Genomic DNA, 56,071 nt, shown 5'->3' on the forward strand with positions numbered 1-56,071 from the left:
CACGTTCAGGCCCTGCATCAGGGTTTCGGCGTAGCGGTCCATGGCCGGGCGCGACAGCACGATGCCCAGCGGAATGGCGATCAGGATGGCCAGACCGCCGGAGATGGCCGTCAGCCACAGGTGCTGCTTGGCCAGGTATTCCACGTCCGGCAGGTAATAGAGGAAGTCATCCAGCACACCGCTGGACTGGGCCCAGACGCCGGCGGCGAAGATGGCGACCAGCAGCGCGAACCGGCCGATGCCCTTGAAGTACTGTATCGGCATGGATTACTCCCCCGCCTGGTTCGCTTCCGGGGCGATGCCGGCTTCCGCCCCGGCGGTCGGCGCGCCGGCCAGCGAGCGGTAACGTGAGCCCAGGTGGCGGGTGATGGCGCGCTGGGTGATCTGGCCGCACAGGCGGCCTTCGGCGTTGACGCAGGGCATCCATGTCATGTCGTGGGCGAACATCAGGGAGGCGACCTTGCGCAGGTCGTCGTCCAGTCCGACCACGGTGTGGATGCTCTCGTAGTGATCGCGGCAATAGCCCTGGGTGGTGCGCGCCAGGGCCTTGTCGATCAGGCCGATGGGCTGGTGCTTGTCGTTCACCATCACCACGCAGTTGAGGTAGCCGTGCTCCTCGATGCGCTTGTAGGCGGTCTCCAGGGTGTCGTCCGGGCGCACGTAGCCGATTTTCTCGCTGGCCAGCTCGTGGACCTTGACCAGGTTGAGGCGCTTCAGGGCCCGGTCCTCGCCCAGGAAGGACTCGACGAACTCGTTCTTGGGGGCGGCCAGCAGCTCGTCCGGTTCGGAGTACTGCACCAGTTTGCCGGTACGGAAAATGGCGATGCGATCGCCCATCTTGATGGCTTCGTCGATGTCGTGGCTGACGAACATGATGGTTTTCTTGAGCTCTTTCTGCATGGCCAGGAACTCGTCCTGGATCACCGCCCGGTTGATCGGGTCGATGGCGCCGAACGGCTCGTCCATCAGCATCACGGGGGGATCCGCCGCCAGCGCCCGGGCCACGCCCACGCGCTGCTGCTGCCCGCCGGACAGCTCGCTGGGGTAGCGCTTGAGGAAGGTGGAGGCGTCCAGGGCGATCATGTCCATCATTTCGCGGGCGCGCTTGAGGAAGCGGGCCTTGTCCCAGCCCAGCAGCTTGGGCACAACCGTGATGTTTTCCTCGATGGTCATGTTGGGAAACAGGCCGATCTGCTGGATCACGTAGCCGATGTTGCGGCGCAGCTCCTGGGTGTTCAGGTCGCTGGTGTCCTCGCCGTTGATCAGCACCCGCCCGGAGGTGGACGGCACGATGCGGTTGATCATCTTCAGGGTGGTGGTCTTACCGCAGCCCGACGGGCCCAGCAGCACGCAGATTTCCCCCTTCGGCACCGTCATGTTGATGTGGTCGGCAGCGGTGACCGGACCTTTCGGGGTTTCGAAAATCTTGGTCAGGTTCTCGAGTTGAATCATCGAATAATCCTTGGTCGGTAAAGCGGGGCCGAACGGTTCAGACGGCGGACGTGGCAGCGCCCATGCCTTTCGGGGTGAGGCGCTTCTGGATGGCCAGCAGGCCGTAGTCGGCGATGATCGCCAGCAGGCTCACCGCGACCGCGCCCACAATGAGCTGGCGCGGGTCGGACTGGGAAATGCCGCGGCTGATAAAGGTGCCCAGGCCGCCAGCGCCGATATAGGCGGCGATGGCCATGACGCCGATGTTGAGCACCACGGCGGTGCGGACGCCGGCCATGATGACCGGTACGGCCAGCGGGATTTCCACCATGCGCAGGCGCTGGTTGCCGCTCATGCCGATGCCCCGGGCCGCTTCGCGCAGGGCCGGGTCGACGTTGTTAATGGCGGTGTAGGTGTTGCGGATGATCGGCAGCTGCGAGTAGAGCAGTACCGCGATCACCGCCGGCACGTAACCGATGCCGTGGCCGATCATCGACAGCACCGGAATCATGATGCCGAACAGGGCAATCGACGGGATGGTCACGATGATCGACGCCACGTAGAGGACATACCGGGCGATGCGCTCGTTCTTGGTGATGGCGATGCCGATGGGCACGCCGGTCACGGTCGCCAGGCCCACGGCCACGAACACCAGGGCGATGTGCTCGAGCGTCCGGGTTGTCAGCAGCCCCATATTGTCGAGCGCGTACTGGATCAGTTCCACCAGATCGGTCTCCTGCAGTCTCGGGTAATCAGCGGGCGAAGCCCCTTCAGTATAGAACGGGCGGCCAGAGTATCCGGGCACGGCGTGACGCGTCGGTTGTGCCCGGCGGAAAGCTTTTTACCCTAACAAAAGCGTCGCGTTAATACAGGCGATAGTTATTAGTAATTGAAATAAATCTGATTGCAGGATCGAATCTGTTTTCTCGCTTTCGACGGATAAATCGATTTAAAACATGTATTTGATGGATGTTTTGCCGTCGGGCCAGAAATCGCCCATCGCTTAATTATTTTGAGATGCTATAACGGATTCGTTTAGTGGGCGAAGCAATCAGGCCGTGTCCTCCGCCTGGTGCACGACGCTGGTCAGGGTGTCGCAGAAGGCCTCGTAGGCCTCGCTGGAATGGGCCGGCGAGCGGTGGATCTCCACCTCCACGAGCCCCAGGTCCGGCAGTGCCGCCGATTCCGGCGCCACCACACAGCCTTCCGGCACGCTGCGGGGCGTCTTGATGGTCATCGCCAGCCCCGACTGCACCGGCAGGTTGACGCCGGTCGGTGAGTAGCTGGTATAGCGCACGTTCCAGCGGAAGCCGGCGCGACCCAGGGCCGCCACCGCGTGGGCGCGGAAGATGCAGCCCTCCGGGTTCAGGGCCAGGGGCAGCACGTCCCAGTCGTCCAGGGTCTTGCCCCGGGCCAGGGTCCAGACCAGCGGTTCGGTGGCGATGAACTGGCCGGTGCGGGTGGGGGAGTGGCGGATCGCCAGCACCACGTCGAGCAATCCTTCCTGGAACAGATCCACCAGCCGTGAGCTCACACCGCAGGTCAGCTCCAGGCGCACGGTCGGGTACTGCCGCGCGAACTGGTCGAGGAATTCCGGCAGGTACGCCATCGCCTGCTCCTCGGTGATCCCCAGGCGAATCAGCTCCCCCTGGCGGTCGGCGCCCATCTCCTGGCGGGCCTCATCTTCCAGCTTCAGCATGTGCCGCGCGTAGGGCAGCAGGCGGCTGCCGGCGGGCGTCAGGGCGACGCTGCGGCGGGTGCGTTGCAGCAGGGTTTCCCCCATCTGATCTTCCAGGCGTTTGATCTGGAGGCTGACGGCGGACTGGGTGCGGTGGAGGACTTTGGCGGCGGCGCTGAAGCCCTGACTTTCCGCGACGGCGACGAAGGTTCTGAGCAGTTGGGTATCCATTCACTTATTTTAAGTTGAAATAAAACAGATGTTAAAGATTAATTTCACTAATTTCTGGGAGGGCCATAGGGTAAAAAGACGTTTCCAACACCAAGGAGTTTCACGTGCAAGCCGAAGCAATCAGTGCGGTGTCGTCACCGCTTGATGCCCTGATCGATACCGACCGCTACCCCATCCGCAATCTGGATTCCGAGGCCGGGCAGGCCCTGCTGGCCCGCTGCCACGCCCAACTGGCCGACGATGGCTGTGTGGTACTCGACGGCTTTGTACGCCAGCAAGCCCTGGACCGCCTGGAGCGGGAAACCGAGCGCCTGTCGCCGGATGCCCACTACAACCAGACCGAGACCAACCCGTACAACTGCGATGCCGACCCGTCCCTGCCGGACTCGCACCCGAAGAATCGGTTCGACGACCGCACCAACGGCTTCGTGGCCGGCGATCGCATCGACCAGGAAACCATCGTCCGCCAGGTCTACCAGGACCCGGATTTCCAGAGCTTCATCGCGTCGGTGGTGGGCATGAAGGCAATCCACCAGTACGCCGACCCGCTGGCGGACCTGGTGATCAACGTGCTGCGCGAAGGCTGCCAGCATCCGTGGCACTACGACACCAACGAATTCATCGTCACCATGATGACCCGCCAGTCCCACGGTGGTGGCCAGTTCCAGTATGCGCCGGGCATTCGCAGCCAGGCCGGCGAGAACTACGACGCCGTCGAGCAGGTGCTGGACGGCGACCACCGCACCGTCAAGAAGCTGGATCTCCAGCCCGGCGACCTGCAGGTGTTCTTCGGCCGCTACTCCCTGCACCGGGTCACGCCGGTGGAAGGCGAGAAAGAGCGCCACACCGTGATCTTCGCCTACGCCAAGGAGCCCGGTTTCATCGGCCGCCCGGAACGGGCCCAGCGTATCTTCGGCCGTATGGCGCCGATTCACGAACAGTTGCTGGAACAGGGCCTGACCCGCAGCGACAACCTGGCCGACTGATCCGCAGGAGATTGATCCATGAGTATCGTAGAAACCCAGCCGCTGACGGATAACGAGCCGGATTCGATTCCGGTGGTGCCGTCGGCGCCGGTCGCCAACGGCGACAGCATCCCCACCGCGTTCGACCCGAAACAGCTCCGGGCCGGTCGCCTGGCGCGCCTGCGCACCATGATGCGCGAGCAGGGCTACGCCGCGGTGATCCTGTTTGATCCGTACAACCAGCGCTACGCCACCGGCTCACGCAACATGTTCGGCTACTTCCTGCGTAATTCCACGCGCTACATCTATGTGCCGCTGGAAGGCCCGGTGATCCTGTTCGAATACCCGGGCAGCGCCCACGTCTCCATGGGCCTGGAGACCATCGACGAGTCCCGGACCTCACAGGTGGTGTGGTCGGCGGTGAACCAGCGCGACGGCCTGTCCAGCGACCCGTTCGGTGTGGAGATCGCCGAGCTGGTGGCCGAGCACGGCCGCGGCAACCGCAAGGTGGGGCTGGACCGCTGCGCCCTGAACCTGGCGCGCTCCCTGGAAGCCCAGGGCCTCGAAGTGTTCGACTGCATGCAGGATATCCTGCACTGCCGCCGCATCAAGACGCCGGAAGAGATCGCCTGTCTGGCCCAGTCCATGGCCGGCAGCGAGGCCGCCGTGGCGCGGGTGGAAGCGGCGATCCGGCCGGGCATCACCGAGAACGAGCTGTTCGCCGAACTCTATGGCGAAGTGATCCGCCAGGGTGGCGAGTTCATCGAGACCCGGCTGCTGAACTCCGGCCCGCGCACCAACCCCTGGTTCAACGAGGCCAGCGACCGGGTGATCCGCCCGGGCGAACTGGTGGCGCTGGACACCGACACCATCGGTATCCACGGCTACTACTCCGACTTCTCCCGCACCTTCCACGTGGGCCCGGGCAAGCCTACCGGCTACCAGAAGTCGCTCTACCGCATGGCCTACGAGCAGGTGCACCACAACATGGACCTGCTGGGCCCGGGGGTGGAATACCGCGAGATCGCCGAGAAGGCCTGGAAGATCCCCGAACGCTTCCTGAATCGCCGCTACCCCAGCATCATCCACGGCGTCGGCATGCACGGCGAAACCCCGCTGGTGGCGCACCACATGGACTTCGACCGCTTCTCCAAGGACGGCGTCCTGGAGCCGGGCATGGTGGTGTCCGTGGAGAGCTACATCGGCGAGGAAGGCCAGCAGGACGGCGTCAAGCTGGAGGAAGAGGTGGTCATCACCGAGACCGGTTACCAGAAGCTGTCCCGCTACCCATTCAGCGAAGCCCTGCTGGGCTGATCGACACAGGAAAGCACCCATGACGAACGTATCCCATCGCATCGCCGGTGAGCCGGTCAGCACGCCGGCCACCCTCGATGTCTTCAACCCGGCCGACGGTCAGGTGATCCGCCAGGTGGCCCTGGCCGATACCGATCTGGTCAACGACGTGATCCGCATCGCCCGCGAGGCCCAGCCGGCCTGGCAGGCCACGCCGCCGGCCAGACGCGCCCAGGTGATGTTTCGCTTCAAGGCCCTGCTGGAGCGCGACGCCGCGGAGATCGCCCGGCTGATCAGCGAAGAACACGGCAAGACCCTCGACGACGCCCTGGGCGAGCTGCGCCGCGGCATCGAGAACGTTGAATACGCCTGCGGCGTGCCGGAGTTGCTGAAAGGCGACTACTCCCACGACGCCGGCCCGCGCATCGACAGCTTCTCCAACCACCAGCCGGTGGGCGTGGTGGCGGGCATCACCCCGTTCAACTTCCCGGCCATGGTGCCGCTGTGGATGTTCCCCATGGCCATCGCCTGCGGCAACAGCTTTATCCTCAAACCGTCCGAGCAGGTGCCGTCGACGGCGGTGAAGATGGCGGACCTGCTGCAGGAAGCCGGCCTGCCGGAAGGCGTGTTCAATGTCGTCCACGGGCAGCGCGAAGTGGTCGAGCAGCTGATCGACGCGCCCGACGTACGCGCCCTGAGCTTCGTGGGGTCCACGCCGGTCGCCCGGGCTCTCTACGAGGGCGGCACCCGCAACGGCAAGCGCGTCCAGGCCCTGGGCGGCGCCAAGAACCACGCCGTGGTGCTGCCGGACGCCAACCTGGACAACGCCGCCAACGCCCTGATCGGCGCCGCCTACGGCAGTGCCGGCGAACGCTGCATGGCGATTTCCGTGGCGGTCTGCGTGGGCGATGAAACCGCCGACGCGCTGGTGGACAAGGTCGTCGCACGGGCTCGTGACCTGAACGTTGGCCCGGGCACCGAGGACGGCATGGATATGGGTCCGCTGATCAACGCCGGCCACCGGGACAAGGTGTTCGCTTACCTGAACGCGGGCGTGGAGGCCGGCGCCGAGCTGGTGCTGGACGGCCGCGAGCACCCCATGGTGAGCCACTCCGACGGTTACTACCTCGGCCCCACGCTGTTCGACCGGGTCAAGGCGGACATGAGCATCTACACCGATGAGATCTTCGGCCCGGTGCTCTGCGTGGTGCGGGTCAGCAGCCTGGATGAGGCCATCCGGCTGATCAACGCCCACCGCTACGGCAACGGCACCTGCGTGTTCACCCAGAGCGGCGAAGCCGGCCGGGTGTTTGCCGACGCCATCGAAGTGGGCATGGTGGGCATCAACGTCCCGCTGCCGGTGCCGGCGGCCTACCACAGCTTCGGCGGCTGGAAGGAATCCCTGTTCGGCGACCTGCACGCCTACGGGCCCGACTCGGTGCGTTTCTACACCCGCCGCAAGGCCGTCACCCAGCGCTGGCCCTCCAGCGAGCATACCGACGTGGTGCGCCTCACCTTCCCGGCCAGTTCCTGATGGCCGCAGCCGGCGGCCTTAATTGGCGGCCGGTTCGCTTTTCTCTCCGGCCGGCTCGTCCGTCACCGCGACGAGTCGGCCGCCCCGTTCCAGCCGATAGCGATCAAAATCCCGCGCCAGCCTGAGGTTACCGGAATAGAACCGCCGGGCCTCTTGCTCGATCTCATCGATCAGCGGCGCCGACGGGTGGTTGAACTGGTAGCGCGAACTGAAGTGGGTCAGCACCAGGTTAGGCAGCCCCACCGCCTCGGCGAAGCGCGCCACCTGCTGCGCCGAGCTGTGTTGTGGCTTGGGGCCGACGTGGTCGGACACCGCCTGGGTGTAGGTGGACTCGTGGATCAGCACCTGGGCGCCGCCACAGGCCTCGCGCAGGCATTCCGGCGTGTCGTTGTCGCCGCCCACCACGACGCGCCGCGGCGTGCGGTGGATGGCGGTGTAGTCGTCGCTGCGCAACACCCGCCCGTCGTCCAGGGTGACGTCCCGTCCCCGCTGCAGCTCGCCCCAGCTGGGGCCGGCCTCGATGCCGTCCGCCCGCAGTCTGTCCGTCAGCAACTGGCGCTCCAGATGCCTTTCCGTGAAGACGTAGGCCACCGTCGGCACCCGGTGGGAGAGGGCGGCGGTGGTCACGTGGACGTGCCCGTCCTGCCACTGGAAACCGTCGGCGTGGACCTCGATGAACTCGATGTCGTAGCCCAGGTGGGAGTCGGTGGCGGCCAGGGCGGTCTCCACATAGGCCTTGATTGGCCCCGGCGCGATCAGTGGCAGCGGCTCGGTGCGCCCGGCCATGGAGGCGCTGGCCAGCAGCCCCGGCAGCCCGAAGCTGTGGTCCCCGTGCACGTGGGTGATGAAGATGGCCCGCAGCTGCACCAGGCTGTGGTGGGTGCGCTGCAACTGGTGCTGGGTGCCTTCGCCGCAATCGACCAGATACCAGCCCTTGGGCCCGCCGTGCTGGAGGGCCAGGCCGGTGACGTTGCGCTGACGGGTGGGGGTGCCGGCGGAGGTGCCCAGAAAGGTGAACTGCATGCTCGATCCGTGGTCCGTGGATTCACCTGCATCATGGGGTAAATCGCCATCCGCGACCAGTGGCGGCGGACGTGGTCTGTCCCGAGACGTTACACTGGCGGCATTCCATTTCCGGACAACGGCGACCCAGGCATGACTCCCGACCACAACGACCTCTGGTTCCTCCCACTGGGCGGCACCGGCGAAATCGGCATGAACCTCAACCTCTATGGCCACGACGGCCAGTGGCTGATGGTGGACTGCGGGGTGACCTTTCCCCGGCCGGGCCGGGTGATCGCCGACGGCACCGTGCACGGGCGTGGCGAGCCGCCGGTGCAGATGGCCGACCCCGCCTTCATCGCCGACCGCCGCGACCGGCTCGCCGGGCTGATCATCACCCACGCCCACGAGGACCACATCGGCGCCGTGCCGTATCTGTGGCCGCTGCTGCAATGCCCGGTCTACACCAGCCGCTTCACCGCCGAGATCCTGCGCCGCAAACTGGCGGAGTTCGACCTGCTGCACCGGGTGCCGATCCACGTGGTGGACGTGGACGAGCGCCGCACCATCGGCCCGTTCGACGTGCAGTGGCTGGCCCTGACCCATTCCATCCCCGACCCCAACGCCCTGATGATCCGCACCCCGGCGGGCAACCTGTTCCACAGCGGCGACTGGAAGCTGGACGAGGAACCGCTGGTGGGCCACGGCTACACGCCGGGCACCTTCCAGGCGCTGGCGGAGGAGGGCGTGGCCGCCATGGTGTGCGACTCCACCAACGCCACGGTGGCGGGGCATTCCATGTCCGAATCGGCGTTGGAAAAGGGCCTGCTGGCCGCCACACAGGACGCGCCGGGCCGCGTCATCGTCGCCTGCTTCGGCAGCAACATCGCCCGCCTGCACACCCTCGCCAACGTCGCCCGTGCCACCGGCCGCTACATGGGCCTGCTGGGGCGCTCGCTGATCAACATGAGCGGCGCCGCCAAAGCCGCCGGTGTCTGGAACGCCGACGACCACCTCATCAACCCCGCCCACCTGGGTTACCTGCCCCGGGAAGAAGTGCTGGCCGTCGCCACCGGCAGCCAGGGCGAACCCCGCACCGCCCTGCGCCGCATGGCCACAGGCTCGCACCCCGACGTGGAGCTGGAACCCGGCGACCGCGTCATCTTCAGCGCCCGCGCCATCCCCGGCAACGAAGACGCCATCGAGGCCCTGATCGCCAGTCTTAAAGAGCAGGGCGTCGAAGTGATCACCGCCGAAGCCGCCGACCTCCCCATCCACGCCTCCGGCCACCCGGCCCAGGACGAACTGCGCGCCATGTACCAGTGGGTCCAGCCGGACGTTGCCATCCCCGTTCACGGCGAAGCCGAACACATGGACGTCCACGCCGGGCTGGCGCGGGATTGCGGCGTGCCCAAGTCCCTGCTGGGGCGCAACGGCGACCTGTTCATGATTCGCCCCGTGCCGGGGATGCGGCGGCAGGTGGCTGAGGTTGGTCGGTTGGGTTGGGAGAGAGGGGAGCTGGTGAGGGTGGTTTGAGTGGCCCGGTGGTCGTCAGGCGAGGCGTACTGACTGCGCTGCCCGCCTGCCCTCAGCTCTGCGTGTTAATACCGGTATATCGGAATCACAAAAAGAAGACGTCAAACGAATACATGGCGCCAACGGCGACAAGGCGCTAGGGTGTTGTTTAAACGGAATTAACGACCGTGGCAAGACTGACTGTAGGGTAACATTTTCGAGAGCACACTTTTATTCGATATTGTGGAACGCGGTCTAATCACTGTTAACTGTAATACGCGGGAAATCCGAACATGGAAAAACTTAAAAAGCTTTGCCTCATCTTGGGAGCAGGCGCAATAGCATTCGTAATATTCGCTCTGATGTTGTTCGGGTTGTCCTTTCTCGCAGATTATCTAAAAACCAATGTTGGCCAGGAGCCTTGGTTGTTCGTAGATTCTTTCCTCAAGCCTATCGCTCTAGTTTTTGTAGGTAGTTGGTTGTGGCTTGCAGGGAAATTCTTAAATAAATCCAAACCAATAAAATATGGCCTCTATTTGCTTATACTTTGGGTGGTTGTCGCTGTGGTTCCATATTTTCTGTCATTTCTGGTTACACCCAATGGTTAGGCATTCACGGTTAACAAGGCTAGCAAAGGGACGCTCCTTGCGTCGCGCCCCTTCTGGCAACGTTGAGGCTGTAGAAAAAGGTCAGAAGATATTTCTGGTCCGGAGTTGATCAGTAAACGAGCTAAAAATAGCGACTATTTTTAAAATCTGGAACACTCAACATCGAAAATAAATCCAGATTTTACGTAGGAGCACCATCGTAAAAAGGGGCGAGGGTTTTTCTACAGCCTCGTTAGGCACTTGAGACAGTCATGAACTTTGAAACTTACAGGAAAATCCATGACGACCTCATGGGAGAGCATCAGGAGAAGTATGATTCGTTTACTCGGTTGATGCTCGGTCTGTCAGTAACTTTGGTCAGCCTTGTTGTTGGCCTTCGTAGCGGTGACGCTGGTGACTTAGACTTCCTACTAAAATTGGGCCTCGTCCTCCATTCTGTTTCTATCTTGGTTGGAATTTGGCTTCAATACATTGTAATGGCCCAGCCGCTAACTGACCTCAAGAAAATATATAAACTGGCCCAAGGCGTCCGAAATGGAGAGCGAGAAAATCCGGGCTGGGTAAATCGGCCTCCAAGCAAAAAGCAAGTTATCTGCTTTTATGCCCAGATTAGTACTTTCGTCGCTGCTTTTTTTATAGTTGTTTTGAGCATAGTGCTATGAGGTGTCTAACCAGTGCAGGCACGGCGACGCCCATTACATTGCGCCTTCGGCTCCATTCCAAGGGCGCTCATGCAGCAAGCGTGAAACGGAAAGGCTATGGAATACGACGTTCTCAAAGAGCTAGTCACCGAGCAGATGAAAATCGCCGAGGAAGCGGGTGATATCGTCATAGTCACGCCAGCAGCATCGGGTCTCATCAAGCGGATTTGCGATGGTATCTATCCATATCTTGAAGGCTCAATGAGCCAAGATGAAATGAGTGGAGTGGTTGGAGTTCTCCGTGAGATTTTATACGGCACCAACTTCTATGACTCCGAGATGGAGCAAACCCGGGTGGGTGTACCGCGTGAAGTCTTGGAAAACTATCTTAGCAAGCTGCCGCCACCCGTTTAACAATGCCCATCACCTGACGCCAAGCGTGGCGCCGGTGTGCTCAGCGTTGAGGCTGTAGAAAAAGGTCAGAAGATTTTCTGGTCCGGCATGGCAGGTCGGGGTCACACAGGCCGGAAGGCCGGGGTCAAGTCTTGCCTTTGCCCTTTCCGAATTCGCCTCTCAAGGTTTTGTACAAGACCCAGTGACAATCGTATTTTAAGTAGCTTCCCCCTTAATTCTCCCCATTTTTCGGAGACAAATGAACGTGCTGGACCCGTTTGTAAGACTGCTGGGAAAAGGCTGGAACGGCCTGATATGGAAGCTCATGCCCTTCCTTCTTGCCGGCGCCGGCTATTGGTTTCTCGGGCCTACGGAAAAGACCTTGATCGCCACGGTGTTCTTCGGGGCGCTCACCGTGATGTTCGCCGGGATCATCATTGAAGGGTTGAAAGTCGGTTACTTTGGACTGGGAACCCCGATCGCTTTCAGGCACCGGCAGCCCGTGAAATACTGGATCCAGATGGGGGGTGCCATCATTGTTGCTGTCGTCTCCCTGGTTTGCGCGGTCTTTCTGGGGCTTTCGTCTGGCGGCTAGACCGGCGGTGGCGAGGCTACCCGCCCCTGGGGAGCGCTCCAAGGGCCGACCCATGTTAGGAAGGTCGGGGTCAAGTCTTGCCTTTTGCCCTTGTCTCATTTTTACGTTTACGCAATCGCATAGAGAAAAACGCAAGACTTGACCCCGCGCGCCTTGCTCGCCCGCCCGGTGGACATCGAGGATGTGCGCGCCCCGGGTGAGCAGGCATAATCAGAGCTCGCACCGGATGTTGGGCAGACCGCGTCGCGCGATTGGCGCGGCAGTGACGTCCGGCCCTGATGTGCACACGGTAGAAGATTCCGATTATGGCGGTTACCCCAGCTAAGATGTTGGCCATTGCATTCCTCAGCCTGATAGCCGGCTGCTCCACCGTCCCGTCCGGGGCCGGGGTGACCGGGTTCACGGAAACCGGGCAGGCGTCGTACTACGCGGATAAGTTCCAGGACCGGAAGACGGCCAGCGGTGTCCGGTACAAGCACGAGCTGCTGACCGCCGCCCACAAAACCCTGCCGTTTGGTTCCACGGTCAAAGTCACCAACACGCAGAACGGCAAGAGCGTCGTTGTCGAGATCAACGATCGCGGGCCGTTCGTGGCCGGTCGCATTATCGATCTCTCAAAGTCCGCTTTCCGGCAGATAGGGAACACGTCGGCGGGCGTGATCAATGTGCGAATTGAAGTGCTGGATTAGTACCTGAAATGGCGCAACAGCCACTTTCAAGACAGCCCGTCCTGCTCACCCCAACGCCCGCTCCCTCTTGGCCCCGGCACTCGCCTTCAACCGATCAATGCACGTCCGGAACGTCCGGCTGACCAGGGTCTGGTCCCGGATCATGGCCATTTGCGGCCAGGTGGCCTGTTCGCCCAGGCGGATGTACATGTCCAGGTCGGCATCGCTGGGGTTGGACAGCACCTTGCGGTACAGCAGCGGGCGGAAGGGGAACTGGATGTTGATGTCCCCCAGGTAGGACTGGGTGGCCATGGCGTGGGCCTGTTCGATGTAGGGGCGCAGGCCGGACTTGGAGCCCAGGTTGCGGGTCAGTTCCAGCATCGAGGCCACCTGGGCGTGGACGAATGTGCCCGCCGCCTGGCGCACCGATGCGGTCAGGCCGCGGTCGTGATGATGGCTGATGAACGGCAGCACGTGCGGGTTGGCCTGGCTGACGATGGTCTTGTTCACGTTGTGCAGGCGCGCCATGCGCATGGCCGGCAGGTCGCCCTGGAGGCTGCCGTCGATCCAGGTCTCGGTGGGCATGTAGGGGCTTTCGCAGGATTCACCGGCGGGGTCGCGGGCGCTCAGGGTGACCGGCGGGTAGATGCCGGGAATGGCGCACGACGCCAGCACGGCCGAGTCGATCATCACATCCGGCGAGGCCAGTTCGTTGAGCAGCCGCGGCTTCTGCCGGGTGCGCGTGGGCGAGACCGAGATGTTCAGGGTGCGGCCGCTGTGCTCGTAGGCTTCGCGGAAACTGTAGCGGCCCACGTTGGTGCGGATGTGGGTCAGCAGCTGCTGCGCGTCCATGGCGTGGCCCTGACGCCACATGCGCGCCGGGGGCAGCCAGCGCAGGGCGTCGCGGTGGACCCGTTCCGGCTGGGTGAAGAACTCGGCCAGTTCGGTCTGGTTGCGCGAGCAGATCGACGCCGCCAGGATGGCGCCCATGCTGGAGCCGGCGATCACGTGGGGCAGCAGATTCTGGGACCAGAGCGCGCGGGTGACGCCGAAATGGTAGATGCCGAAGGCCGCGCCGCCGCTGAGCATCAGGGCGGTGTGGCCGAACACCCGCTCGGCCTCGCGGAACAGGTTGAGCTTCTGTTCGTCGGTCGCGCCCGGCAGCGGGTGATCGCAGATGTAGAGCATCGACTGCTCCACTTCGTCGAGGAAGCGGGAAACCAGATGCTTGGTGCCGGTGCGGGCGACGCTGTAGAGATCCGGATTGGAGAGTTCCCCCAGGTGCCGGTAGAGGCTTTCCTGCAGGGTGCGGATCAGTGCCGTGGGATCGCCGGCCTCGCGTTGCCGGCGGAGATCGTCGGCGTGCTCGCGCACCAGTGCGGTGTGCAGCATGCGCGTGTCGTCACGCTCGCGCCAGGCGAGTTTGCCTTCCAGATCGTCGAGCTTCTCGGCGGCGTCGAACCATTCGTCGTAGCTCGTCGCCGAGTCGAGAGCCTGTTGCAGCTGTTTGCGGGCTCGGGCTTTGCGTCTCATGGGCCTTACCTTAGCGCAGCAAACGGGACGTTGTGAGTCACAGAGTGTGGTGTGACTGGATTGTAACCTATCCGGTGTGTTCGCGATGGACCCGCAGGCTGGCGCCAAACGAACGTTCGGCCCCCGGCACCAGGCGGATGGCCCTGGCCAGCTCCGGTCGGTTAAAGGCGTCGGGCATGAATTCGTTGGGCTCGATGGCCAGTCCCGACGGCTGATCCGCCGGCAGGCTGTGGCCCGTGTAGACCTGTACCACGCCCCGGTCCTGGGTCAACGTCAGGCTCCGCCCGTCCGACCCGGTCAGCGTGCTGACCAGTCCGCCGTTGCCGTTCGGGCCCCAGTAGCAGTCGTCCAGACGGCTCTGCGCCAGAGCCCGGCCCGGCGCGCAGAAATCGTGCTCGGTGCCGCGCACGTGCTGGTAGGCGTCGTTGCCCGGCAGCGGGATCAGGCGGGCGTCGCTGACGATGCGCTCGGTGTGGGGCAGGGTCAGGCGGCAGTCCGCCAGCGCCTGGCCCGGCAACCGCAGGTACGGGTGCCAGCCCAGCCCGAGCGGCGCGTCGCTCTCGCCGTCGTTGCGGGCGGTCAGCGTCAGGCGGAGCCCGTCGGCGCTCAGCTCGAAGCGGACGCTGAGGTGCACGTGGAACGGGTAGCCCGGCTGCTCGGCGGACCGCAGGGTGTCGCAGGTCAGTTCCACGGCGATCCGGTCGGCGCCCGGCTCGATCCGGCCCGCCTGCCAGACCGCGTCCATCACCAGGCCGTGCAGGCTATTGCCGTCGTCATCCCGCTTGGCGAACTGATGCTCGGCGCCGTCGAACACATAGCGTCCGTCGGCGAGGCGGTTGCTGTAGGGCGCCAGGATCGCCGAGCGCGCGCCCGTGAGGGCGGCGAAGTCGTCCGGCGTGGCGTAGCCGCTGACGACCGAATCCAGGCCGGTCTCCGGCAGGCTCAGGGACAACAGCGTGGCGCCGCGCAGGGCGATCTCGGCCCGGGGCGTGCCGCCCGGGCCCTGCAGGATCAGTGTCGGGTAGGGGCCGAAGCGGCCTTCCGTGGCGGTGTAAGTGGTCAAAGCCGGGCTCTCTTTCTGGTCACTTTAGGCAGACGCGCAGGGGCGTTTGATGCGAAGGCGGTCAGTCGGGAATGCCACGCCAGGCGGCCACGTAGGCGTCGGCGGCCCGGCGCACGGTGGCGGCGTCCTGGCCGGCCTTGTACAGGCCGGAGCCCAGCCCGAAGCCGCGCGCGCCGGCTTTGGCGAAGTCCGCCAGGTTATCGGCGCTGACACCGCCGGTGGGGGCGATGACGAGGTCTGGCGGCAGTACCGACCGCATCGCCTTGATGCCCTCCGGACCCACCAGGTTGGCGGGGAAGATCTTGAGCGCCTGGGCGCCGGCCTTGAGGGCACTGAAGGCTTCGGTCGGGGTCATCACGCCCGGGAACACGTCCATACCCGCTTCGACGCCGGCGCGGATCACCTCGGCGTCGGCGTGGGGCATCACCTGCAGGCGGGCGCCGATGCGCTTGAGTTCGGCCACGTCCCCGGTCGTGGTGACGGTGCCGGCGCCGATCAGCGCCCGGTCGCCGAAGCGTTCCACCAGTCGCGCGATGGTGTCGAACGGCTGCGGCGAGTTCAGGGGCACTTCGATCAGCCGGAAGCCGGCGTCGATCAGTTCGCTGACGATGGCGTCCGCCTCGTCCGGCCGGATGCCGCGCAGGATCGCGATCAGCGGCATTTCCTCAAGGTAACGCATGCAGTCTTGGCTGGGCATGATGCAGTCTCGATGTCGGTAAACGTTAGAGCGCCGCGTGACGGGCCAGGTGGTGCAGGCCCCGCACGGCGGCGGTGTCGCCGTCGATCGTCCGGGTGGCGAAACCACGGGCGTCGAGGGCGCGGGCGTACAGGTCGTTCAGGATGCCGTTGCCGATCAGCGTGACCGGGGCGGCGGGCGTCAGGGCGTCGGTCATGGCGCGCACCTCGTCGCCGATCAGCAGGCCGGAGAGGTAGGCTCCGGCGCGGTCGGCGGGCAGGTCGCCCAGCAGCACTTCGGTGCGGGCGCTGAACAGGTGGTGCAGCAGGCCGCCGGGCCGGTCGGCCTGGGCCAGCCCCCGGTCGAACGCGGCATTATCGGTGCCGCCGTCGGCCGCGAAGCGCTTGAGCAGCGTGTGGCCGCGCAGGGCGGAAAAGGCGTCGCCGGTCATGGCGGTGCTGAAGCCGCGCACCTGACGGCCGGCCAGGGTGACCCACTTGGAGTGAGTGCCCGGCAGGCAGACGATGCGCTCGCCCGGGGTGTCGCCGTCGTCCAGCGCCCCCAGGATCTGGATTTCCTCGCCGCGCATCACGTCCGGGTTGTCCGCCACCGATCGGCCGCTGAGGCCGGGCACGATGTAGGCGGCGCGGCCCAGGCCCAGGTCGTCCACCCGCACCAGGGCGTTGACGATGTCGTCCACGCTGGCGGGGCACGGCAGGTAGGGCACTTCGCGCAGGCCGTCGGCGCTGCCCACCATGCCGGCCATCAGCAGCGGGACTTCCGGCAGGTCGGCCAGCCAGTGGCCGAGTAGTTCGTCCAGCGCGGTGCCGAATCCGTCCCGCTCGACGTGGAGGATGCCGCGCGCCGCCTGGGCGCGATCCAACACCGCGCCGTCGGCGTCCAGCAGCGAGGCGCGGAAATTGGTGGTGCCCCAGTCGACGGCGATCAGGCGCGCGGTCTGTGTCGTTTTCGGATCGGCGGTCATAACCGCCCTCCGTCGATGATGTGGCTCTGGCCGGTGATCAGTGCGCTGTCGTCGGCGGCCAGGAACAGCGCCAGTCGCGCCACGTCCGCCGGGTCGATCTTGCGCTTGAGGGCCTGCTGCTGCATCAGCTCCTGCTCGGCCTCGTCGGTCAGCCACAGGTCGATCTGGCGGTCGGTCATGACCCAGCCGGGCAGCAGGGCGTTGACGCGGATGTTCTCCGGCCCCAGTTCCCGCGCCAGGCCTTTGGTCAAACCGACGATGCCGGCTTTCGCGGTGACGTAGCCGGGGTAGCCGTCCAGCCCCAGCAGGTAGCTGTTGGAACTCATGTTGATGATGCTGCCGCCGCCGGCGTCGCGCATGGCCTCGCGCACCGCCTGGCTGGAGAAGAAGTGCGGGCGCAGGTTGACCGCCATGCCCTGGTCCCAGTCCTCCGGGGACAGGTCTTCCAGCTTGTGGCGGTCGTCCCGGGCGGCGTTGTTGATCAGCACGCGTACCGGGCCAAAGGCGTCGGTGACCCGGGCGATGGCGCCACGCAGGGCGTCGATGTCGCGGATGTCACAGGGCACGAACAGCGGCGGCGTGGCGCTGTTGGCCAGGCACTCGCTCAGGGCCCGCCCGGCGCTCTCGTCGATGTCGAGGAAGCCGACGCGGGCACCCTGGCCGGCGAAGGCGTCCACCAGTGCGGCGCCGATGCCGGTGGCGCCGCCGATGACCAGCACCGTGCGCTCACGCAGGCTGGGGTAGTGGGCGAACTCGGCCATCTCAGTGGGACTCCCGCGTCACCACGTGACCGCTGCTGCCCTTGAGGAAGTCCAGATCCGCGCCTTCGTCGGCCTGCAGCACGTGATCGATGTAGAGGCGGTAGTAGCCGCGCTTGTGGGGCGATTCCGGCGCTTCCCACGCCTGCTGACGGCGGGCCAGTTCCTCGTCGGAGATGTCCAGGTGCAGCTTGCGCGCCTCCACGTCCATCTCGATCCAGTCGCCGTTCTCCACCAGCGCCAGCGGGCCGCCTTCGTTGGCTTCGGGCGAGATGTGCAGCACCACGGTGCCGAACGCGGTACCGCTCATGCGGGCGTCGGACAGGCGCACCATGTCGGTGACGCCTTTCTCCAGCACCTTGGGCGGCAGCGGCATGTTGCCCACTTCCGGCATGCCCGGGTAACCCTTCGGGCCGCAGCCCTTGAGCACGAGGATGGAGTTTTCATCCACCTCAAGGTTGGGGTCGTCGATGCGCGCCTTGAAGTCTTCGATGGTCTCGAACACCACCGCCTGGCCGCGATGCTTGAGCAGGCCTTCGCTGGCGGCGGACGGTTTGATGATGGCGCCCTGCGGGCACAGGTTGCCTTTCAGCACGGCGATGCCGGCGGCCGGGCGCACCGGGTTGTCCATCGGGCGGATGACGTCGTCGTTGAAGCATTCCACCTGGTCCAGCGCCTCGCCGATGTGCTTGCCGGTGATGCTGGGGGCGTCCAGGTGCAGCTGGTCGGCCAGGCGCTGCAGGACGACCGGCAGGCCGCCGTTGTAGTGGAAGTCTTCCATCAGGTATTTACCCGACGGCATCAGGTTGACCAGCAGCGGCACCTCGCGGCCCAGGCGGTCGAAGTCTTCCAGGTCCAGGTCGATGCCCAGGCGACCGGCGATGGCCAGCAGGTGCACCACGGCGTTGGTGGAGCCGCCGATGGCCGCGTTCACCTTGATGGCGTTCTCGAAGGCTTCGCGGGTCAGCACTTTGGAGATGGTCAGGTCCTCGTGGACCATTTCCACCATGCGCATGCCGGTGAGATGCGCCAGCACCTTGCGGCGCGCGTCGACGGCCGGGATGGACGCGTTCAGCGGCAGGGCCATGCCCATGGCTTCCATCAGCGAGGCCATGGTGGAGGCGGTCCCCATGGTCATGCAGGTGCCCGGGCTGCGCGACATACAGCCTTCGGCGTTGAGGAACTCCGGCAGGCTCATGGAGCCGGCGCGGACCTGCTCGCTGAACTTCCACACGTCGGTGCCGGAGCCGATGTCCTGGCCGCGGTACTTGCCGCTCAGCATCGGGCCGGAGGAAATCACGCTGGTGGGTAGGTCGACGCTGGCTGCGCCCATCACCTGGCCCGGGGTGGTCTTGTCACAGCCGCCCAGCAGGACCACGCCGTCCAGCGGGTTGGCGCGGATGGATTCCTCCACGTCCATGCTCAGCAGGTTGCGGAACAGCATGGCGGTGGGGCGCATCTGGGTCTCGCCCAGGGACATGGCCGGGAACTCGAGCGGCACGCCGCCGGCTTCCCAGACGCCTTTCTTGACGTGCTCGGCGATGTCGCGCAGGTGGGCGTTGCACGGGGTGATTTCCGACCAGGTGTTGCAGATGCCGATGATTGGCCGGCCATCGAAGGCGTGATCCGGCAGGCCCTGGCTCTTCATCCAGCTGCGGTGGATAAAGCCGTCGCGGTCGTGCTTGCCGTACCACTGCTGGCTGCGCAGCTTGCGGTCTTTGCTGTTACTCACTTGGTCTCTCCCGAAGTTCTATCGATAGCCTTTGCTCATCGCCGTCATAGGTCATCATGGATCGGTGCCGTTCCCGGGCGTCGATAGGGCGATGGTTTCCAGTCGTTGAGCGTGCGTTATGCCCAGATGGAGGAAAGGGCGGGGTTTATATTGCTCTAAGTTCCAAATAGTGGAACTTGTGTTCCATATGAGGGATAGTGTTAAATTCGCGCCCGGTTCGTGTCAAGCCGTACGCTCTTCGTACAGGTCATTTGACGAACGAGGACGGTGCTTGACCCGCTCGCTTGAGCAGGTCCATATTACGGAACTTCGTTTCCCGGATGTGGAACGTGGTTTTATTTTTCGGTAAGGGTGGTGACCCATGTCATCGATCGACAAGGCCATTCAGGTGCTGGAGGCTGTCTGCGACAGTCCGGAGCCAGTCCGGTTTACGGACCTGGTGGCGCGTCTGCAATTGCCCAAGTCCACCGCCCACCGCCTGCTGGCCACCCTGGTCGATCAGGGCATGGTGCGTTACGACACCGGCGATCAGCGTTATTCGCCCGGCTACCGTCTGCTGAGCCTGGCCCAGCGCACCTGGGAAGGCCTGGAAATTCCGCGCGCGGCCCGCGAATCCATGCAGCGCCTGCTGCACGAAGCGGCCGAGACCGTGCACCTGGCGGTGGTCGACGGTCACGAGATCATCTACATCGACAAGCTGGAGAGCCCCAAGACCATTCGCCTGTACTCGGCGGTGGGCAAGCGTGGGCCGATGTACTGCACCGGGGTGGGCAAGGCGATCCTGGCGTTCCTGCCGCCGGAGCAGCAGGACGAGGTGATCGCCCATACCGAGTTCGTCCGCCACACCGTCCACACCATTGCCGATGAGACCGCCCTGCGCCAGGCGCTGGCGGACATCCGCGCCCACGGCTGCGCCTTCGATATGGAAGAACACGAAGAAGGCATTCGCTGTGTGGCGGCCCCGATCTTCAACTTCCGCGGCGACGTGGTGGCGGGTATCAGCATCACCTCGGTCGCGTCGCGGATGCCCACCAACCGCCTGCAGGATCTCCAGCCCCTGTTGCTGGACGTGGCCCGCACCATCTCACGCGAGCTGGGTTACCTGCAGCCGGCGGATCACGATTGGCGTACCAGCGAGGAGGCACCGCGATGACCGAGTCAGCACCGAATTCTCAATCGCTTGATTTTAAACCGCTTCTGGAAGACCGTTTCGCCCTCGGCGAGGGGCCGCACTGGGACGCCGAACGCGGCGAACTGCTTTGGGTCGACATCGTCGGGCGTAAGGCCTTTGCCCACGTGCCGGCCAGCGGCGAGACGCGACACTGGTCGTTCGACGACACCGTCAGCGCCATCGCGCCGCGCGGCAACGGGCACTACGTGGTGGCCGCCGGCCGCGGCGTCTACGACCTGGACCCGCAGGACGGCCGTCTCACCGCCATCGCCGAACCTTCCGAAGAACCCGCCGAAAACCGCACCAACGAATCCCGCGTCGATCCCCGAGGCCGTTTCTGGATGGCCAGCATGCAGCAGAACATCGGCCCCAACGGCGAGCATATTCCCGTGCGCCAGAGCAGTGGCCTGCTGTGGTGCATCGACACGGACGGCAGCGTGCGGCAGGTGGCATCCGGCATCGGCATCAGCAACAGCCTGGTGTGGAGCCCGGATGAGACCCGCATGTACTTCGCCGACACGCTCAAGGGTGTGATCTGGCAGTACGACTGGGACGCCGACACCGGCGCCGCCAGCAACCGCCGGGTGTTTGCCGACACCGAGGGTTACGGCAATCCGGACGGCTCGGCCATGGACGAGGAAGGTTGCCTGTGGAGCGCCCGCTGGGGTGCCGGCTGCCTGATCCGTTACCGGCCGGATGGCGAAATCGACCGCATCGTCGAAGTGCCGGCGCGCTGCCCCAGCAGCTGCGTCTTCGGCGGTCCGGATCGCAAGACGCTCTACGTCACCACCGCCCATGCGGAACTGGACCCGTCGGAACGCGGGCCGTGCGACGGCGCGCTGCTGGTGGCGGAGACCGATGTGGTCGGCCAGAGGTGCTTCACCTTCAACGGCTGACCATTCCAACACGCGACAGGACGGACCCATGCTGACCCAGGTAATGCGGCGTCGCGAATGAATTCACCCAACTGATGTTTCCAAGAACAAGGACAAGCTATGCACGCACTCACCCTAATATCGTTCCTGTTTTTTACAGGGTTGGTGGCCCTGATTACCTGGGTGGTCACCCGGCGTGACGACCACGCCAGCACCCGTGGTTACTTCCTGGCCGGTCGCAGCCTGACCTTCCCGCTGATCGCCGGCTCCCTGCTGATGACCAACCTGTCCACCGAGCAGATGGTGGGTCTCAACGGCGCCGCCTTCACCGATGGCCTCAGTGTGATGGCCTGGGAGGTCGTCGCCGTTGTGGCCCTGGTGCTGCTGGCGCTGTTCTTCCTGCCGCGCTTCCTGCGCAGCGGGATCGCCACTGTGCCGCAGCTGCTGCGCATTCGTTTCGACGAAGGCACCCAGCTGATCTGTAACATCATCTTCCTGCTGGCCTACGCGGTGATCCTGCTGCCGATCATCCTGTACTCCGGCGCGGTGGGGCTGCAGGGCATGCTCGACCTGCAGGGGCTGACCGGTATCCAGTCCGACACCGTGCTGCTGTGGGGCACTGTCTGGATTGTCGGCATCATCGGTTCCGTCTACGCCCTGTTCGGCGGTCTGCGCACGGTCGCCGTGTCCGACACCCTGAACGGTGTGGGTCTGCTGATCGGCGGTTTCGTGATCGTCTACTTCGGCCTGCAGGCGGTCAGTGACGGCTCCGGCATCCTGGCTGGCTGGGATATCCTCAAGGAAGCCAACCCGGACAAGCTGAACTCCATCGGTGGTGCCGAACAGCAGGTGCCGTTCGCCACGCTGTTCACCGGTGTGCTGCTGATCAACGTGTTCTACTGGACCACCAACCAGCAGATCATCCAGCGGACCTTCGCCGCCAAGAACCTGGCTGAGGGCCAGAAGGGCGTGCTGCTGACCGGTCTGTTCAAGCTGCTGGGCCCGCTGTACCTGGTGCTGCCGGGCATCATCGCCTACCACCTGTACGCCGGTGACGACATCCGCGCCGACGAAGCCTACGGCCACCTGGTGTTCAACGTGCTGCCGCCGTACCTGACCGGCTTCTTCGCCGCGGTCATGGTCGGTGCGATCCTGTCCTCCTTCAACTCGGCTCTGAACAGTACCACCACGCTGTTCAGTCTCGATCTGTACAAGGGTGTGATCAACAAGAACGCCACCGAGGAGCAGGTGGTCAAGGTCGGTAAGATCTTCGGTTGGATCATGGCCTTGGCGGCGATGATCATCGCGCCGCTGCTGGCGGGCCAGGAAAGCCTGTTCGGCTACCTGCAGAAGATGAACGCCATGTACTTCATCCCGATCCTGGCCGTGGTGCTGGTCGGCCTGCTGACCAAGCGCGTCCCGGCCGTAGCGGCCAAGATTGCCCTGATCGGCGGCTGTGCGGTGATCGGTCTGGTCTACTTCGTGCCGCCGTTCACCGGCGTGCTGGACGTGGTCCACGACTTCCACTTCGTCGCCCTGGTCTTCGTGGCGCTGGTAGCCATCATGCTCCTGCTCGGCAAGCTCGCCCCGCGCGCGACCGCCTGGGTGCACGAAGACGCCGGCAAGGTCGACCTGACCCCATGGAAAGGCGCCGTCCCGGCCGGCATCGTGCTGGTGATCCTGGTGATCGCGATCTATCTGGCGTTTGCCGGTTAAGCGTTGACATAGCGCCCATGCCGTAAAGGGCGCCACCCGATGCGCCGGCTCAGGCCGGGTGTCGGGTGGCGCTTTTTTTTGTCGGCTTGGTGCATGGGTTTGAGGTAACAATCTCTGCATTGATGCCCAACGCGCTTTGCATTAGTTTCCGTTCAGGTTTCTGACAACGCGTGATCCATGGTCCGACTGCTGTATCTATCTGCCCCATTTCTCGCCTTCTTTCTGGTTGCGCCTTTCGCGAGCGCGGCCTGTCCTGAGCGGCCCCAGTCGGATTACGAGCAGGCCTTTTGCCAGATCAGGGCCAAGGGCGGCGGTGCGGCTTTGCCGACGTTCGAGGACTTCCGCCGCAATACGCCGCAGGTCCAGGCGCTGCTGCTCAAGCGGCCCGCGGCGCGGTGGGGGGTTGCCTTGCCGGAGCCGGCGTCGCAGCCCGGTCCTGCGAGCGATACGGGAGCGCCGTCCGTGCCTTCGCGAGAGCCCGCCGAACCAGCAGCGCCCGAACCGCCGCAGGTGACTGAAAACGCGTCGGGGCTGTCGGCCTGCGATCTGGAGATGGACACCGTTCGCTGCTCCGACGGTCTCTTCCGACTGGCGGTGAACCAGCCGAACGGCGCCCTGGCGCCGGGTGTTCTGGACGCCAACAATCGCCTGGGGCTGAGCCCGTTCCGCGGCGACGCCGGCGACGAGGCGGCGGTGCGCGCCTACCTGTCCGACGCCTACGACCGCTACATCGCCAAGATGCTGGAGATTGGCCTGGGCGGGGCGACCATGAGCTTCACCCGCTTCTACAACAGTTTCCACCGTCACCGGGCCGAAGGCGTCGACTTCGCCCAGCGCATGGAAGACACCTTCCGCTATCTCAAACAGGACAAACGCAACCTGGCCGTGGACGCACGATTGGCGGAAGGCTTTCCCGCGTCGATGGAGAACTGCGCCCGGTCGGGTGAGGCGGTGATCGTGTGCGACAATGTGGCAACCAATTGGGTTTACGTCCGGGACTGAACGGCATGAGTTCGGCATTGGAGAAATACCTGGCCGCCATTCGCGAGGGCCGACCGATCAACTTCGAGGCGTTCCGCAAACTGTTGCCCGCAAGCATCGCCGGTCGCTGGTCCCGCCACTTCGATGTGGAACGGGTCTCGCAGCAGCGTTGGCGAGTGCGCATGGTCGACACGTCGGTTGCCGCCGAGCTGGAGCAGTTGGCCCGGGTTCCCGGCACGCGGCGCGAAGCGGCGTTGCAGGGCGATTCCCACCGCCGGGAAACGGCAACGGCCTTCGTTCTGGTTTACCATGAGGCGCTGATCGATCCGCGGCCGGATGTGGTGTGCCTGAACGCCGGACGCTGTCACCTGGGCTTCGCGCCCAAGGCGACCGCGCTGGTGGTGGAGAACGAGGACAATTTCGCCCAGGCCCGCCAGATGCTGGCGTTCGCCGCAAGCTGCCTGGGCGAGCCCCTGGCGCTGGATTGCTGCGACGTGGTCCTGGGCGGTGGCAACCGCGTTCTGCGGGCGCCGGTGATGGATTGGCTGGCGGGCTACGACCGCGTTCTCTGCGCTTTCGATTACGACCTGGGCGGTCTGAAGATGTTTCAGGCGCTGCGGGAACGGCTGGGCGATCGCGCCCACTTTCTGCAGCCGCCGGACTGGACGCCCTATCACGCCGGGTTCTGCAAGACGCCGGGCTCGCCGCAGCGGTTAATCGAGGCCATCGAGCGCGCCGGCGCACTGGGTTTCACCGATCTGGCCGAGCGTTTCCGCGAGACCCGGCAATTCATGGAACAGGAGATCATTCTGGATGAGCACTGAGGGAGCGCCCAACGCCGAGGCGCAGGCGTATTTCCGTTTCGGCATCCGCCGTCTGGTGCTGGTGGACTCTGCGGGCTTCTGTTACGTCGAGATTCCCCTGAACCAGCACGCCCTGCTGCTGGGCAGCGGCAACCTGGGCAAGTCGAGCCTGCTGAACTCCCTGCGCCTGTTCCTGCTGCCGGAAAACAACTTCCGCAACAGCAAGAACAAGTTCGCCTTCCGCAACGCCAGCGCCGGCAGCTTCTACACCAACGAGGAAAGCTACCAGCACTACTTCCCCAGCCAGTCCAGCTTCCTGATCATGGAAGTGGAGAGCCCGTCCGGCACCCACTGCCAGGTGCTCTACCGGGACCAGAGCAGCCAGCTCAGCTACGGCCGGATCTTCGTGCCGGTCGCTTACGACCAGCTGCGCGGCCTGTTCTGGCGCTGCGACGAGGACGACGCCGACGGCATTGGCCAGGCGGTGGAGGGGCTGACCGTGGCCCGGGTGACCGAGGCGCTGAAGACGCTGTCCCGGGAGACGACGGTCAGCAGCGACCCCACCAGGCTCAAGCACATCCTCTACAGCAGCGACCTGATGTCGCCGGACGCGGTGCGCTACTCGGTGCTGCCGCTGGCGGACCCGGACGAGCGCAAGATCCAGTCCCTGCGCACGCTGATCCTGCTGCTGTTCGAAATGAAGGCGGACGACAAGGCCATGGCCCACGCGGTGGCCAGCATCATCGAGGCGGACAAGAAATTCGCCGACGACGCCTTCGAGCTGGACATCGACCAGTTCCTCGACCGCCACGACCAGCTCAAAAGCCGCCAGGAACATTTGACCCGCGTGGAAAGCGCGCGGCCCCAGTTCGATAAATTGCAGAGTGCGTTCGAGCGCTACCAGACCCTGACCCGCACCCAGCACGATTTCGCCGCCTTCCGCGACGGTCTGGCCGCGGCGTTGGCGGAGATCGGCCAGCAGCGTCAGCAGGCGGACCGCGAGCGGGACGAGCTGCAGGGCGCGCAGAAACAGTCCCAGAAGCAGCTCAACAGCCTGAAAACCGAGCAGAACCGGCTGGAAGGGGAGATCAAGGCGCAGACCTCCGTTCTCGACAAGGCGGAGAAGGTCCAGAAGGACGGCGAACTGCTGGTGTCCCGCTACGGCGACCTGACCGCCGATGAGATCCAGGCCACCCTGAACGAGGCGATGGAAGACAGCCAGGCCCAGCTCAATGCGCTCAACAGCGCCGCCCAGGCGGAACAGCGCAAGGCCCAGCTCACCCGTACCATCGACCAGCTGGACGCGGACCTCAAGGCCCTGGCCGAGCGCGAGCAGCGCGCCCAGTGGCAGCTGCAGAACCAACTCGACGACGACGTCATCGCGCCGCTGCGGGCGGTGAACCCGAAGCTGGTGTCGGCCAGCCCGGGGCAGGCGTTGGACGAGGATACCAAAGCCACCCTGGGCCGCATGGCCGAACTCTTCGCGCAGACCGACCGGGGATTCGACTGGTTCGACACCGCGTTCCCGGCCCGCGCGCCCCAGGCCGATGATTTCCCGGCCCAGCGCCACAAGCTCGAAGGCGAACTGAACGCCGCCCGCCGCCATCTGGCGGAACTGGACGACTCGGCCAGCGGCGGCCAGGACCGGCCCCAGCGCATCCAGCAGGCGGAGAAGGACATCGCCGCCACCCGCAAGGAACTGGACATTCTCAAGCGCCTGCCCAGCGCCGCCACCAACATCGAGGACGCCACCCAGGCCATCGACGAGGCCAACAGGGCCGTCGCCGCCCTGGAGGAGAAAGCCGCCATCGAACGCGAGCGGGTGGAAGCGGTCGGCACCAAGCTGGACAAGGCCCAGACCGTCGCCCGCCGCGCCCAGGAACGGGAAACCGAGTTGCTGCACCTGCAGACCACGGTGAGCGGTGACATGCGTCGCTTCCCGTCCCTGAAAACCGTGAAGGCGGACGCACCGCTGGCGGCCGAGGCGGTGTCCGTGGCGCGGCTGGACGATATCCGCAGCGGGCTGGAGGAACTGGAGCAACTGCGCTTCAACATCCTCGAGAGTCTGCGCCGGCTGATCAACAAGGGCATCGGCGAGGACCGGGAAGGCCTGCTGGAGAGCGACAGCCCCAGCTGGCAGGCGATCCGCGACACCTTCAAGGCGCTGGCCGACCTGTTCGCCGGCCTGGCCGAGAGCGGCCGCGTACTGCGCGAGCAGATCGACTCCCACAACGAAACGGTGGCGAGCTACCGCCAGGCGCTGAAGGCCAACAGCGAGCACATCCAGCGCTTCGAAGCGGCGCTCAACCGGGAGCTGGACGGCGTCACCATCAACGATCTGGTGGAGATCCGCGTCGATATCCACACCGATCCCAAGTTCCACAACCTGGTGGAAGAGTCCGCCGCGATCGATCCCTACGCGTCGGGCAAGCTGCAGTCCGATGCCTTCTACGACCGCCTGCGGGTGTTCGTGGCGGAATTTTTCGGCGACCAGAAGAGCGGCAACCGCCTGACCATGGACAAGGTGGTGACCGGCGTCTCCTACCGCACCCGCAAGCAGTCCTCGACCACCCTGGACAGCAAGGGACAGTCCACGTCCACCACGGCGCTGATCAACCTGGAGCTGGTGCACCGCCTGCTGCGGCGGGTGCTCTACCCGCAGATCAGCCTGTCGTTCCCGATGGTGCTGGACGAGCTGGCCAGCGTGGACGTGAGCCAGGTGCCGGCGCTGCTCGACCGGTTGCAGGATCAGGGCTTCAACCTGTTCTCCGCCGCCACCCACAGCGCCAGTCCCGAGCTGATCTTCCAGGTCGGTCGCCATCTGGAAGTGGGGCAGATGCGCACGGCGCGGCCCTACAGTGCCAGCCGCACGCTGGTGTTCTGGGGCGGGCCGGAAGGCTTCAGCGACCGCGAGGGCCTGTCGGAATGGTTCGACCAGACGCAGCACCACCTGCTGGAAGTGAGTCATGAGTCGTAAACGCTTCAGCACCCTCGACACCACGCGACTGCTGTTCGAACACCCGCGTGTCCTGTTCCGGGTGATCGAGCGCATGGACCGCGAGTCGGTGCGCTACGTGCGCGAGAGCGAGCTGGCCATGGATGTGCTCGACTACGTCCGCAACCTCAAGCGCACCGAGCAGGAGCGCATCCGCACCGGTTTCAGCACCGACAACCTGTTCCGCACCGGGCTGGTGATCGACATCGTCAAGGCGGAGGGCGAGCGCCGGCTGGTGTTCCAGGAAGCGCTGCTCAACCTGGTGCGGGCCTGCAACGCCTCGCTCTATCAGGAGCTGACCGACGCCCGCCTGCGCGGTCATCTGGTCACCCTGCGGGACATCCACGACCGGCTTACCCAAAGCACCTTCAACGACGCCGATCCGGATTTCACCGAGCTGCGCGACGACCTGAACGAGCGGGTCAGCCTGCTGATCGGCCTGCTGCGCCAGAACATCCTGCGCATGCAGACCCTGAGCGCCGACCTGGCGGACATGTCCGGGGACGCCAGCCGTGCGCCGGAGCAGTTCAGCCATTTCCGTCAGGACCTGCTGGAACGCATCGCGACCTTATACGAGCGCCACATCCAGCCGACGCTGGTGTTCCTCAACCCGGACACGCAGCTGCCCGACGGCGCTAACCTGTTCGCCACGCTGGAAGGCATCATCCGCCTGCTGGAGCAGAACCGGCAGCAGGACATCGCCGACCAGATGTTCCGCTCGTCCCTGAGCCTCAACGCGTTGCACAAGCCGATCCAGACCCTGGCGGCGGAAGTCGATCATTTCCTGCGCAAGACCCGGCGCAGCATGGTCCAGTACAACGCCATGGAGCATTTCTTCGCTCAGCTGCGCGAGCTCAAGGAAGACACCGAAACTCTGAACCTGAAGAAGAAGTGGCTCGACGGCAGCGACTTCTCCCGCACCACCGGCTTCCTGGTCGGCCTCAAGGCCCAGAGCCGGCCGCGCCAGTATGCGTTTGGCCAGTCGTCCAGCTATTACCAACTGCTGTTCTCGGAGCTGGACCTGCGGCTGGCGGACCTGGGGCGCAAGGAACAGGTGCCCGACCTGGGCCGGGCGGCGGCTGCCGGGCGCAACCCGAAAGTGGACGCCGAGCGCATCCAGACCCTGTATCAATGGCTGGAATCCCTGCAGCTGCGGCCGACCCGGGATCTGGTGCGCGAGCTGCACGGCCGGCTCGACGGTGTGGTGGCGGGCTATCGCTTCCCGGACCTGCTGGCGGCGGTCAATCGCCTGAGCCATAAACACCCCGAGGGGCTGCAGGTGGTCACCACCAACCGCTTCAACACACTGGAGACGGAGGCCGGCCCCGACGACATCGCTGACGTCTTCGTCTACCGCCGGCGCCGCCTGGAGCCGCGCCCCAATGCACCGACATCACAGGGAGAGGCGAGCCATGCCGGATCTTGAACACACATCGACCGACAGCGCCGTCCCCGCGGAGCTGGATCACGCCGGCGGCAGCGGCTTCGACCGCATCGCGCCGGCGCAGAGCGCGGCCCTGTTCCGGGAGCTGGCGGCGGGGAAGGTCATCGTGCGCGACGTCTACAACCTCAACCGCGCCGAGCTGGAAGCCAACCCGCTCTACAACCTGCTGTACAACCACCTGGCCCATTTCCGGACCTTCTATGAACACCTGGGCAGCGAACTGGTGTTCAACGAGAACGGGGCGTTCTTCTACCTGCGCGAGAACACCGACGACGAGAGCGAGGAACACGACGAGAACGCCTTCCGCGTGCAGGTCTGCCTCCTGCTGATCGGCCGCTACTTCGCCCGCTCGGGACGTGATCTGGAATACCTGGGCCGGCCGGACGCCGGCCTGCGCGACGAGGATGTGGACGCCCTGGCCGCGGACGAGGAATATCGCGAGATGCTGCGCGCGGCCCGCTTCGAGAAAGGCATTGCCGAAGCCCTGGACTACCTGGGCAAACGCCAGCTGCTGTTCCGGACCGGCCCCAAGCGCTTCTTCCTGAGCTCGGCGGGGATGCATTTCCTGCAGCAGCTGGTCGCGGCGTATGAGGCGCGGGAGGGTGTGTCGGGCTAGGCCTAGCCCGCCTGCCGCAGTTCTATCAGCCGCGCCACCGCCAGCTTCGACACGTCCGTCAGCTCGCTGCCGTCGCTCCCGGCGTAGTCGATGATCTGCTGCTTCATGCTGCGGGCCCAGAACTTCTTCAGGTGGGTGGCGACCTTGTCCGCCGCCTGGGCGTTGTCGCCGTGGTGGAGGTTGTTGTCGCTGATCTGATTGATCATCTGGATCAGGTGATGAAGCTCGCTGTTCACGTCGGGCTCTCCTGCTTGGCGTCGGTCGTGGACATCTGTCCGCAATGATAGATCACGTGGCGGCCCGGGCGGGCGAAGCCGATCAGGGTCATGTTGGCCTTGCGCGCTTCGCGGATCGCCAGGCCGGTAGGCGCGGAAACCGCCACCAGGCCGCCGATGCCCACCATGGCGCTTTTCTGCACCATCTCGAAACTGCCCCGGCTGGAAATCAGGGCGAACCCGCGTTCGAACGAGCGCCCCTGGCGCAGCCAGTGCCCCACCAGCTTGTCCAGGGCGTTGTGACGCCCCACGTCCTCGCGCACGGCCAGGATCGCGCCGTCCAGGTCGCACCAGGCGGCGGCGTGGGTGGCGCCGGTTTCCGCTTGCAGGGGCTGGTGCTGCTTCAGGTCGCGCACCGCGGTCTGGACGGCGTCATCGCTGAGGGCGGGCGGCGTGTCGATTCGCGGAATGGCACGGATCGCATGGTCCAGCGACTCGGTCCCGCACAGGCCGCAGCCGGTGCGTCCCGCCATGTTGCGACGCTGGGCCTTGAGGGCAAACAGCCGCTCGCTGGCAATGGTCATGTCCACCGTGGCGCCGGCCGGACTGCGCTGAACGCTCAGGTCGTAGAGTTCGTCCGGGGTATGGAGGATCGACTCGGTCAGGCTGAAGCCCACCGCGAAGTCCTCCAGGTCCGACGGCGTGGCCATCATCACCGCGTGGGAGATGCCGTTGTAGACCATGGCGACGGGCATTTCCTCGGCGACGACATCGTCGGTCTCGCCGGCCCGTTCCTGGCCGCGTTCGTCGACGCGGGTGCGGAACAGGGCCGACGGGGTGTCGTCCGGCCCGGAGGCCGGTGCTTCGGGATCATTTAATGGCAAAGTTGGACTCGTCACTCGAATGTTCCAGGTAGTCGTGCTGGCGCCGGTCGAAGGACTGGAAGTGCTTCTGCCAGTCCGACGGCTGCGTCACCTTCTCCACCTGCACGGCGGTGACCTTGTACTCTGGGCAGTTGGTGGCCCAGTCGGAGCTGTCGGTGGTGATGACGTTGGCACCGCTGCCCGGGTGGTGGAAGGTGGTGTAGACGACACCCGGCAGCATGCGCTCGCTGATGCGGCACCGCAATACGGTCTGTCCCACACGGCTGGACACGCCCAGCCAGTCACCGTCCCTGATGCCGCGCAGGTCGGCGTCGCTGGGGTGGATCTCCAGCACGTCCTCACTGTGCCAGACGCTGTTCTCGGTACGCCGGGTCTGGGCGCCCACGTTGTACTGGCTGAGGATACGGCCGGTGGTCAGCAGCAGGGGATAACGGCGGTTGCTGCGTTCCGGCGTGGCGACGTATTCGGTGACCGCGAAATGGCCCTTGCCGATGGGGAAGTCCACTTCGTGCATGGTGGGGGTGCCGTCGGGATGCTCGGCGTTGCACGGCCACTGGATGCTGCCCAGTTCGTCCAGCTTCGCGTAGCTGACCCCGGTGAAGGTTGGCGTGAGCTGGGCGATCTCGTCCATGATCTCGGACGGGTGGCTGTAGTTCATCGCATAGCCCAGGGCGTTGGCCAGGTCCTGGGTCACCTCCCAGTCCTCCTTGCCGGCGATCGGCGCCATCACCTTGCGCACCCGGTTGATGCGGCGCTCGGCGTTGGTGAAGGTGCCGTTCTTCTCCAGGAAGGTGGCGCCGGGCAGCAGCACGTGCGCGTACTTGGCGGTCTCGTTGAGGAAGATGTCCTGCACGATCAGGCAGTCCAGGGACGTCAGCGCCTGTTCCACGTGCTGGGTGTTGGGGTCGGACTGGGCAATGTCCTCGCCCTGCACGTAGAGCGCCCTGAAGTGGCCGGCGATGGCGGCGTCGAACATGTTGGGAATGCGCAGGCCCGGCTCATCGTCGATCTTCACGTGCCACAGGTTCTCGAAGCGCTCGCGCACCGCCGGGTCGCCCACGTGCTGGTAGCCGGGCAACTCGTGCGGGAACGAGCCCATGTCGCAGGAGCCCTGCACGTTGTTCTGGCCGCGCAGCGGGTTCACGCCCACGCCTTCCCGGCCCAGGTTGCCGGTAGCCATCGCCAGGTTGGCGATGCCCATCACCATGGTCGAGCCCTGGCTGTGCTCGGTCACGCCCAGGCCGTAGTAGATCGCGCCGTTACCGACGCTGGCGTAGAGCCGGGCGGCCTGGCGGACCTTGTCGGCGGGCACGCCGGTTTCCGCTTCCAGCGCTTCCGGTGAGTTTTTCTCTTCCTGGATGAACTCGCGCCAGGTGTTGTAGGCGCCGGGCTCGCAGCGCCTGGCGATGAAGTCGGTGTCTTCCAGACCTTCGCTGACCACCACGTGGGCCAGGGCGTTGATCAGCGCCACGTTGGTGCCGGGTTTCAGCGCCAGGTGCAGGCCTTCGCCGCCGTGGGCGGTGTCGAGCAGGTCGATGTGGCGCGGGTCGGCGACGATCAGGTTGGCCCCCTGGCGCAGCCGGCGGCGCATCTGGGAGGCGAACACCGGATGGGCGTCGGTGGGGTTGGCGCCGATCACCAGGATGGTGTCCGCCTGCATCACCGAGTCAAAGGTCTGGGTGCCGGCGGATTCGCCGATGGTGGTCTTCAGGCCGTAGCCGGTGGGGGAGTGGCAGACCCGGGCGCAGGTGTCGGTATTGTTGTTGCCGAAGCCGGCGCGCACCAGTTTCTGCACCAGGTAGGTTTCCTCGTTGGTACAACGCGACGAGGTGATGCCGCCGATGCTCTCGCGGCCGTGTTCCGCCTGGATGCCTTTCAGGCGTTGGGCGGCGAAGTCGATGGCGTCCTCCCAGGACACCGCGCGCCAGGGCTGGTCGATGGACTCGCGGATCATCGGTTCCTTGATACGGTCCTTGTGGGTGGCGTAGCCGAAGGCGAAGCGGCCCTTCACGCAGGAATGGCCGTGGTTCGCGTCACCGCCCTTGTAGGGCACCATGCGCACCAGCTGGTCGCCCTTCATTTCCGCCTTGAACGAACAGCCCACGCCGCAGTAGGCGCAGGTGGTGACGACGCTGTGTTCCGGTACGCCGACCTCGATCACGCTCTTCTCCATCAGCGTCGAGGTGGGGCAGGCCTGCACGCAGGCGCCGCAGGAGACGCATTCCGAGTCCATGAAGTCCTCGTCCTGCCCGGCGGCGACGGTGGAGTCAAAGCCGCGACCGTCGATGGTCAGGGCGAAGGTGCCCTGGACTTCCTCGCAGGCGCGCACGCAACGGGAGCAGACGATGCACTTGCTGGGATCGAAACTGAAGTACGGATTGGAGTCGTCCGTTTCCGCGTCCAGGTGATTCGCCCCGTCGAAGCCATAGCGGACGTCCCGCAGGCCCACGGCGCCGGCCATGTCCTGCAGTTCGCAGTCGCCGTTGGCGGGACAGGTCAGGCAGTCGAGCGGGTGATCGGAGATGTACAGCTCCATGATGTTGCGCCGTAGCCTGGCGAGCTTGCCGGTCTGGGTGTGGACTTCCATGCCTTCGGACACCGGCGTGGTGCAGGACGCGGGGTAACCGCGCTTGCCTTCGATCTCCACGGCGCAGAGGCGGCAGGAGCCGAAGGCCTCGAGGTTGTCCGAGGCGCACAGCTTGGGAATCGTGATGCCGGCCAGGGCGGCCGCGCGCATCACCGAGGTGCCGTCCGGCACGCGGATCTCGACGCCGTCGATGGTCAGGGCCACGGCGGTTTCCGAGAGCGCCGGCGGCGTGCCCAGGTCCCGGTTCGGGTCAATGCGGTACTCGCTGGGGTCGAAATAGTTCAGCATGGCTGCCTCCTGCGGTTCAGGTCGGCCGGTGTGTCAGTTCGTCGGGGAAGTGCTTCATCACGCTCTGCACCGGGAAGGGGGTCATCCCGCCCATGGCGCACAGGGAGCCGTCCACCATGGTGTCGCAGAGGTCGGCCAGCAGTTCCCGGTTGGTCTCCACGTTCTCGCCGGCGCGGAGTCGGTCGATCACTTCCACACCGCGCACGGCACCGATCCGGCAGGGCGTGCACTTGCCGCAGGATTCGACGCTGCAGAACTCCATGGCGAAGCGGGCCTGCTCGCCCATGTCCACGGTGTCGTCGAACATCACCACGCCGCCGTGGCCGACGACGCCGCCGAATGCCGCGAAGGCTTCATAGTCGATGGGCGTGTCCCACTGGCTTTGCGGCAGGTACGCGCCCAGCGGGCCGCCCACCTGCACGGCTTTGAGTGGCCGCCCGGTCAGCGTGCCGCCCCCGAAATCCTCCATCAGCTCGCGCAGGGTGATGCCGAAGGCCAGTTCCACCAGCCCGCCGCGTTTGACGTTGCCGGCCAGTTGCAGCGGCAGGGTGCCGCGGGACTTGCCCATGCCGTAATCGGCGTAGGCCTGGGCGCCCTGGTCGAGAATGAAGGGCACGGCGGCCAGGGACAGCACGTTGTTCACCACCGTCGGCTTGCCGAACAGGCCCTTGATGGCGGGCAGCGGAGGCTTGGCGCGCACCATGCCGCGCTTGCCTTCCAGGCTATCGAGCAGGGAGGTTTCCTCGCCGCAGATGTAGGCGCCGGCGCCGAGTCGGACTTCCAGATCGAAATGCCTGCCGCTGCCGCGGATGTCCCGGCCCAGGTAGCCGGCGTCATAGGCCCGCGCCAGCGCCTCGCTGAAGATACGGTGGGCGACGGGGTATTCCGAGCGCAGGTAGACGTAGCCCTGATCCGCGCCCACGGCCAGTCCGGCCAGGGTCATGCCCTCGATCAGCAGGTACGGGTCGCACTCCATTACCAGCCGGTCGGCAAAGGTGCCGGAGTCGCCTTCGTCTGCGTTGCAGACGATGTATTTCTGGCCCGCCGGCTCGTCGTGCACGGTCTGCCACTTGATGCCGGTGGGGAAGGCCGCGCCGCCGCGCCCGCGCAGGCCGGAGGCCTTCACCGCGTCGACGATCGCCTGGCCGTCCAGGTTGAGGGCCTTTTCCAGGCCAGCGAAACCACGGTGGGCGCGGTAGTCGTCGATGGACAGCGGGTCGGTGACGCCGATGCGGGAAAAGGTCAGGCGCTGCTGGTTCTTCAGGTACGGAATGTCGTCGGTTGGGCCCAGGGCGAGCGGGTGATCGGTCTTGCCCTCGAACAGCCCGGCGTCGATCAGGCTATCCACGTCGGCGGCTTTCACCGGGCCGTAGGCCAGGCGGCCGTTCGGTGTGGCGACTTCCACCAGGGGCTCCAGCCAGAACAGCCCCCGGGAGCCGTTGCGGACGAGGTTCAGTTCCACGCCGCGTTGATTGGCGGCCTGCCTCGTGGTGTCGGCGACGGCGTCGGCCCCCATGGCCAGTGCCGTGGTGTCGCAGGGCACGTACACGGTAACGGACATCACTTCACCTCCACGGCGGTCGTCGTGAGCTGCTCCACGAGTCGGTCGAACGTGTCCGCGTCGACACGGCCGTGGACGTCGTCATCCACCCGGACCGAGGGGCCACAGGCGCAGTTGCCGAGGCAGTAGACCGGTTCCAGCGTGATCTCGTTGTCGGCGCTGGTCTGGTGGAAGTCGATCCCCAGCCGCTCCTTGATGTGAGCTTCCAACTGGCGGGCGCCCACGGCCTGGCAGGCTTCGGCGCGGCACACATGCACCACATGGCTGCCGGTCGGGCGGGTGCGGAAATGGTGGTAGAAACTGATGATGCCGTGGACCTCGGCGCGGGTCTGGCGCATGGATTCGGCGATCAGCGGTACGGCGGCTTCGGGAACGTAGCCGAAACGGTCCTGGATGGCGTGCAGGATCGGCAGCATCGCGCCCGGCCGGTGACGGTGGGCGTCGATTTCCTGCTGGATCTGTTCCAGCGTCCAGTCCTGCGCGGCTTGGACAGCAGCTTGTGACATGGCGGAGACTCTCATCAGGTTTCGAATGGTTGACGGTTATGCACAACCATTCTTAATTGTTATAGGCTCTGATCAGGTGCTTACTGGAAAAATAGCACTCCATTCATCGGCTAGAAATATGAAAAACAATGCATAAGAAAAAACTCAGCATTTCACCGGCTTGGGTCTTCCGCTCCGAGGAAGGCGAACTGTTCGATCCGGTCCTGTTCCGGTTGCTCAAAGGCGTGCGCGATGCGGGCAAGCTCACCGTGGCCGCCGAACAGGCGGGGATCTCCTATCGCCACGCCTGGAACCTTTTGAATCGCAGCGCCGGCTTTTTCGGGTTGCCGCTGGTGGATATGCACAAGGGACGCGGCACCCGCCTGTCGGCCTTGGGCGAGAAACTGCTGTGGTCCGAGCAACGGGCCAAGGCCCGTCTTGGGCCGCAGATGGACAGCATGGCCTCGGAGCTCAACAACCAGCTGCAGCAGTTGCTGGCGGGGGCGCATCCGGTATTGCGACTGCACGCCAGTCACGGCTATGCGGTGGCCCTGCTGCCGGATTTCTCCGATGAGCTGGAGCTGGATCTGCGTTACTGCAATCCCGCTGAAGCGCTGAGCGCGTTGGCTCGCGGGGATGCGGATGTGGCCAGCTTCCACTTTCCGGCGTGCCCGCACCAGGCAGAGCAGGTGATGGCGGCCTACCAGGATCAGCTCGATCTTAAAAAACTGAGGGTCGTCCGCTTCGTCACTCGGGAGCAGGGGCTGATCATCCGGCGTGACAGCCGTGAGACGGTAACGACCCTGGCCGACCTGACCCGGTCCGACGTCCGTTTCATCAACCGGGACGAGCATTCCGGTACGCGGATCCTGTTCAACATGCTGCTGGCGGAACAGGGCATTCGTGAGGGCCAGATCCAGGGAGCCGAGCGTGAGGAATTCACCCACACCGCGGTGGCCGCCTACGTGGCGGCGGGTATGGCGGATGCCGGTTTCGGGGTGGAAGCGGCGGCGGCCCAGTTCGGACTGGATTTCATCCACCTTGCAACCGAGCACTACCTCCTGATCTGTCCCGAGGACCGCCTGCAGCAGGAGAACATGCAACAGCTGCTTGCCCTGATGGGTTCGGCGGAGTTCCTGAATCGACTCGACGCGTTGCCCGGTTATGCGCCGGATCGTTGCGGGGAGGTGTGCACGTTTGCCGAGCTGCTCGCCAGCGATCGGTTGTGATCGCCGGGCGCTTTGGCACCCGGCGATCAGCCTTCAGAACAGCGCAGCGGCTTTTGCCAGCGCGATGTACAGCCCGATCAGGAAGGGCACGCCCACACCCAGCCAGCAGAGCACGCCACCGATGCCGAAGGCGCCGCGCGCAGCGGATTCCGCCTTGCCGCCGACCGGATCGTCGTGTTGCAGGGAGCGCTCGTACTCCACTTCCTCGTCCGACATGTGATGCTCTTCCTTCACCGGCCGCACCAGCAGGTTGCAGATCAGCCCGGCGAACAGCAGCCCCGCCATGATGTACAGCGTGCGGTCGTAGACCAGGTTGGGGGCGACGCCTGCATTGAGCTGCGCTTCCCGCAGGGCGGCGATGATCAGCGGGCCCACCAGGCCGGCGGCGGTCCAGGCCGTCAGCAGGCGACCGTGGATGGCGCCCACCATCTGTGTGCCGAATATGTCCGCCAGATACGCCGGCACGGTGGCAAAGCCGCCGCCGTACATGCTCAGGATCACGCAGATCGAGATCACGAACATACCCGCCATACCCAGGTGGCCCCAGGTCGGCAGCAGGCAGTACATGATGATGCCCAGGATGAAGAAGCAGAAGTAGGTGTTCTTGCGGCCGATCTTGTCCGACAGTGAGGCCCAGAACAGGCGGCCGACGCTGTTGAACAGGCTGATCAGCCCCACCAGGCCGGCGGCGGCTGCAACCACGGCGGCTTTCTGCGAAGCGGTCAGTACCGCATCAGGATCGGTAATGCCCACCAAAGCGCCGCCGAACACGTCCTGCAGCATGGGGCTGGCCATCGAGATCACGGCGATGCCGGCGGTCACGTTCAGGAACAGCACGCCCCAGATCAGCCAGAACTGCGGGGTTTTCCAGGCGGTGTTCAGGTGCACGTGGCCGTGGGTGATCATGGCGTTGTCTTTCTGGGACTTGGGCGGCTCCCAGCCTTCGGGTTTCCAGCCGCTGGGCGGAACCCGGAAGCCGATAGCGCCGCAGGCCATGACGATGGTGTAGATGGCGCCCATGGTGATCAGCGTCATGGCAACGCCGGTGCCGCCATCGGCCGCGAAGTGGCCCATCAGCAGGACCGCCAGGGGCGCGCCGATCATCGCGCCACCGCCGTAGCCCATAATGGCAAAGCCGGTGGCCATGCCGCGGCGGTCCGGGAACCACTTGATCAGCGTCGAGACCGGGGTGATGTAACCCAGCCCCTGACCGATACCGCCCAGCACGCCGGCGCCGAGGTAGACCAGCCACAGCTGGTGAGTCATCACGCCGATGCCGCCGACGATCATGCCGCCGCCCCAGCACAATGCTGCAATACAGCCGGCCTTGCGCGGCCCGGCATGTTCCAGCCAGGCGCCCCAGATCGCGGCGGAGACGCCCAGCATGGCAATGAAGATCCCGAACACGTAGGTGACCTGGGGCACGGTCCAGTTACACGTGGTCGTGGTCAGCGCCTGCATCAGGCCGAGGTTGGCGCAACTGGCTGGCGCATTGGCAATCTCGTTGGTCATGGGGAGCCAGAACACCGAGAAGCCATAGGCCATGCCGATACACAGGTGGATCGCCAAAGCGGCGGTCGGAACCAGCCAGCGATTGAATTGCGGGCCGGCGATGGTGTTTTCACGGGCAAAGAAACCGGGCGAGCGAGAGCCTCCCGATTCCAGGGCACCGTCCTGGGTGATGCCGTCCATAAGCAGTCCTCTTACTTCTTTTTGGTTTTTTGAATAGCGTTCGCCGTTGCCGGGCGGACGTCGCGTCGCAGGGATGGCGTGAGGACGTCGAGGCCGGGGCAGGCCTTGCGCTCACGACTATCGGAAATCGTCATGGGTTGCTCATTCTTGTTGTTTTATATGAATTGTTATGCATAAGTTAAAAGGGCATGGCTGCCCTTTTGCTACTGAGTGATTGGATTTAATCGGTGGTTCGCGTGCAACTAGCGGAAAGTATTATGAATGTTTATTCATAAATTAAGAAGGGCTGCTTTCTTCGATCCAGCGTCCGCGATCACGGGCGCGGGCCTGAATGGACAGGCGCCGTAGGAAGGCTTGGGAAGGCAGAATGGTTTGGCCGGTAACCCGGATAGTCACCAGCCGGTCTTCGGAATGCCGTGCTCGTCCAGGTAGTCGCCGTTTTCCTCGAGGTATTGTTCCGTCGCGGCTTTATAGCGTGACGGATCCCCGTCAATCTCGTTGGCCTGGAAGCGGGCCACTTCGATTTCGTTGCCGATCTGGTTCATGATCCAGAGGACGATGGTGCCGCCTGGGGCCAGGCCGATGACTAGCCTGTCTCTAGGTCTTTCAAAAGTGCCTTTGCTTGTCGTGTATTGAGCGGGGTTCTGCATCTGCTTCTTGAGATTTTCCGGCAGTATGATCAATCGCTGGTAAAACTTCTGATCAGCATACGAGAACCACTGGATGCCGATGTACTTTGGGAACGGGGACATCGTACCCCCAGAGCCGAAAGGCCCATCCGGGCCTTTCCAGCAGCATGTGACGCTGCCGCCGGGCCAGCGCCAGTGTCTGATTCCTGGTTTTTCAAATTCCAAGTGCTCAACCCAAACGTCGTAATGCTCTGGGGCTGCAAGTGAGAAGAACGTGTATTTTTCCTCTATAGTCTTGGTTGCGCATCCAGACAAAAATGCCAGGAATAAAAATAATGGAAGAAACATCAAATCGGTGCGATTTTTCATGAATGACCTGGTGTGTTTGGATGAATAATGCGTTGGCGGTTGTTCGTTGGCTTGAAGGGCATAGCGAGATCCCAGGGGATTTCGATGCTTGTAATCGTATCTCCGATCATAAACTCAATGTCGTTATAGTTGTCCGAGTGATGCACGTAGCGCTGTTTTAGAAGTTGTTGCTGCTCTTTCTCAAGCTTTGGCTTCTCAATTTGAGACTCAATCTGGTTGGATAATGATTTGTGAATTTCTTTGAGCGGCTCCGGAATAACGCCGTCTGATCCAAGCTTTGAGAGCCCCTCTAGCGGAATGTTATCTTTGATGGCAAACGAGTGCATCAGAGCTAGGGGGACGCGAGAGTACTCACCCAGAACAGTTCTGACCATTTCGAGTTGCAGGAAAACCTTTCCATATGGAGGTGGCTCTTTACGAACCGATTTTCTAATTCCAAGAAATGGCGTTCCGGTCGTTGAGTTTTCCAGGGAATATTCACCGATCCATCCCTGATCAATTGTTGCAGCTCTTTGTGATGAGAGATTATCCCACTCCATTGTTTGTTTCGGCCATTCGGTTTGGCGGCCAGTAATGGATAATCGTTCTTCCAGCTGTATCGTTTCTGTCTGATGTTCGTGATAACCGCCGCCGATGTCGGAGTGCGCTCCCGGTAAAGAAATTTCGATGAAGTTTTCGGGAAGCTGCCCGTTTGCGTTGCGCAGACTATTAAGTGCAAACGTCTGCCGACACTCGTCCGCTGCTGCAAACTGGACTGCCTTTTTAACTTCTTTCCCGTCGAGGTGAACATTTATTGGCGCTGTGTTGCTATCCCCTGCTGACCAGTCGCCTTGAGAAATGTTGACGATGCCGGCGACTGTATCGAACAGACCGACAAACCGAATTTCGACGCATTGAGGCCATGGAGTCTGCAGTTTCTTAAGTGATTGCCCCATCATTCCGACAGTCCCTCTGGAAATCTCGAACGCTGCGTGCCTGGCTGCTGCTGATCCTCGACTGAATCCGAATAGGTCGAAAGAGACTTGATCAACTACACCATCTGAAGACAAGCCTGATATAAGAGCGGCGGCGTCATCGAATGCACGTGCAATCTGGTTCAAGATGCCCGCTTCTCCAAGGCCTGAAGCCGAACTGAGCAACGAATCATCGCGTCCGGTGACTGTTCCTACACCCGGGCTGTAGACGCGGAAGCTTTGGCGAATCAGCGTATCGGTTTCATCTTTCGATTCTCTGTATAGTCGGAATAATTTCGATACATTCGTTTCCCCGTTTGCATAGCTGGTCCCCATCGCCAGAGCGAGTCTGTGTCGGCACTCTTCGTCACTGATCTCCCCGGATCGATGAGGTGTAAAACATTCTTTCTCCAGCTTTTCCTCGAATGCTTTAACGTTGCCCTCGTTATTACCCGTCCCATCGAGAAATATCCCCACCTCAACATGCAATGCCTTCTCAGCCGACGTATCCTCTTCACTGGCCTCTGCAACCACCGGAGCAACAGCCGCTGCGGCTCCAACCGGTAAAGACAGATTGTTTCGCTGACCAGACTGAGCCTGCTCTTTCTCTTCAATTTCCCGCTGCCGCAATTCCATATCGAAACCCGACAACGACAGATGCCCGATCCCTTCCGGGCCGAGCCGTTCGATCTGGTTGGGGGTGATCTGCCGGTCGTTGAGCCGGGCGACTTGCTGATTGAGGAACAGGCCGGGAAGGTCTTTCTGTACGAGCCAGCGGCCCGGCAGGGAACCGGATTCCCGCCAGGTGACAACAGGGTTGATCGGCGAGCCGTCGATGGAGCTGTACACCAGCAGTAGCTCGCCTTTGCTGAGCGCCTGGGCGATCTTGTCGGCGGTGTCCTGGTCGGATAGCGGTCGGCCCGATGGGCTGGTCTGCAATGCGGTTTTGTCCCAGAGCAGCGGCGATGCCGGATTGTCCAGTTTGGGGCGTGCGGCATGGGCCGCGAAGGTCGGGGATTCGATACGGGGCAGATCGCTGAGCACGAGTTCCCGTGGTCGCTTGATGTTCATGATGTGCCTTCCATTGCTTGCCGATGCGCCATTCCGTGGCGCGGTGTAATGCCTGCTTATTGACCCGGTCCGTTGGCCGTGCAGGCGTTATGGAACGGTAATAAAACGCCAGCGTCGGTGCAAACTCGGGACATGCACTCAATCATCGCGGTTCTTGGAGAGCCGGTGTTGTAGGCCGCCCTGTGGGCGTTGGTACGGGAAGGTCCGGCGGGTTGGGATTGGATTTGCCCAGCAGGAGATCTGGTCGCATCGGTTTGCGGAGCGCTTTGTGTCAGGAACGGCGCGTGGTGAGGAATCGCGCCCATAGTGGCGCAACTGCCATGAGAGCAACGATCCGAAGCAGGTGATGGAAGGCGACAAACATCGGGTCGAGATTCAGAGCTACGGCAAGAATGGCAAGTTCACCAATGCCGCCTGGAGCCATGGCCAGTAGCGCGACGTCCCGGGGTACCCCCAAAATCCAGTGCACGAGTTCGGCGAACAGAGCCAGGATAAGAAGCAAGAGTGAGGTCGCGATGACTGACTCGAACAGGTGTTTTCGCAGCAGGGACAGGGAAAGTCCCCTAAAACGCGAACCGATCGCACAGCCGAGTACCAGTAGCATGACGTTCATACCCCAGGTTGGCATCTGGAATCGGGCTATGCTGAACCCGGAAAGCAAAGCAGAGAACAGGAGCGGGACAAGCAGGGCAGGGGTCGGGATTCTCAGCCTCATGCCGATAGGAATCAGCAACGGTAGCGTCAGGAGGAGATAGGCCGCTGAAAACGTATCTTCACCCGGCGCCGTAGGGCGGCTGCCACCTCCACTCTCATATAGCCAGAACAGTGGCGGTAAGATGAGCAGTACCAGGATGATACGCAGAGACTGGGAAATTGCCACTCGCCGGGGATCTCCTCCACAGGCTTCGCCCATCATGATCATGGCGGTCATCGCGCCGGGCGCTGCGGAAAACCACGCCGTGACCGGGTCAAACCCGCGCCGGCGAAACCAGGCTGCGCAAACGCTGGTAGAAACGGCAACCCCAATAAGGAGTAATGCGCCGGATATCGGCCAGTCCACGACTCGCTCAACCAGGGCCGGGGTCACCTGGCTGCCCAAAGCGAGCCCCAAAACACCGAGAAAGACGAGACGGAGATTTTCGGGTACGGCGACCTGGACGGTACTGATCGAGGCGATCAGGTTTGTCACCAGAGGGCCAAGCATCCAGGCCAGCGGCAGCCCAAGAAGATCGAACAGTGCCCCGCCTAATGCACCGATGGAAAGCGATTTGATCAAGCGGAAGGCGGCGTTAGCACTCAAAAATGTGTTGGCCTCTGTACGTGGCATGTCCGGCGGATTTCCCGTAAAAAAGGGGCGCCGAGTGGCAATCGACGGCGCCCAAAGGGAGGTTGATCGTTACGAGAACACGTTGTGCATGCCGTGATATGTCGCCTGACGGCGTTCGTAATTCAGAAAATCCTCAGTAATACATTTGCCACGGTTGCCGCCACGCACGGCGCCGGGACGGACATCCTTGAAGGCCTTGACCCAATTCTGGGGCAGCGGTTGCGAATTGGGGATGGTCATCCACAGGCGCAGCAAATGACGCTTCCTGGCTTCCTCTTCGAAGTCCTCGAAATCGGTCCGTGAGTGGACGACCGTGTAGTTGTTGAGCAACTGCATGTCGCCTTTTTCGATTTCCATCGAAAAGCAGAACCTCGGATCCGGCAACAGCTCGTCCAGGTAATCCAGCACTTCCACCTGCTTATCGGTCAGCGGCGGAATGTCGTCGAAGTAGTTCTGGGCGGCCGTAATATTCTTTCGGTTGGTACGGAAAGCGGGGTAGCCTTCGGTCTCGCCGTAGATCGGGCAGGGATAGACGGGCGGCTCGTCGTCGGAGCCGGCGCCCTGCAGGCTGAAATAGAACGGCGTGCGAATGGCTTCGTCCAGATCCGGGCGCGTGCGCATGATCTCGTCGTAGATGGCCAGAGAACTGGTGATCAGACTGGTACCACCCCGCTTGGCCGGATGCAGGCACATCAGCGAGACCACGTCGCAGAAGTCCACATGGAAATCCAGACCTGCATTGGTGTTGTAGCCGCGGCCACCGTCCACTTTGTAGCTGCCGCCGGCGTCCTTCACGGAGGTCATGATATTGCTGGTCTTGTTCTGTGTGCGGGCGACGCCCATGTGCAGGCCGAGTCCCCAGTAAAGCACATGGGCTTCTTCGACGGTCCACTGCTCTACCGGAAGTCCCTTGATCAGGCAGAAACCCCAGTTCGTCTGGGTGCTGTCGAATGCACCTTTGAAGGCGGCAATGGCGTGTTCGCCCAAGGGGAAGTCCTCGGGGGTCATCTCAAGCAGGGGTTTGCCCGCTCGTTTGGCGACGTCCAGGGCAGTGCCCAGTTCGTCGATGACGCGTTGGTCGAGGGGGCGAATCCAACTGGTATTGTTGGCGACATCTTCGGCCAGCCAGGGGCGGCATTTTTGTTGTTCAGTCATGATCATTCCTTTCCGGGTAAGAACTGTCATTCCAAGATATCTGACTGAATTCACAGTGAATAACTCATTTTCTTCAATCTGGAATGAAGAAAATTTGTTGTCCCTGGTGGTGCAGGGAAAGGGCGTTGGAAGCCCTGATGGAGCACGCCCTGGAAGCATCCATTCTTTGATGATCATGCGGGCCAGCCCCTGGCTATCGTTGGGGATGCGGCCGACGTGACGTTCAGTCAGGGAAGGCCCGCTAAAGAGGTTTCATCCGTGGTTGGTTGACGTGCTCATTCGTCGGTTGCCATTAGGGCGGTCTTTCTTGCCTGACAGCCATTTACTGATCAGTGGCTTGAATACCGAGAACAGCACGACCAGCGCCGTGAAGCTGGCCAGGCCGATGGAGAGGCCGGACGGAAAGAGGGCGGTCCACTCGTTCTGGCCGATCAGCAACGCAAGGCGCAGGTTCTCTTCCGCCATAGGCCCCAGAATGACGCCGAGCACGATGGGAGCGAGCGGCACCTGGAAATGCACCAGCACCACTCCGATCAGGCCGAACACCAGCAACAGGTAGATATCGAATATGCTGTTGTTGACGGCGTAGACCCCGACGATACTCAGGGCCAGGACGGCGGGAATAAGCATTGCGGCAGGGATCTTCAGGACTTTCACGAACAGCCGCGAACCCATGATTCCGATCGGGATCAGCAGGATGGCGGTGATCAGCATCTGCAGCATGAAGCCATAGACGATGTCGGCGCTCTCCTTGAATAGGGCCGGGCCTGGCTGCAGGCCGTGCACCAGCAGGCCGCCCAGGATGACGGCGGACACTGAGCTGCCCGGGATGCCCAGGGTCAGTGCAGGAACGAGGGCAGAACCGTTGTCGGCGTTATTGCCGCATTCCGCGGCCGCGACGCCTTCCTCAGCACCTTCGCCGAACCGCTCGGGAGTCTTCGATGAGCGTTTGGCTTCGTTGTAGCTCAGGAAGGAGGCCATGTTTCCTCCCACCCCGGGTAGCAGACCGACAAAAACACCAATGCCGGAGGACTTGAGCCAGGTTGGCATCAAACGGGGCACCAGAGAGCGAAAAGGCTCGTGATCCTTCTCCTCGCTGATCTCCGCCGGTCCAGTGCCGGTGATGGCTGTCTTCGCCAGCTTCAGGGTGGGCGGTATGCCGAACAGGCCGATCAGCACCACGACGATATTGACGCCGTTGGTCAGCTCCACAAAACCGAAGGTGAAGCGCTCCTGGCCGCTGATGGTGTCGATGCCGATCAAGCCCATGATCAGGCCGAGGCACGCGGCGAAGACCCCTTTGACAAGGCTCTTGCCCAGTAGCAGGGACAGGCTCAGCAGCCCGAACAGGGCCACCCAGAAGTAGTCTGAAGGGCCGAACATGAGCGTTACCTTGGCCAGCGGCGGCGCCAGCAACACCAGGGTCAAAGCGCTGACAGTGCCGCCGATGCCGGAGGAAAACACCGCGATCCGCAGCGCCAGGTTGCCCTTGCCCTGTTCGGACATCGGGCGGCCGTCAAAGATAGTCGCCACCGAGGCCGGTGTGCCGGGCACACCAAGCAGGATGGACGGAATCGCCCCGCCGTACATGGCGCCGTTGTAGATGCCGGCCATCAGCCCAAGCCCGACCAGTGGATCAAGGCCGAAGCTCAGGGGAATCAGGATCGCGATCCCCATGGTGGCGCTCAGTCCCGGCAGGGCGCCGATACAGATGCCCAGCAGGGTTCCGCCCAGCATCGCGAGGGCATTGGCCGGCTCCAGAATGATGTAGAAAGACGTAAGGAGTTGATCAAACATGATGATGAGCTGCCCGGTCGGTCGTTATTGGTGGCTTGTTCGAAAGTCGTTGCGAAAAACGGTTACTGGAACAGCGAGCCTGCGGGCAGGCGCCGGCTGAAGGCTTCGACGAAGATCAGGTAGATCGCGCCTTCGAAAAGCAGCGTCATGAGCAACACCATCAGCAGGTTCCGGTACCGGAGCATCATCGGGATTCCAACCAGCAACAGGGTGATCGCACTGAAGTAGCCGATATAGGGCACGAGCAGTACGGCAATCACGAGGGCCACTGCGGCGAAGGCCCCGTAGACAAAGCCGGAGACATCGATCTTGCGAATCGCACCGGGCCCCTGGCGAAACCAGGCCACCAGCGTCTTGACCAGTGACAGGACGCCGCAGCCCAACATGACCCCGCAGATCGCGGTCGGGAACAGGCTGCTGGCGCCGGTGATTTCACTGGTTTTCACCAGCAGGAAGGAGGCGGCGAGGATGGCCGTCAGTGAAAAGGCAACTTCATCGGTCACCGACTTGATGGAAATGCTCTGGTTCATGGGCTGCACCGTTCGGGCATGCCCGGCGATACGACTCGGGAGTCGCCGGGGTATTGAAACATGAGTCCGGGGAATGACGGGCGGGCGCTCCCGTAGTCAGGAATGCCCGCCAAACTGGCAAGATAAGACGCCTATTTCTCAACCCAGGGCTTGTTGTCCCACAGGTTGCTCATGTCTTCGTAGAGCGTGTCGGTCAGGTCCTTCTGCTCGGCGGCGGTCATGTAGTTCAGCATGAACAGGCGCTTCTTGGCCTCGGCCGTGAACTTGGGGTCTTCCATCATATCGGCAATCGCGCCACGGAGCTTCTCGGCTACGTCAGAATCGATATCAGCCGGCGCCATCAGGCCGCGGTACGACCCGCCAACCAGGTCGTAGCCCAGTTCCTTCAGTGTCGGCACGTCCGGGAGCAGCGGGCTGCGTTCGTCGGCCATGACGGCCAGTACGCGGATATCACCGGATTTGACGTTGCCGGCGGCCTCGCTCAGACCCATGACGGCGGCTGAGATATGACCGCCCAGCAGGGCTGCACGGCTGCGGGCACCGCCGTTGAAAGGAATGTTGTTGACGTCGACTCCGGCGGCCATCAGGAAGCGTTCGAAGGAGGTGTGTTGCGCACCGCCACGCCCCGGGTTGCCGACGGTCACGCTCTTGCCGTTTTCCTTGGCGTAATCGACCCACTGTTCGAGTGTCTCGAACTCGCTGTTGGCGCCGACAAAGATCGCCGTCGGATCGAAGATGACGTTACCCAGGAAGGTGAAGTCATCCAGTTGGTAATCCGGCGAACGCTCGATGATCGGGTTAATCACTCCCGGCATGTTGACCATGCTCAGGGTGTAGCCGTCGGATTGGGCGCGGGCCATTTCAGTGTAGGCGATTTCACCGCTGCCGCCGGGACGGTTGATGACGGTGATCGACTGGTCGCCGCCCAGCTCGTTCTGGATGTATGGCGCAATGGTGCGGGCGAGGATGTCGGTGCTGCCTCCGGCTGAGTAGCCCACGACCAGGTCGATATCGCGGGTGGGGTAATCGGTGGCGGCGAAGCTGGTTGGAGAAAACAGCGCCGTGGCAGCGAGAACGGTCATGATCGACTTTTTCAGGGACATGGAGCGACTTCCTTTTATTAGATTTGTTGGAGGGCATCCAGGGGATTGGCCCTTATGATTACGTTAGGGATCCATGGTTGCGCGAACAAACGAAAAAACCTTGTTATCGAAACAATCTTTTCTGATGTCGGGTCCTGAGTCAGGCGGCGTCCGTACCCGGTCCGCCGTCCTTGTACTTGTCGGATTCCGCCAGGATCTGCGGCAGACCGATGGCGGTATTGAGTTCATTGAAGTCTGCCATTCTTTCCGCAAACGGCTTATTGGTGCCATGCTGCTTTAGGCTGGCGAAATAGGCGCGGGCCTGGCGCAGCATGGCGCGGGCGAGGCCGCCTGGGAAAATGGCGACCCGGTAGCCAAGCTGGGCGAGGTCGTCCGGGTTGGTAATGGGGGTGTGCCCGCCTTCCACCATGTTGGCCAGAACGGGTATGCGACGACCGAACTGTTCGCCGATAGCGGCCAGCTCTTCGCGAGTGCGTGGCGATTCGATAAACAGGATGTCCGCGCCGGCTTCGACATAGCGTTCGGCGCGCTCAAGTGCCGCCTCGAAAGATTCAACGGCGATCGCATCGGTGCGTGCAACGATGAGCGTCTCCTCGCTTTGGCGACTGTCCACCGCCGCCCTGATCTTACCCTCCATTTCGCTGCAGGACACCAGGCTCTTACCGGCGAGGTGGCCGCATCGCTTGGGCAGCGACTGGTCTTCCAGCTGGATGGCTGAAGCACCGGCGCGCTCGAACACCCGAACCGTACGCTGCACGTTCAGGGCGTTGCCATAGCCTGTATCGCCGTCGACGATGATCGGCAGAGTAATGCGGTCACGGATGTAGGCGATGGAATCGGCCACTTCGGACATGGACACCAAACCAATGTCCGGGCGCCCCAGTTTGGTGTAAGCGAGGCTGCCGCCGGAAAGATAGACGGCCTCGAAGCCGGCTTCCTCGGCGAGATGGGCAGTGAACGCGTCGTATACGCCAGGGACCACCGTGATGTCGTTGTCTTCGGTGATCAGTTTTCTCAGGGTTTTCATGCAATGTCCTCCGAGTCAGGGACGGTCTATTGCTTCTGTTGTCGATCTTCGTTCCAGCGCCCGAGGTCGTTGACCGTTAGGCGGAATGCGCCATCCTCGCCGGACACCAGGCCGGGCCCTTGCGGGATCTGGTTGGCATCGTGATAGGCGAAGGGTTGTCCGGCACAGCCGGAGGCCAGCATGCCGGCCAGCAGGATTGGGATGATGGGGCGGATGTGCATGGCGATGCTCCGTCTTCAATCAATCAGAACTTGAGTCGGCTGCCCAGCGCGACCACGGTGATGTCATCAAAATCGGCGTCATCGCGATCAAGGGCGAAGACGCGGCCGGTGCCGTAGAGCTCGATCCAGTCCGCCGGCTTGTAGACGTAGTTCACGCCCATGTAGGTGCCTTCGTCGCCTTCCTGGGCGCGATCCTCGGTGATGCCGTAGTCAATCGAGCTGGCATGGCGGCCGCTCTTGTAGCCAAGGCGGAAGGTGGTGTTGGCGGACTCGTAGCCGGCGTCTGCCTCCAGACGGGAGTAGGACAACGCAGCGTTGAAGCCGCCATTCAGCAGCACCGACGCCGAGCCACCCACCGTATCGTTGCTGTCTGCGCCGCCTTCCACCTCTTCGCTGGAGTAGCCGAGGCCCGTGACGACCTTGCCGAACCCGAGTTCACTGGCGTAGACCGCGGATGCTTCGTAAATCATCTCATCCTTGCGGCCCACACTGGCGGTCAGGGTCAGCGGACCCAGTTGGTTGGTGCGGTAGGCCATACGGTCGTAGCGGCTCTCGAAGTCGAAGTTGGCAATACTCTGGGAGACGGTCGGCCCTGCCTGGCCCGCGTCCAGGAACTGTGTGCCGCCGCCCATCATGTGGGCATGCCCCAGAAGCGCCACGACGCCGGTACCGGACAGATCCTTATGAGTAATGCCGTTGGCGGCCCCGTCGCCCTGGCCAAGGTAGATTTCGCCGAACGGGCCCTTGAAAAAGATGTCCGCGTGGCGCTCCTGCAGCTCGCTGGAGATGCTGGGATTCTGCCGCGAGATTGCGGATGAGGGATTGGATTCGAACTCCATTTCCAGCCTCGCACCGGCCTCGATGGTTTCGGTGATCTGACCGGTGGCAACGAATCGGAAGCGGGTGGAACTGTTGGTGTTGTCGACAAAGTAGGTTTCTGTTTTGTCGCCATCGTCCACGGCCATCATGGCGCGGTTAACCTGGCCGGAAACGGCCAGTTCGGCGGCCTGTGTCGTGACGCTTAGACAGAGTATGGGCGCAGCCAGGCCCAGGATTTTTTTGTTGTTCATAAGACACCTTTTGTTTTATTTGTTGTTCGAAGAAACGAGTCGGGAAACAGTGGAGATATCTTTTTTATTGATTGAGTGAAGCGATCTCGAAATGCTTCGATATTTACGTTATGGGAGGTGTCGGGTTATGAACAAACGAAAAAAAGTCTTTATGGAATGAAGGTTTTTTGATGGGGGGTGCCGAGCGAGGAGGTATCTGTATAGAATTGAAAATAAATATATTTTCTGTTTGCCAGTCGGGCGGGGCAAAGAGCAGAGGTGCTGTTTTTTTATTTGCTTGTATTTTGATTGATTAAACGCGCGCGTTTTCTTTTTAAATACGGTGTTCTTATCTAGGCAATGACCCCGGACTGTATCAGAGCCTCTATGGTCGATTTATCCATGTGCAGTTCATCCTGCAACAATGCTCGTGTATTGGCGCCCAGATGGGGCGGCGCTGACCGATAAGCTGCAGGTGTAGCACTGAACTTTGCCGGATAGGCGACCGTCGGGATCTCATAGCCGTCGCTCCGCTTCATGGGGACGACCATATCGCGGGCAATGACCTGGGGATCGTCAAACACTTCCGGGATTGTGTTGATGGGTCCGCAGGGTACCCCGGCCGCCTCCAGCAGACTGATAATCCGTTCGCGAGAGAAGTGTGCAAGCCGGTCTTCGAGCCGGTCTTCGAGTAGGTCACGGTTGTCCACGCGGTCGGCGTTGGTCAGGAAACGTGGGTCGCGGGCAACAGCAGTGAGCTCCAGTACGTCGCACAACGAGCGGAACTGGCGGTCGTTGCCGCAGGCGATAATGACATGGCCGTCCTGTACCGGGTACGCGCGGTAGGGCACCAAGTTGGGATGGTTGTTGCCCATTGGCTTCGGTGTGCGTTTTCCGACCAGCCAGTTGGAGCCCTGATTGGCGAGCATGGCCACCTGGCAATCGAACAGGGAACAGTCGATATGCTGGCCTTCGCCGGTTTGCTCCCGGCTGGCGATGGCGGCCAGGATCGAGGTCGCGGCATACATGCCGGTGAATTCGTCGGTAATGGCGACACCCGTCTTCAAGGGTTCGGCGCGCTGGGTTTCGGTCTCCGGCTGTCCGGTGATACTCATCAGTCCGCCCATCCCCTGGATCAGGAAGTCGTAGCCGGCACGGCTGGCGTAGGGGCCGGTCTGGCCGAAACCGGTGATGGAGCAATACACCAGGCGCGGATTCTCTTTACGCAGGCTGGCGTAATCCAGCCCGTACTTTTTCAGCCCGCCCACCTTGAAGTTCTCCACCAGGATGTCGGCGGAACGGGCGAGCTTGCGAACCAGCTCCGCGCCTTCGGGCCTGGAAAAGTCAACGCAGACGGATTCCTTGTTGCGGTTGCAGCAGGTGAAGTAGGCCGCGTCGGAGGCTTCAACGCCGTCATCGTCGGCTTCGCGGGTCAGGAATGGCGGCCCCCAGCGGCGGGTATCGTCGCCTGTCAGGCTCTCGACCTTGATCACCCGGGCGCCCAGGTCCGCCAGGATCTGTGTCGTCCACGGACCGGCCAGGATACGGCTGAGGTCAAGGACCGTCAGATGACTCAGTGGGCCGGGGACAGGGGTATCGGAATCGCGGGATGCATCTACGGACATGAAAGCTTTCCTCCATCGCAGGCAGAGGGATAAGCGCCCGTGCCGGTTGGCCCGGGCGCTGTAGGAAGGGTAAGGGCCGCTTAGCCGGTAAACGCCTGGATGCCGGTCTGGGCACGTCCCAGGATCAGGGCGTGTACGTCGTGGGTGCCCTCGTAGGTGTTGACCGCTTCCAGGTTCACCATGTGGCGGATTACGCCGTACTCATCGGACACACCATTACCGCCGAGCATGTCGCGGGCGGTGCGGGCGATGTCCAGCGCCTTGCCGCAGGAATTGCGCTTCATCAGTGAGGTGATTTCCACCGCGGCTTTGTCTTCATCCTTCATGCGACCGAGACGCAGGCAGCCCTGCAGGCCCAGCGTGATTTCCGTCTGCATGTCCGCCAGTTTCTTCTGGATCAACTGGTTGGCGGCCAGCGGGCGGCCGAACTGCTTGCGATCCAGTACGTACTGGCGGGCCGCGGTCCAGCAGAATTCGGCGGCACCGAGGGCGCCCCAGGCGATGCCGTAGCGTGCAGAGTTCAGGCAGGTGAACGGGCCACGCAGGCCAGTGACCTCCGGGAACATGTTCTCTTCCGGCACGAAGACTTCGTCCATCACAATCTCGCCGGTAATGGACGCACGCAGGCTCACCTTGCCGTGGATCGCCGGGGCGCTCAGGCCTTTCATGCCCTTGTCCAGGATGAAACCGCGGATCTTGCCATCCTCGGTCTTGGCCCAGACCACGAAGACGTCAGCGATCGGGCTGTTGGTGATCCAGATCTTGCTGCCGCTGAGCTTGTAGCCGCCGTCCACTTTCTTGGCGCGGGTTTCCATGCTGCCGGGGTCGGAACCGTGGTTGGGTTCGGTCAGGCCGAAACAGCCGATCCATTCGCCGCTGGCCAGCTTGGGCAGGTATTTCTGCTTCTGCTCTTCCGAGCCGAACTCGTTGATCGGCACCATCACCAGGGACGACTGCACGCTCATCATGGAACGATACCCGGAATCCACACGCTCCACTTCGCGGGCAATCAGGCCGTAGGACACGTAGTTGAGGCCGGCACCGCCGTACTGTTCGGGAATGGTGGCGCCCAGCAGGCCCAGTTCGCCCATTTCCCGGAAGATCTCGGGGTCGGTCTTCTCGTGGCGGAAGGCTTCCAGGACGCGGGTGGCCAGTTTGTCCTGGGCGTAGTTGTGGGCGGTATCCCGCACCATGCGTTCTTCTTCCTCAAGCTGATCGTCCAGCAGCAGGGGACTGTACCAGTCAAACTCGGCGTTGGGGCGGCTCATTATTCGGTAACCTCACATTTAGAGTTGTTGGAGATGTATCTCGCAGTGCGGGAGCGCGCTTTATTATTGGTTCAGGGAATAGTAGTGAATCGACGAGGATTGACTCAAACGATAATATTTCATTTCATTGTGCAAAAAACTCATTTCATAAATTCAGGTTGCAGAGCGTGTATCGCTCGCCGGGAGCCATATCATGCGCCGTAAGGTGCCCAGTACGACGGTCCTGATGGGGTTCGAAGCCGCGGCGCGTCACGTCAGCTTCACCGAAGCGGCGCAGGAGCTGTCGCTGACCCAGAGCGCCATCTGCCGCCAGATCGCCTCGCTCGAGGAGTTCCTCGGCGTCAAGCTGTTCCGCCGTGGCCGCCAGGGCGTGCGGTTGACGGACGCCGGTTACAATTATCATCGCCTGGTTGCCCAGCGGCTCAATGAGATCGAGCGCGACACGCTCTCCGTCATGGGGAATCACGGCACTGAAAACGCCCTTGAGCTGGCGGTGGTGCCGACGTTCGGCACTCGCTGGTTGATCCCGAGGCTGCGCCGATTCAAAACGCTTTACCCCAACATCACTGTCAACATGACCAACAAAACCCGGCCCTTCCTGTTTTCGGATACACCATTCGATGCAGCCATCTATTTTGGCGATGGCAACTGGTCGGGGACGCGGACGACCCTATTCATGCACGAGCGGCCTGTTCCGGTTTGCAGCCCCGATCTGATCGCCCCCAAGAAGGCGCTAGCCTATGATGAGATCCTGAGTTACCCCTTGTTGCAGCAAACCACGCGACCGTATGCGTGGCGGGAGTGGTTCCGTTCGCTCGACATGCGTGTGGAACGGGATATGTCCGGCCAACGCTACGAGTTGTTCACAATGCTGGCCGAGGCGGCTTCTCATGGTATGGGGATCGCGCTGATCCCGCCGTTCCTGATCGAACGGGAACTGGCCTCCGGGCAATTGGTTGTTCCGGTGTCGCACAGTTTCCAGAGCCGGGGCGGTTACTATTTCGCGTTGCCCGACCACCGCAAGGACGACGAAATCGTTAATCTTTTCAGAGAGTGGGTCCTGAGCGAAGGAGAGCTCGAGAACCTGGCCTGATCGCAGTCTCGTTCGAGAGCGCATTATGAAAATAGATTTCTTCATTACCCTGCAGAAAGTGATCGAAACCGGCAGTTTTGCCATGGCGGCCAGGGAAGTCCATGTGACACCGAGCGCCGTGAGTATGCAGATCAAGTCGCTGGAAAAGTACTTTGGTCAGGCGCTGTTTCACCGTACCGGCCAGAACGTCCAGCCGACCCTGTTCGCGCTTGAGCTGAGTACCAACATGGCGCCTGTGGTCAAGTATCTGGTCAACCTCAAGAACGGTAACGCCAGCTTTCTGGAGGGGAGTATCAAGCTGGGCATTGTGGGGCTGATGCAACCGATCGTTCTTCCGGGGCTGTTCATGAAATTACGTGAGCGGGGTCATAAAATCACGATCAACTGCATACCGGGACGTTCCCAGAAGCTGATCGAGTCGGTGAAAACGGGCGAGCTGGACGGTGCGGTTGTGGCTGAGCCGGAAATGGCCCGGCGAAAGCAGCTCGAGTGGAATTTGATCCGTGACGAACCCTTCTATCTGATTACGCCTGAAGCGGTAATCTACGACGGGGATCCGTCGACTCTGGCGGAACTCCCCTGGGTTGGTTATGATCGTGCTTCCATGCTGGGCAAGCTTTCCCGCAAGATCGCCGACGAATATTTCCAGGCTCCGGCTCCGGCGATTGAGTTGCAGTCACTCCAGGCAGTAACCGCCATGGTGTCCTCAGGATTCGGCGCCGCGGTGGTTATCGTCCCCGACGGTGATATGGACGCTTTGGCGGGGGTTAACGTTTTTCCGCTGGATGACGCCGCACCGACCATTCGTTTCTCTCTGGTCACGAGAAAGGTCGAAAGTCGCAATGTGATGCTTGAGGAGGTGCGCCGGTGCATTCTACCGGCGACGAAGTAGGGCACTACGTTTCCTCAAACCGCCCATGCCGGCCGGCACCTCCGGCAAAGCGCTCGGCGCCGGCCAGGGCTTCCTCGAAAACCACCGGGTAGCCGCCGGCACCTTCCAGTTGCAGGGCTTCGGCCAGGGACAGGTCCCACTGCGCGCAGGCGGACGCGCGATCCACGTTGAGGCAGCGCTGGGGAAAACGGGCGATGTCGCGGGCCAGCGTTTCGGCGGCTTCCCGACTCGTGCCGTCGGCCACCACCCGGTTGGCCAGCCCCATCTGCTGCGCTTCGTCCGCGTCCACCGGACGACCGGTCAGGATCATGTCCATGGCCCGGGAATGGCCGATCAGTCGGGGCAGGCGCACCGTGCCACCGTCGATCAGTGGCACACCCCAGCGCCGGCAGAATACGCCGAACACGGCCGAACGCTCCGCCACCCGCAGGTCGCACATCAACGCCAGTTCCAGACCGCCCGCCACGGCGTGACCACTCACCGCCGCAATGACCGGTTTGGAGAAACGCATGCGGGTCGGCCCCATGGGGCCCGGGCCAGTGCCTTCCGGCTCGATCTCGTTCCGCCTTTGCGGGTCGCCCATGGCCGCCAGATCCGCGCCCGCGCAGAAAGTGCCGCCGGCGCCCCAGAGCACCGCGACGTGCCAGGCGTCGTTGGCTTCGAACGACTCGAACGCTTGGCGCAGTTGGTTGGCGGTGGGGCCGTCCACCGCGTTCCGGCATTCAGGGCGATGGAGGACGATGGTGCAGACCGGGCCCTGGCCCTCAATGGTCACGGCGTTGCTGTTCACGGGTGGTTTCCTCTTGTTGTCGTTGTCGTTGTTGGAAATGTGGGAATGTCAAAAGGATAGCGCTTGGTGGCCCGTCCGCGAGAGCCCGTATTGCCGACACAGGATCCGGTCGTTAGTATGCGTTCAATCTATGAATCGTATACGGAGCGTATCAGTGGGTATCGTCAAGATCTCGGAACAGATGCATGAGAACCTGCGGGTCGCCAGCGGGGCCCTGTGTCGGTCCATCAACGCCCAGGCCGAGCACTGGATGCGGGTGGGCATGCTGGCGGAGCTCTATCCGGAGCTGACCCATCACGACATCAGCCGGATGCTGGTGCGGGCCGAGC

At 63.1% G+C, this 56,071-nt stretch carries 52 protein-coding genes (2 of these 52 running past the window's edge); 21 read left to right on the forward strand and 31 right to left on the reverse strand.

The window, feature by feature from the left end; genetic code table 11:
- From DKK67_RS01195 to DKK67_RS01210, 4 genes are all read right to left on the reverse strand, one after another.
- Positions 1–264: the start of an ABC transporter permease gene (locus tag DKK67_RS01195; RefSeq protein WP_111493605.1), read on the reverse strand. 468 nt of this gene lie to the left of the window's left edge; the window shows 264 of its 732 coding nt (coding positions 1–264); it begins with the start codon at positions 262–264; its stop codon lies off the left edge, out of view.
- Positions 265–267: 3 nt separating this feature from the next.
- Positions 268–1,452 (reverse strand): ABC transporter ATP-binding protein, encoded by a 1,185-nt coding sequence (locus DKK67_RS01200; RefSeq protein WP_111493607.1) that lies wholly within the window; start codon positions 1,450–1,452, stop codon positions 268–270.
- Positions 1,453–1,489: 37 nt separating this feature from the next.
- Positions 1,490–2,125, reverse strand: coding sequence for an ABC transporter permease (locus DKK67_RS01205; RefSeq protein WP_204355787.1), 636 nt, complete (start codon positions 2,123–2,125; stop codon positions 1,490–1,492).
- Between the two features lie 357 nt (positions 2,126–2,482).
- Positions 2,483–3,340 carry a LysR family transcriptional regulator gene (locus tag DKK67_RS01210; RefSeq protein WP_111493609.1) on the reverse strand — a complete coding sequence of 286 codons (858 nt, stop codon included), beginning with the start codon at positions 3,338–3,340 and terminating at the stop codon, positions 2,483–2,485.
- A gap of 104 nt (positions 3,341–3,444) precedes the next feature.
- Here DKK67_RS01210 and DKK67_RS01215 point away from each other — a divergent pair, with 104 nt between their 5' ends.
- The 3 genes from DKK67_RS01215 to DKK67_RS01225 are packed head-to-tail and all read left to right on the forward strand — an operon-like array spanning position 3,445 to position 7,132.
- Positions 3,445–4,326, forward strand: a complete 882-nt coding sequence (locus DKK67_RS01215) for a HalD/BesD family halogenase (protein ID WP_111493611.1) — start codon at positions 3,445–3,447, stop codon at positions 4,324–4,326.
- 18 nt (positions 4,327–4,344) lie between these two features.
- A complete protein-coding gene (locus tag DKK67_RS01220; protein ID WP_111493612.1) occupies positions 4,345–5,619 on the forward strand; it encodes a M24 family metallopeptidase in 1,275 nt (424 codons plus the stop codon).
- Between the two features lie 19 nt (positions 5,620–5,638).
- Positions 5,639–7,132 carry a CoA-acylating methylmalonate-semialdehyde dehydrogenase gene (locus DKK67_RS01225; protein WP_111493614.1) on the forward strand — a complete coding sequence of 498 codons (1,494 nt, stop codon included), beginning with the start codon at positions 5,639–5,641 and terminating at the stop codon, positions 7,130–7,132.
- Positions 7,133–7,150: 18 nt separating this feature from the next.
- Here the strand turns inward: DKK67_RS01225 and DKK67_RS01230 are convergent, their stop codons facing one another.
- Entirely contained in the window at positions 7,151–8,155 is a 1,005-nt protein-coding gene (locus DKK67_RS01230) for a ribonuclease Z (protein ID WP_111493616.1), read from the reverse strand.
- Positions 8,156–8,287: 132 nt separating this feature from the next.
- On the opposite strand from DKK67_RS01230, the gene DKK67_RS01235 reads away from it, so the two are divergent.
- The 6 genes from DKK67_RS01235 to DKK67_RS01255 all read left to right on the forward strand — a co-directional run bounded on the left by DKK67_RS01235 (position 8,288) and on the right by DKK67_RS01255 (position 12,575).
- Positions 8,288–9,670 (forward strand): ribonuclease J, encoded by a 1,383-nt coding sequence (locus tag DKK67_RS01235; RefSeq protein WP_111493617.1) that lies wholly within the window; start codon positions 8,288–8,290, stop codon positions 9,668–9,670.
- 272 nt (positions 9,671–9,942) lie between these two features.
- Complete coding sequence (locus tag DKK67_RS21485; RefSeq protein ID WP_162628710.1) at positions 9,943–10,257, forward strand: hypothetical protein; 315 nt, start codon at positions 9,943–9,945, stop codon at positions 10,255–10,257.
- A 251-nt stretch (positions 10,258–10,508) separates the two neighbouring features.
- Entirely contained in the window at positions 10,509–10,919 is a 411-nt protein-coding gene (locus DKK67_RS01240; RefSeq protein ID WP_111493619.1) for a hypothetical protein, read from the forward strand.
- Between the two features lie 96 nt (positions 10,920–11,015).
- A complete protein-coding gene (locus DKK67_RS01245; RefSeq protein WP_111493620.1) occupies positions 11,016–11,312 on the forward strand; it encodes a hypothetical protein in 297 nt (98 codons plus the stop codon).
- Between the two features lie 238 nt (positions 11,313–11,550).
- Entirely contained in the window at positions 11,551–11,886 is a 336-nt protein-coding gene (locus DKK67_RS01250) for a hypothetical protein (protein ID WP_111493622.1), read from the forward strand.
- A gap of 305 nt (positions 11,887–12,191) precedes the next feature.
- Complete coding sequence (locus tag DKK67_RS01255; RefSeq protein WP_111493623.1) at positions 12,192–12,575, forward strand: septal ring lytic transglycosylase RlpA family protein; 384 nt, start codon at positions 12,192–12,194, stop codon at positions 12,573–12,575.
- A gap of 45 nt (positions 12,576–12,620) precedes the next feature.
- Here DKK67_RS01255 and DKK67_RS01260 read toward each other — a convergent pair whose 3' ends face one another.
- The 6 genes from DKK67_RS01260 to DKK67_RS01285 all read right to left on the reverse strand — a co-directional run bounded on the left by DKK67_RS01260 (position 12,621) and on the right by DKK67_RS01285 (position 19,301).
- Positions 12,621–14,087, reverse strand: a complete 1,467-nt coding sequence (locus DKK67_RS01260; protein WP_111493625.1) for a patatin-like phospholipase family protein — start codon at positions 14,085–14,087, stop codon at positions 12,621–12,623.
- A 67-nt stretch (positions 14,088–14,154) separates the two neighbouring features.
- On the reverse strand, positions 14,155–15,150 hold the full coding sequence (locus DKK67_RS01265; protein WP_111493627.1) for an aldose 1-epimerase: 996 nt from the start codon (positions 15,148–15,150) through the stop codon (positions 14,155–14,157).
- 61 nt (positions 15,151–15,211) lie between these two features.
- Positions 15,212–15,847, reverse strand: coding sequence for a 2-dehydro-3-deoxy-6-phosphogalactonate aldolase (locus DKK67_RS01270; protein WP_204355699.1), 636 nt, complete (start codon positions 15,845–15,847; stop codon positions 15,212–15,214).
- 25 nt (positions 15,848–15,872) lie between these two features.
- A complete protein-coding gene (locus DKK67_RS01275) occupies positions 15,873–16,811 on the reverse strand; it encodes a 2-dehydro-3-deoxygalactonokinase (RefSeq protein ID WP_111493629.1) in 939 nt (312 codons plus the stop codon).
- Positions 16,808–17,572 carry an SDR family NAD(P)-dependent oxidoreductase gene (locus DKK67_RS01280; protein ID WP_111493631.1) on the reverse strand — a complete coding sequence of 255 codons (765 nt, stop codon included), beginning with the start codon at positions 17,570–17,572 and terminating at the stop codon, positions 16,808–16,810. The genes DKK67_RS01275 and DKK67_RS01280 overlap by 4 nt, the downstream gene beginning before the upstream one ends.
- A 1-nt stretch (position 17,573) precedes the next feature.
- The gene (locus tag DKK67_RS01285) at positions 17,574–19,301 is read right to left on the reverse strand and encodes an IlvD/Edd family dehydratase (protein ID WP_111493633.1); all 1,728 of its coding nucleotides are present in this window, start codon (positions 19,299–19,301) and stop codon (positions 17,574–17,576) included.
- 361 nt (positions 19,302–19,662) lie between these two features.
- Here DKK67_RS01285 and DKK67_RS01290 point away from each other — a divergent pair, with 361 nt between their 5' ends.
- The 8 genes from DKK67_RS01290 (at position 19,663) to DKK67_RS01325 (ending at position 29,902) form a co-directional block, all read left to right on the forward strand.
- The gene (locus DKK67_RS01290; RefSeq protein WP_111493635.1) at positions 19,663–20,454 is read left to right on the forward strand and encodes an IclR family transcriptional regulator; all 792 of its coding nucleotides are present in this window, start codon (positions 19,663–19,665) and stop codon (positions 20,452–20,454) included.
- Positions 20,451–21,368, forward strand: coding sequence for an SMP-30/gluconolactonase/LRE family protein (locus tag DKK67_RS01295; RefSeq protein ID WP_111493637.1), 918 nt, complete (start codon positions 20,451–20,453; stop codon positions 21,366–21,368). The genes DKK67_RS01290 and DKK67_RS01295 overlap by 4 nt, the downstream gene beginning before the upstream one ends.
- Positions 21,369–21,467: 99 nt before the next feature.
- Positions 21,468–23,063 carry a solute:sodium symporter family transporter gene (locus DKK67_RS01300; protein ID WP_111493639.1) on the forward strand — a complete coding sequence of 532 codons (1,596 nt, stop codon included), beginning with the start codon at positions 21,468–21,470 and terminating at the stop codon, positions 23,061–23,063.
- Between the two features lie 462 nt (positions 23,064–23,525).
- On the forward strand, positions 23,526–24,065 hold the full coding sequence (locus tag DKK67_RS01305; protein WP_228160481.1) for a hypothetical protein: 540 nt from the start codon (positions 23,526–23,528) through the stop codon (positions 24,063–24,065).
- Between the two features lie 5 nt (positions 24,066–24,070).
- The gene (locus DKK67_RS01310) at positions 24,071–24,868 is read left to right on the forward strand and encodes a hypothetical protein (protein WP_111493643.1); all 798 of its coding nucleotides are present in this window, start codon (positions 24,071–24,073) and stop codon (positions 24,866–24,868) included.
- The gene (locus DKK67_RS01315; RefSeq protein WP_111493645.1) at positions 24,858–27,824 is read left to right on the forward strand and encodes a coiled-coil domain-containing protein; all 2,967 of its coding nucleotides are present in this window, start codon (positions 24,858–24,860) and stop codon (positions 27,822–27,824) included. Before DKK67_RS01310 ends, DKK67_RS01315 begins: the two co-directional genes overlap by 11 nt.
- The gene (locus tag DKK67_RS01320) at positions 27,814–29,268 is read left to right on the forward strand and encodes a hypothetical protein (RefSeq protein WP_111493647.1); all 1,455 of its coding nucleotides are present in this window, start codon (positions 27,814–27,816) and stop codon (positions 29,266–29,268) included. The genes DKK67_RS01315 and DKK67_RS01320 overlap by 11 nt, the downstream gene beginning before the upstream one ends.
- Positions 29,255–29,902: a condensin complex protein MksE gene (locus DKK67_RS01325; RefSeq protein ID WP_204355700.1), complete on the forward strand. Its 648-nt coding sequence runs from the start codon at positions 29,255–29,257 to the stop codon at positions 29,900–29,902. Before DKK67_RS01320 ends, DKK67_RS01325 begins: the two co-directional genes overlap by 14 nt.
- A 2-nt stretch (positions 29,903–29,904) precedes the next feature.
- Here the strand turns inward: DKK67_RS01325 and DKK67_RS01330 are convergent, their stop codons facing one another.
- Genes DKK67_RS01330 through DKK67_RS01350 form a run of 5 tightly spaced genes read right to left on the reverse strand, consistent with a single transcriptional unit; the run spans position 29,905 to position 35,943 of the window.
- A complete protein-coding gene (locus DKK67_RS01330; protein WP_228160482.1) occupies positions 29,905–30,138 on the reverse strand; it encodes a formate dehydrogenase subunit delta in 234 nt (77 codons plus the stop codon).
- Positions 30,135–31,016 (reverse strand): formate dehydrogenase accessory sulfurtransferase FdhD, encoded by an 882-nt coding sequence (gene fdhD, locus DKK67_RS01335; protein WP_111493650.1) that lies wholly within the window; start codon positions 31,014–31,016, stop codon positions 30,135–30,137. The genes DKK67_RS01330 and fdhD overlap by 4 nt, the downstream gene beginning before the upstream one ends.
- A complete protein-coding gene (fdhF, locus tag DKK67_RS01340; RefSeq protein WP_111493652.1) occupies positions 30,988–33,876 on the reverse strand; it encodes a formate dehydrogenase subunit alpha in 2,889 nt (962 codons plus the stop codon). The genes fdhD and fdhF overlap by 29 nt, the downstream gene beginning before the upstream one ends.
- A gap of 16 nt (positions 33,877–33,892) precedes the next feature.
- A complete protein-coding gene (locus DKK67_RS01345; RefSeq protein WP_111493654.1) occupies positions 33,893–35,437 on the reverse strand; it encodes a formate dehydrogenase beta subunit in 1,545 nt (514 codons plus the stop codon).
- Positions 35,437–35,943 (reverse strand): formate dehydrogenase subunit gamma, encoded by a 507-nt coding sequence (locus tag DKK67_RS01350; RefSeq protein WP_111493656.1) that lies wholly within the window; start codon positions 35,941–35,943, stop codon positions 35,437–35,439. Before DKK67_RS01350 ends, DKK67_RS01345 begins: the two co-directional genes overlap by 1 nt.
- A gap of 128 nt (positions 35,944–36,071) precedes the next feature.
- Here DKK67_RS01350 and DKK67_RS01355 point away from each other — a divergent pair, with 128 nt between their 5' ends.
- Positions 36,072–37,151, forward strand: coding sequence for a substrate-binding domain-containing protein (locus DKK67_RS01355; RefSeq protein WP_111493658.1), 1,080 nt, complete (start codon positions 36,072–36,074; stop codon positions 37,149–37,151).
- Positions 37,152–37,184: 33 nt separating this feature from the next.
- On the opposite strand, the gene DKK67_RS01360 is transcribed toward DKK67_RS01355, so the two are convergent.
- The 14 genes from DKK67_RS01360 to DKK67_RS01420 form a co-directional block, all read right to left on the reverse strand.
- The gene (locus tag DKK67_RS01360) at positions 37,185–38,843 is read right to left on the reverse strand and encodes an OFA family MFS transporter (protein ID WP_111493660.1); all 1,659 of its coding nucleotides are present in this window, start codon (positions 38,841–38,843) and stop codon (positions 37,185–37,187) included.
- A gap of 11 nt (positions 38,844–38,854) precedes the next feature.
- Positions 38,855–38,977 (reverse strand): hypothetical protein, encoded by a 123-nt coding sequence (locus DKK67_RS21900; protein WP_265735502.1) that lies wholly within the window; start codon positions 38,975–38,977, stop codon positions 38,855–38,857.
- A 258-nt stretch (positions 38,978–39,235) separates the two neighbouring features.
- The gene (locus DKK67_RS01365; protein WP_228160483.1) at positions 39,236–39,841 is read right to left on the reverse strand and encodes a DUF2931 family protein; all 606 of its coding nucleotides are present in this window, start codon (positions 39,839–39,841) and stop codon (positions 39,236–39,238) included.
- Entirely contained in the window at positions 39,838–41,865 is a 2,028-nt protein-coding gene (locus tag DKK67_RS01370; protein ID WP_111493664.1) for a T6SS phospholipase effector Tle1-like catalytic domain-containing protein, read from the reverse strand. The genes DKK67_RS01365 and DKK67_RS01370 overlap by 4 nt, the downstream gene beginning before the upstream one ends.
- A 271-nt stretch (positions 41,866–42,136) precedes the next feature.
- On the reverse strand, positions 42,137–43,192 hold the full coding sequence (locus DKK67_RS01375) for an AbrB family transcriptional regulator (protein WP_111493666.1): 1,056 nt from the start codon (positions 43,190–43,192) through the stop codon (positions 42,137–42,139).
- Positions 43,193–43,261: 69 nt separating this feature from the next.
- A complete protein-coding gene (locus tag DKK67_RS01380) occupies positions 43,262–44,347 on the reverse strand; it encodes a TauD/TfdA family dioxygenase (RefSeq protein ID WP_162628711.1) in 1,086 nt (361 codons plus the stop codon).
- Between the two features lie 252 nt (positions 44,348–44,599).
- The gene (locus tag DKK67_RS01385) at positions 44,600–46,144 is read right to left on the reverse strand and encodes a tripartite tricarboxylate transporter permease (RefSeq protein WP_111493670.1); all 1,545 of its coding nucleotides are present in this window, start codon (positions 46,142–46,144) and stop codon (positions 44,600–44,602) included.
- Positions 46,145–46,206: 62 nt separating this feature from the next.
- A complete protein-coding gene (locus DKK67_RS01390; protein ID WP_111493672.1) occupies positions 46,207–46,674 on the reverse strand; it encodes a tripartite tricarboxylate transporter TctB family protein in 468 nt (155 codons plus the stop codon).
- Positions 46,675–46,805: 131 nt separating this feature from the next.
- The gene (locus tag DKK67_RS01395) at positions 46,806–47,777 is read right to left on the reverse strand and encodes a Bug family tripartite tricarboxylate transporter substrate binding protein (protein WP_111493674.1); all 972 of its coding nucleotides are present in this window, start codon (positions 47,775–47,777) and stop codon (positions 46,806–46,808) included.
- A gap of 139 nt (positions 47,778–47,916) precedes the next feature.
- Positions 47,917–48,804: an isocitrate lyase/PEP mutase family protein gene (locus DKK67_RS01400; RefSeq protein WP_111493676.1), complete on the reverse strand. Its 888-nt coding sequence runs from the start codon at positions 48,802–48,804 to the stop codon at positions 47,917–47,919.
- A 26-nt stretch (positions 48,805–48,830) separates the two neighbouring features.
- Positions 48,831–49,025 carry a hypothetical protein gene (locus DKK67_RS01405; RefSeq protein ID WP_111493678.1) on the reverse strand — a complete coding sequence of 65 codons (195 nt, stop codon included), beginning with the start codon at positions 49,023–49,025 and terminating at the stop codon, positions 48,831–48,833.
- A 23-nt stretch (positions 49,026–49,048) separates the two neighbouring features.
- Complete coding sequence (locus DKK67_RS01410) at positions 49,049–50,095, reverse strand: porin (protein WP_111493680.1); 1,047 nt, start codon at positions 50,093–50,095, stop codon at positions 49,049–49,051.
- A 332-nt stretch (positions 50,096–50,427) separates the two neighbouring features.
- Complete coding sequence (locus DKK67_RS01415; RefSeq protein ID WP_111493682.1) at positions 50,428–51,699, reverse strand: CaiB/BaiF CoA transferase family protein; 1,272 nt, start codon at positions 51,697–51,699, stop codon at positions 50,428–50,430.
- An 80-nt stretch (positions 51,700–51,779) separates the two neighbouring features.
- Positions 51,780–52,967, reverse strand: a complete 1,188-nt coding sequence (locus tag DKK67_RS01420) for an acyl-CoA dehydrogenase (RefSeq protein WP_111493684.1) — start codon at positions 52,965–52,967, stop codon at positions 51,780–51,782.
- 193 nt (positions 52,968–53,160) lie between these two features.
- Between DKK67_RS01420 and DKK67_RS01425 the strand changes: the two genes are divergently transcribed.
- Both DKK67_RS01425 and DKK67_RS01430 read left to right on the forward strand, forming a co-directional pair.
- The gene (locus DKK67_RS01425; RefSeq protein WP_111493686.1) at positions 53,161–54,060 is read left to right on the forward strand and encodes a LysR substrate-binding domain-containing protein; all 900 of its coding nucleotides are present in this window, start codon (positions 53,161–53,163) and stop codon (positions 54,058–54,060) included.
- 25 nt (positions 54,061–54,085) lie between these two features.
- Positions 54,086–54,952, forward strand: a complete 867-nt coding sequence (locus DKK67_RS01430; protein ID WP_111493688.1) for a LysR family transcriptional regulator — start codon at positions 54,086–54,088, stop codon at positions 54,950–54,952.
- 4 nt (positions 54,953–54,956) lie between these two features.
- Here the strand turns inward: DKK67_RS01430 and DKK67_RS01435 are convergent, their stop codons facing one another.
- Entirely contained in the window at positions 54,957–55,742 is a 786-nt protein-coding gene (locus DKK67_RS01435) for a crotonase/enoyl-CoA hydratase family protein (RefSeq protein WP_111493690.1), read from the reverse strand.
- A gap of 154 nt (positions 55,743–55,896) precedes the next feature.
- Here DKK67_RS01435 and DKK67_RS01440 point away from each other — a divergent pair, with 154 nt between their 5' ends.
- Positions 55,897–56,071, forward strand: partial view of a ParD-like family protein gene (locus DKK67_RS01440; protein WP_111493692.1) — the 5' portion only. Its footprint extends 92 nt past the window's final position; the window shows 175 of its 267 coding nt (coding positions 1–175); it begins with the start codon at positions 55,897–55,899; the stop codon falls past the right edge of the window.

The organism is Marinobacter bohaiensis, from assembly GCF_003258515.1.
In the GTDB taxonomy this organism is placed as follows: domain Bacteria; phylum Pseudomonadota; class Gammaproteobacteria; order Pseudomonadales; family Oleiphilaceae; genus Marinobacter_A; species Marinobacter_A bohaiensis.

What these genes read in the sequence shown, in the direction of transcription:
- DKK67_RS01200 (WP_111493607.1), bottom strand. Translation starts at nt 1,452, where the DNA reads ATGATTCAACTCGAGAACCTGACCAAGATTTTCGAAACCCCGAAAGGT.
- DKK67_RS01205 (WP_204355787.1), bottom strand. Translation starts at nt 2,125, where the DNA reads ATGGGGCTGCTGACAACCCGGACGCTCGAGCACATCGCCCTGGTGTTC.
- DKK67_RS01210 (WP_111493609.1), bottom strand. Translation starts at nt 3,340, where the DNA reads ATGGATACCCAACTGCTCAGAACCTTCGTCGCCGTCGCGGAAAGTCAG.
- DKK67_RS01220 (WP_111493612.1), top strand. Translation starts at nt 4,345, where the DNA reads ATGAGTATCGTAGAAACCCAGCCGCTGACGGATAACGAGCCGGATTCG.
- DKK67_RS01225 (WP_111493614.1), top strand. Translation starts at nt 5,639, where the DNA reads ATGACGAACGTATCCCATCGCATCGCCGGTGAGCCGGTCAGCACGCCG.
- DKK67_RS01230 (WP_111493616.1), bottom strand. Translation starts at nt 8,155, where the DNA reads ATGCAGTTCACCTTTCTGGGCACCTCCGCCGGCACCCCCACCCGTCAG.
- DKK67_RS01235 (WP_111493617.1), top strand. Translation starts at nt 8,288, where the DNA reads ATGACTCCCGACCACAACGACCTCTGGTTCCTCCCACTGGGCGGCACC.
- DKK67_RS21485 (WP_162628710.1), top strand. Translation starts at nt 9,943, where the DNA reads ATGGAAAAACTTAAAAAGCTTTGCCTCATCTTGGGAGCAGGCGCAATA.
- DKK67_RS01240 (WP_111493619.1), top strand. Translation starts at nt 10,509, where the DNA reads ATGAACTTTGAAACTTACAGGAAAATCCATGACGACCTCATGGGAGAG.
- DKK67_RS01245 (WP_111493620.1), top strand. Translation starts at nt 11,016, where the DNA reads ATGGAATACGACGTTCTCAAAGAGCTAGTCACCGAGCAGATGAAAATC.
- DKK67_RS01250 (WP_111493622.1), top strand. Translation starts at nt 11,551, where the DNA reads ATGAACGTGCTGGACCCGTTTGTAAGACTGCTGGGAAAAGGCTGGAAC.
- DKK67_RS01255 (WP_111493623.1), top strand. Translation starts at nt 12,192, where the DNA reads ATGGCGGTTACCCCAGCTAAGATGTTGGCCATTGCATTCCTCAGCCTG.
- DKK67_RS01260 (WP_111493625.1), bottom strand. Translation starts at nt 14,087, where the DNA reads ATGAGACGCAAAGCCCGAGCCCGCAAACAGCTGCAACAGGCTCTCGAC.
- DKK67_RS01270 (WP_204355699.1), bottom strand. Translation starts at nt 15,847, where the DNA reads ATGCCCAGCCAAGACTGCATGCGTTACCTTGAGGAAATGCCGCTGATC.
- DKK67_RS01275 (WP_111493629.1), bottom strand. Translation starts at nt 16,811, where the DNA reads ATGACCGCCGATCCGAAAACGACACAGACCGCGCGCCTGATCGCCGTC.
- DKK67_RS01280 (WP_111493631.1), bottom strand. Translation starts at nt 17,572, where the DNA reads ATGGCCGAGTTCGCCCACTACCCCAGCCTGCGTGAGCGCACGGTGCTG.
- DKK67_RS01290 (WP_111493635.1), top strand. Translation starts at nt 19,663, where the DNA reads ATGTCATCGATCGACAAGGCCATTCAGGTGCTGGAGGCTGTCTGCGAC.
- DKK67_RS01295 (WP_111493637.1), top strand. Translation starts at nt 20,451, where the DNA reads ATGACCGAGTCAGCACCGAATTCTCAATCGCTTGATTTTAAACCGCTT.
- DKK67_RS01300 (WP_111493639.1), top strand. Translation starts at nt 21,468, where the DNA reads ATGCACGCACTCACCCTAATATCGTTCCTGTTTTTTACAGGGTTGGTG.
- DKK67_RS01310 (WP_111493643.1), top strand. Translation starts at nt 24,071, where the DNA reads ATGAGTTCGGCATTGGAGAAATACCTGGCCGCCATTCGCGAGGGCCGA.
- DKK67_RS01315 (WP_111493645.1), top strand. Translation starts at nt 24,858, where the DNA reads ATGAGCACTGAGGGAGCGCCCAACGCCGAGGCGCAGGCGTATTTCCGT.
- DKK67_RS01320 (WP_111493647.1), top strand. Translation starts at nt 27,814, where the DNA reads ATGAGTCGTAAACGCTTCAGCACCCTCGACACCACGCGACTGCTGTTC.
- DKK67_RS01325 (WP_204355700.1), top strand. Translation starts at nt 29,255, where the DNA reads ATGCCGGATCTTGAACACACATCGACCGACAGCGCCGTCCCCGCGGAG.
- fdhF (WP_111493652.1), bottom strand. Translation starts at nt 33,876, where the DNA reads ATGCTGAACTATTTCGACCCCAGCGAGTACCGCATTGACCCGAACCGG.
- DKK67_RS01345 (WP_111493654.1), bottom strand. Translation starts at nt 35,437, where the DNA reads ATGTCCGTTACCGTGTACGTGCCCTGCGACACCACGGCACTGGCCATG.
- DKK67_RS01350 (WP_111493656.1), bottom strand. Translation starts at nt 35,943, where the DNA reads ATGTCACAAGCTGCTGTCCAAGCCGCGCAGGACTGGACGCTGGAACAG.
- DKK67_RS01355 (WP_111493658.1), top strand. Translation starts at nt 36,072, where the DNA reads ATGCATAAGAAAAAACTCAGCATTTCACCGGCTTGGGTCTTCCGCTCC.
- DKK67_RS01360 (WP_111493660.1), bottom strand. Translation starts at nt 38,843, where the DNA reads ATGGACGGCATCACCCAGGACGGTGCCCTGGAATCGGGAGGCTCTCGC.
- DKK67_RS21900 (WP_265735502.1), bottom strand. Translation starts at nt 38,977, where the DNA reads ATGACGATTTCCGATAGTCGTGAGCGCAAGGCCTGCCCCGGCCTCGAC.
- DKK67_RS01365 (WP_228160483.1), bottom strand. Translation starts at nt 39,841, where the DNA reads ATGAAAAATCGCACCGATTTGATGTTTCTTCCATTATTTTTATTCCTG.
- DKK67_RS01370 (WP_111493664.1), bottom strand. Translation starts at nt 41,865, where the DNA reads ATGAACATCAAGCGACCACGGGAACTCGTGCTCAGCGATCTGCCCCGT.
- DKK67_RS01375 (WP_111493666.1), bottom strand. Translation starts at nt 43,192, where the DNA reads ATGCCACGTACAGAGGCCAACACATTTTTGAGTGCTAACGCCGCCTTC.
- DKK67_RS01380 (WP_162628711.1), bottom strand. Translation starts at nt 44,347, where the DNA reads ATGACTGAACAACAAAAATGCCGCCCCTGGCTGGCCGAAGATGTCGCC.
- DKK67_RS01385 (WP_111493670.1), bottom strand. Translation starts at nt 46,144, where the DNA reads ATGTTTGATCAACTCCTTACGTCTTTCTACATCATTCTGGAGCCGGCC.
- DKK67_RS01390 (WP_111493672.1), bottom strand. Translation starts at nt 46,674, where the DNA reads ATGAACCAGAGCATTTCCATCAAGTCGGTGACCGATGAAGTTGCCTTT.
- DKK67_RS01395 (WP_111493674.1), bottom strand. Translation starts at nt 47,777, where the DNA reads ATGTCCCTGAAAAAGTCGATCATGACCGTTCTCGCTGCCACGGCGCTG.
- DKK67_RS01400 (WP_111493676.1), bottom strand. Translation starts at nt 48,804, where the DNA reads ATGAAAACCCTGAGAAAACTGATCACCGAAGACAACGACATCACGGTG.
- DKK67_RS01405 (WP_111493678.1), bottom strand. Translation starts at nt 49,025, where the DNA reads ATGCACATCCGCCCCATCATCCCAATCCTGCTGGCCGGCATGCTGGCC.
- DKK67_RS01410 (WP_111493680.1), bottom strand. Translation starts at nt 50,095, where the DNA reads ATGAACAACAAAAAAATCCTGGGCCTGGCTGCGCCCATACTCTGTCTA.
- DKK67_RS01415 (WP_111493682.1), bottom strand. Translation starts at nt 51,699, where the DNA reads ATGTCCGTAGATGCATCCCGCGATTCCGATACCCCTGTCCCCGGCCCA.
- DKK67_RS01420 (WP_111493684.1), bottom strand. Translation starts at nt 52,967, where the DNA reads ATGAGCCGCCCCAACGCCGAGTTTGACTGGTACAGTCCCCTGCTGCTG.
- DKK67_RS01425 (WP_111493686.1), top strand. Translation starts at nt 53,161, where the DNA reads ATGCGCCGTAAGGTGCCCAGTACGACGGTCCTGATGGGGTTCGAAGCC.
- DKK67_RS01430 (WP_111493688.1), top strand. Translation starts at nt 54,086, where the DNA reads ATGAAAATAGATTTCTTCATTACCCTGCAGAAAGTGATCGAAACCGGC.